General features: G+C 57.9%; 57 protein-coding genes and 4 pseudogenes. 36 read left to right on the forward strand and 25 right to left on the reverse strand.

The annotated features are described in order from the left end of the window. Positions 1–59 precede the first annotated feature (59 nt). Entirely contained in the window at positions 60–290 is a 231-nt protein-coding gene (locus ACZRMO_RS28000) for a ribbon-helix-helix domain-containing protein (protein ID WP_463975016.1), read from the reverse strand. 314 nt (positions 291–604) lie between these two features. Here ACZRMO_RS28000 and ACZRMO_RS28005 point away from each other — a divergent pair, with 314 nt between their 5' ends. The 7 genes and pseudogenes from ACZRMO_RS28005 to ACZRMO_RS28035 all read left to right on the forward strand — a co-directional run. After that, positions 605–847 carry a hypothetical protein gene (locus ACZRMO_RS28005; protein ID WP_102605452.1) on the forward strand — a complete coding sequence of 81 codons (243 nt, stop codon included), beginning with the start codon at positions 605–607 and terminating at the stop codon, positions 845–847. Between the two features lie 193 nt (positions 848–1,040). Next, on the forward strand, positions 1,041–1,649 hold the full coding sequence (locus ACZRMO_RS28010) for a TraB/TrbI/VirB10 family type IV secretion system protein (protein ID WP_463975019.1): 609 nt from the start codon (positions 1,041–1,043) through the stop codon (positions 1,647–1,649). A gap of 9 nt (positions 1,650–1,658) precedes the next feature. Beyond that, complete coding sequence (gene virB11 / locus ACZRMO_RS28015; RefSeq protein ID WP_200656943.1) at positions 1,659–2,687, forward strand: P-type DNA transfer ATPase VirB11; 1,029 nt, start codon at positions 1,659–1,661, stop codon at positions 2,685–2,687. Then, the gene (locus ACZRMO_RS28020) at positions 2,671–3,585 is read left to right on the forward strand and encodes a lytic transglycosylase domain-containing protein (protein ID WP_048377555.1); all 915 of its coding nucleotides are present in this window, start codon (positions 2,671–2,673) and stop codon (positions 3,583–3,585) included. The genes virB11 and ACZRMO_RS28020 overlap by 17 nt, the downstream gene beginning before the upstream one ends. Before the next feature lie 29 nt (positions 3,586–3,614). Then, complete coding sequence (locus ACZRMO_RS28025) at positions 3,615–3,941, forward strand: TrbM/KikA/MpfK family conjugal transfer protein (RefSeq protein ID WP_019410167.1); 327 nt, start codon at positions 3,615–3,617, stop codon at positions 3,939–3,941. Beyond that, positions 3,931–4,059: a hypothetical protein gene (locus ACZRMO_RS28030; protein WP_254925078.1), complete on the forward strand. Its 129-nt coding sequence runs from the start codon at positions 3,931–3,933 to the stop codon at positions 4,057–4,059. The genes ACZRMO_RS28025 and ACZRMO_RS28030 overlap by 11 nt, the downstream gene beginning before the upstream one ends. Positions 4,060–4,086: 27 nt before the next feature. Then, a pseudogene (locus ACZRMO_RS28035) lies at positions 4,087–4,281 on the forward strand (phospholipase D-like domain-containing protein); the annotation flags it as partial. 72 nt (positions 4,282–4,353) lie between these two features. Here the strand turns inward: ACZRMO_RS28035 and ACZRMO_RS28040 are convergent. The 7 genes from ACZRMO_RS28040 to ACZRMO_RS28070 all read right to left on the reverse strand — a co-directional run bounded on the left by ACZRMO_RS28040 (position 4,354) and on the right by ACZRMO_RS28070 (position 10,930). Then, a complete protein-coding gene (locus tag ACZRMO_RS28040; RefSeq protein WP_009682427.1) occupies positions 4,354–5,457 on the reverse strand; it encodes an FAD-binding oxidoreductase in 1,104 nt (367 codons plus the stop codon). Between the two features lies 1 nt (position 5,458). Next, positions 5,459–6,526, reverse strand: coding sequence for an aromatic ring-hydroxylating dioxygenase subunit alpha (locus ACZRMO_RS28045; RefSeq protein ID WP_095030922.1), 1,068 nt, complete (start codon positions 6,524–6,526; stop codon positions 5,459–5,461). 186 nt (positions 6,527–6,712) lie between these two features. Further along, positions 6,713–7,825 (reverse strand): DUF2817 domain-containing protein, encoded by a 1,113-nt coding sequence (locus tag ACZRMO_RS28050; RefSeq protein WP_019410170.1) that lies wholly within the window; start codon positions 7,823–7,825, stop codon positions 6,713–6,715. Positions 7,826–7,848: 23 nt separating this feature from the next. Further along, the gene (locus tag ACZRMO_RS28055) at positions 7,849–8,616 is read right to left on the reverse strand and encodes an ABC transporter ATP-binding protein (RefSeq protein WP_009682424.1); all 768 of its coding nucleotides are present in this window, start codon (positions 8,614–8,616) and stop codon (positions 7,849–7,851) included. Between the two features lie 27 nt (positions 8,617–8,643). Continuing rightward, a complete protein-coding gene (locus tag ACZRMO_RS28060) occupies positions 8,644–9,357 on the reverse strand; it encodes an ABC transporter permease (RefSeq protein WP_009682423.1) in 714 nt (237 codons plus the stop codon). After that, positions 9,354–10,043, reverse strand: coding sequence for an ABC transporter permease (locus tag ACZRMO_RS28065; protein WP_009682422.1), 690 nt, complete (start codon positions 10,041–10,043; stop codon positions 9,354–9,356). The genes ACZRMO_RS28060 and ACZRMO_RS28065 overlap by 4 nt, the downstream gene beginning before the upstream one ends. Positions 10,044–10,159: 116 nt before the next feature. Then, entirely contained in the window at positions 10,160–10,930 is a 771-nt protein-coding gene (locus ACZRMO_RS28070) for an ABC transporter substrate-binding protein (protein WP_009682421.1), read from the reverse strand. Between the two features lie 381 nt (positions 10,931–11,311). On the opposite strand from ACZRMO_RS28070, the gene ACZRMO_RS28075 reads away from it, so the two are divergent. After that, positions 11,312–12,241 (forward strand): LysR substrate-binding domain-containing protein, encoded by a 930-nt coding sequence (locus tag ACZRMO_RS28075; RefSeq protein WP_009682420.1) that lies wholly within the window; start codon positions 11,312–11,314, stop codon positions 12,239–12,241. A gap of 6 nt (positions 12,242–12,247) precedes the next feature. Here ACZRMO_RS28075 and ACZRMO_RS28080 read toward each other — a convergent pair. After that, positions 12,248–12,863: pseudogene (locus ACZRMO_RS28080) on the reverse strand (LysR substrate-binding domain-containing protein); the annotation flags it as partial. A gap of 199 nt (positions 12,864–13,062) precedes the next feature. On the opposite strand from ACZRMO_RS28080, the gene ACZRMO_RS28085 reads away from it, so the two are divergent. The 9 genes from ACZRMO_RS28085 (at position 13,063) to ACZRMO_RS28125 (ending at position 19,131) form a co-directional block, all read left to right on the forward strand. Then, positions 13,063–13,281, forward strand: a complete 219-nt coding sequence (locus tag ACZRMO_RS28085) for a type II toxin-antitoxin system RelE family toxin (protein ID WP_019410174.1) — start codon at positions 13,063–13,065, stop codon at positions 13,279–13,281. A gap of 525 nt (positions 13,282–13,806) precedes the next feature. Next, the gene (gene tnpA, locus ACZRMO_RS28090; RefSeq protein ID WP_308936181.1) at positions 13,807–14,124 is read left to right on the forward strand and encodes an IS66-like element accessory protein TnpA; all 318 of its coding nucleotides are present in this window, start codon (positions 13,807–13,809) and stop codon (positions 14,122–14,124) included. Beyond that, a complete protein-coding gene (gene tnpB / locus ACZRMO_RS28095; RefSeq protein WP_169840082.1) occupies positions 14,121–14,456 on the forward strand; it encodes an IS66 family insertion sequence element accessory protein TnpB in 336 nt (111 codons plus the stop codon). Before tnpA (ACZRMO_RS28090) ends, tnpB (ACZRMO_RS28095) begins: the two co-directional genes overlap by 4 nt. Before the next feature lie 49 nt (positions 14,457–14,505). Next, the gene (tnpC, locus tag ACZRMO_RS28100; RefSeq protein ID WP_463975020.1) at positions 14,506–16,032 is read left to right on the forward strand and encodes an IS66 family transposase; all 1,527 of its coding nucleotides are present in this window, start codon (positions 14,506–14,508) and stop codon (positions 16,030–16,032) included. Between the two features lie 110 nt (positions 16,033–16,142). Continuing rightward, positions 16,143–16,511, forward strand: coding sequence for a hypothetical protein (locus ACZRMO_RS28105; protein ID WP_463975017.1), 369 nt, complete (start codon positions 16,143–16,145; stop codon positions 16,509–16,511). A gap of 42 nt (positions 16,512–16,553) precedes the next feature. After that, positions 16,554–16,877 (forward strand): IS66-like element accessory protein TnpA, encoded by a 324-nt coding sequence (gene tnpA, locus ACZRMO_RS28110; protein WP_200656942.1) that lies wholly within the window; start codon positions 16,554–16,556, stop codon positions 16,875–16,877. Continuing rightward, positions 16,874–17,209 carry an IS66 family insertion sequence element accessory protein TnpB gene (gene tnpB, locus ACZRMO_RS28115; RefSeq protein WP_234451257.1) on the forward strand — a complete coding sequence of 112 codons (336 nt, stop codon included), beginning with the start codon at positions 16,874–16,876 and terminating at the stop codon, positions 17,207–17,209. The genes tnpA (ACZRMO_RS28110) and tnpB (ACZRMO_RS28115) overlap by 4 nt, the downstream gene beginning before the upstream one ends. A 60-nt stretch (positions 17,210–17,269) precedes the next feature. After that, positions 17,270–18,817, forward strand: coding sequence for an IS66 family transposase (gene tnpC, locus ACZRMO_RS28120; protein ID WP_308936178.1), 1,548 nt, complete (start codon positions 17,270–17,272; stop codon positions 18,815–18,817). Between the two features lie 44 nt (positions 18,818–18,861). Then, positions 18,862–19,131: a hypothetical protein gene (locus tag ACZRMO_RS28125; RefSeq protein ID WP_095030925.1), complete on the forward strand. Its 270-nt coding sequence runs from the start codon at positions 18,862–18,864 to the stop codon at positions 19,129–19,131. Between the two features lie 75 nt (positions 19,132–19,206). Here the strand turns inward: ACZRMO_RS28125 and ACZRMO_RS28130 are convergent, their stop codons facing one another. After that, on the reverse strand, positions 19,207–19,827 hold the full coding sequence (locus ACZRMO_RS28130) for a glutathione S-transferase family protein (RefSeq protein ID WP_173883064.1): 621 nt from the start codon (positions 19,825–19,827) through the stop codon (positions 19,207–19,209). A gap of 344 nt (positions 19,828–20,171) precedes the next feature. Between ACZRMO_RS28130 and ACZRMO_RS28135 the strand changes: the two genes are divergently transcribed. The 9 genes from ACZRMO_RS28135 to ACZRMO_RS28175 all read left to right on the forward strand — a co-directional run bounded on the left by ACZRMO_RS28135 (position 20,172) and on the right by ACZRMO_RS28175 (position 28,795). Then, positions 20,172–20,765, forward strand: coding sequence for a TetR/AcrR family transcriptional regulator (locus ACZRMO_RS28135; protein ID WP_198791812.1), 594 nt, complete (start codon positions 20,172–20,174; stop codon positions 20,763–20,765). 114 nt (positions 20,766–20,879) lie between these two features. After that, on the forward strand, positions 20,880–21,914 hold the full coding sequence (locus tag ACZRMO_RS28140; protein WP_095030927.1) for an NADP-dependent oxidoreductase: 1,035 nt from the start codon (positions 20,880–20,882) through the stop codon (positions 21,912–21,914). A gap of 117 nt (positions 21,915–22,031) precedes the next feature. Continuing rightward, positions 22,032–22,256: a hypothetical protein gene (locus ACZRMO_RS28145; RefSeq protein WP_095030952.1), complete on the forward strand. Its 225-nt coding sequence runs from the start codon at positions 22,032–22,034 to the stop codon at positions 22,254–22,256. Positions 22,257–22,354: 98 nt separating this feature from the next. Beyond that, positions 22,355–22,816 carry a (2Fe-2S)-binding protein gene (locus tag ACZRMO_RS28150; protein ID WP_200656939.1) on the forward strand — a complete coding sequence of 154 codons (462 nt, stop codon included), beginning with the start codon at positions 22,355–22,357 and terminating at the stop codon, positions 22,814–22,816. A gap of 1 nt (position 22,817) precedes the next feature. Continuing rightward, the gene (locus ACZRMO_RS28155) at positions 22,818–25,010 is read left to right on the forward strand and encodes a xanthine dehydrogenase family protein molybdopterin-binding subunit (RefSeq protein ID WP_308936177.1); all 2,193 of its coding nucleotides are present in this window, start codon (positions 22,818–22,820) and stop codon (positions 25,008–25,010) included. Positions 25,011–25,020: 10 nt separating this feature from the next. Continuing rightward, entirely contained in the window at positions 25,021–26,241 is a 1,221-nt protein-coding gene (locus tag ACZRMO_RS28160; RefSeq protein WP_095030930.1) for a cytochrome c, read from the forward strand. Between the two features lie 13 nt (positions 26,242–26,254). Then, positions 26,255–27,463: an XdhC family protein gene (locus ACZRMO_RS28165; protein ID WP_200656937.1), complete on the forward strand. Its 1,209-nt coding sequence runs from the start codon at positions 26,255–26,257 to the stop codon at positions 27,461–27,463. Between the two features lie 28 nt (positions 27,464–27,491). Then, positions 27,492–27,830, forward strand: coding sequence for a putative quinol monooxygenase (locus ACZRMO_RS28170; RefSeq protein ID WP_095030932.1), 339 nt, complete (start codon positions 27,492–27,494; stop codon positions 27,828–27,830). Then, complete coding sequence (locus tag ACZRMO_RS28175; protein WP_095030933.1) at positions 27,827–28,795, forward strand: GTP 3',8-cyclase MoaA; 969 nt, start codon at positions 27,827–27,829, stop codon at positions 28,793–28,795. The genes ACZRMO_RS28170 and ACZRMO_RS28175 overlap by 4 nt, the downstream gene beginning before the upstream one ends. On the opposite strand, the gene ACZRMO_RS28180 is transcribed toward ACZRMO_RS28175, so the two are convergent. From ACZRMO_RS28180 to ACZRMO_RS28195, 4 genes are all read right to left on the reverse strand, one after another. After that, complete coding sequence (locus ACZRMO_RS28180) at positions 28,773–29,372, reverse strand: nucleotidyltransferase family protein (protein ID WP_102605456.1); 600 nt, start codon at positions 29,370–29,372, stop codon at positions 28,773–28,775. The genes ACZRMO_RS28175 and ACZRMO_RS28180 overlap by 23 nt on opposite strands. 243 nt (positions 29,373–29,615) lie before the next feature. Further along, positions 29,616–30,740 (reverse strand): alkene reductase, encoded by a 1,125-nt coding sequence (locus tag ACZRMO_RS28185; protein ID WP_095030935.1) that lies wholly within the window; start codon positions 30,738–30,740, stop codon positions 29,616–29,618. 95 nt (positions 30,741–30,835) lie between these two features. Beyond that, positions 30,836–31,513 (reverse strand): type 1 glutamine amidotransferase domain-containing protein, encoded by a 678-nt coding sequence (locus ACZRMO_RS28190; RefSeq protein WP_200656936.1) that lies wholly within the window; start codon positions 31,511–31,513, stop codon positions 30,836–30,838. An 85-nt stretch (positions 31,514–31,598) separates the two neighbouring features. Beyond that, complete coding sequence (locus ACZRMO_RS28195) at positions 31,599–32,756, reverse strand: iron-containing alcohol dehydrogenase (RefSeq protein WP_200656935.1); 1,158 nt, start codon at positions 32,754–32,756, stop codon at positions 31,599–31,601. A gap of 752 nt (positions 32,757–33,508) precedes the next feature. On the opposite strand from ACZRMO_RS28195, the gene ACZRMO_RS28200 reads away from it, so the two are divergent. The 4 genes from ACZRMO_RS28200 to ACZRMO_RS28215 all read left to right on the forward strand — a co-directional run bounded on the left by ACZRMO_RS28200 (position 33,509) and on the right by ACZRMO_RS28215 (position 37,994). Further along, a complete protein-coding gene (locus tag ACZRMO_RS28200) occupies positions 33,509–35,188 on the forward strand; it encodes a Mu transposase C-terminal domain-containing protein (protein ID WP_003465068.1) in 1,680 nt (559 codons plus the stop codon). A gap of 2 nt (positions 35,189–35,190) precedes the next feature. Further along, the gene (locus ACZRMO_RS28205) at positions 35,191–36,099 is read left to right on the forward strand and encodes a TniB family NTP-binding protein (protein WP_003465065.1); all 909 of its coding nucleotides are present in this window, start codon (positions 35,191–35,193) and stop codon (positions 36,097–36,099) included. Continuing rightward, a complete protein-coding gene (locus ACZRMO_RS28210; protein WP_054471483.1) occupies positions 36,096–37,313 on the forward strand; it encodes a TniQ family protein in 1,218 nt (405 codons plus the stop codon). Before ACZRMO_RS28205 ends, ACZRMO_RS28210 begins: the two co-directional genes overlap by 4 nt. Before the next feature lie 63 nt (positions 37,314–37,376). Then, positions 37,377–37,994 (forward strand): recombinase family protein, encoded by a 618-nt coding sequence (locus tag ACZRMO_RS28215; protein WP_049277571.1) that lies wholly within the window; start codon positions 37,377–37,379, stop codon positions 37,992–37,994. Here the strand turns inward: ACZRMO_RS28215 and ACZRMO_RS28220 are convergent. From ACZRMO_RS28220 to ACZRMO_RS28230, 3 genes and pseudogenes are all read right to left on the reverse strand, one after another. After that, positions 37,909–38,184: pseudogene (locus tag ACZRMO_RS28220) on the reverse strand (putative ATP-dependent zinc protease); the annotation flags it as partial. The gene ACZRMO_RS28215 and the pseudogene ACZRMO_RS28220 overlap by 86 nt on opposite strands. A gap of 150 nt (positions 38,185–38,334) precedes the next feature. Beyond that, entirely contained in the window at positions 38,335–39,579 is a 1,245-nt protein-coding gene (locus ACZRMO_RS28225) for an HD-GYP domain-containing protein (protein ID WP_463975018.1), read from the reverse strand. 74 nt (positions 39,580–39,653) lie between these two features. Further along, positions 39,654–40,976 (reverse strand): methyl-accepting chemotaxis protein, encoded by a 1,323-nt coding sequence (locus ACZRMO_RS28230; RefSeq protein ID WP_049277574.1) that lies wholly within the window; start codon positions 40,974–40,976, stop codon positions 39,654–39,656. 532 nt (positions 40,977–41,508) lie between these two features. Between ACZRMO_RS28230 and ACZRMO_RS28235 the strand changes: the two genes are divergently transcribed. The 3 genes from ACZRMO_RS28235 (at position 41,509) to ACZRMO_RS28245 (ending at position 46,206) form a co-directional block, all read left to right on the forward strand. Further along, on the forward strand, positions 41,509–42,111 hold the full coding sequence (locus ACZRMO_RS28235; protein WP_010465829.1) for a recombinase family protein: 603 nt from the start codon (positions 41,509–41,511) through the stop codon (positions 42,109–42,111). Continuing rightward, positions 42,095–45,124 (forward strand): Tn3 family transposase, encoded by a 3,030-nt coding sequence (locus ACZRMO_RS28240; protein WP_024015041.1) that lies wholly within the window; start codon positions 42,095–42,097, stop codon positions 45,122–45,124. Before ACZRMO_RS28235 ends, ACZRMO_RS28240 begins: the two co-directional genes overlap by 17 nt. 236 nt (positions 45,125–45,360) lie before the next feature. Further along, entirely contained in the window at positions 45,361–46,206 is an 846-nt protein-coding gene (locus ACZRMO_RS28245; RefSeq protein ID WP_003464995.1) for an AraC family transcriptional regulator, read from the forward strand. A 29-nt stretch (positions 46,207–46,235) separates the two neighbouring features. Here the strand turns inward: ACZRMO_RS28245 and ACZRMO_RS28250 are convergent, their stop codons facing one another. After that, positions 46,236–46,754 carry a YkgB family protein gene (locus tag ACZRMO_RS28250; protein WP_003464991.1) on the reverse strand — a complete coding sequence of 173 codons (519 nt, stop codon included), beginning with the start codon at positions 46,752–46,754 and terminating at the stop codon, positions 46,236–46,238. Between the two features lie 625 nt (positions 46,755–47,379). Between ACZRMO_RS28250 and ACZRMO_RS28255 the strand changes: the two are divergent. Both ACZRMO_RS28255 and sdhC read left to right on the forward strand, forming a co-directional pair. Then, a pseudogene (locus ACZRMO_RS28255) lies at positions 47,380–48,651 on the forward strand (IS4-like element ISPa1635 family transposase). A 480-nt stretch (positions 48,652–49,131) separates the two neighbouring features. Then, positions 49,132–49,506, forward strand: a complete 375-nt coding sequence (sdhC, locus tag ACZRMO_RS28260; RefSeq protein ID WP_005005993.1) for a succinate dehydrogenase, cytochrome b556 subunit — start codon at positions 49,132–49,134, stop codon at positions 49,504–49,506. Between the two features lie 860 nt (positions 49,507–50,366). Here sdhC and ACZRMO_RS28265 read toward each other — a convergent pair. The 5 genes from ACZRMO_RS28265 to ACZRMO_RS28285 form a co-directional block, all read right to left on the reverse strand. Continuing rightward, the gene (locus ACZRMO_RS28265; protein ID WP_003464988.1) at positions 50,367–50,633 is read right to left on the reverse strand and encodes a hypothetical protein; all 267 of its coding nucleotides are present in this window, start codon (positions 50,631–50,633) and stop codon (positions 50,367–50,369) included. 169 nt (positions 50,634–50,802) lie between these two features. Beyond that, the gene (locus ACZRMO_RS28270) at positions 50,803–51,084 is read right to left on the reverse strand and encodes a DUF427 domain-containing protein (RefSeq protein WP_003464986.1); all 282 of its coding nucleotides are present in this window, start codon (positions 51,082–51,084) and stop codon (positions 50,803–50,805) included. A gap of 67 nt (positions 51,085–51,151) precedes the next feature. Next, complete coding sequence (gene grxC, locus ACZRMO_RS28275) at positions 51,152–51,424, reverse strand: glutaredoxin 3 (RefSeq protein WP_005005995.1); 273 nt, start codon at positions 51,422–51,424, stop codon at positions 51,152–51,154. Positions 51,425–51,877: 453 nt separating this feature from the next. Continuing rightward, positions 51,878–52,624 carry a ferredoxin reductase gene (locus tag ACZRMO_RS28280; RefSeq protein WP_002118292.1) on the reverse strand — a complete coding sequence of 249 codons (747 nt, stop codon included), beginning with the start codon at positions 52,622–52,624 and terminating at the stop codon, positions 51,878–51,880. Continuing rightward, entirely contained in the window at positions 52,617–53,264 is a 648-nt protein-coding gene (locus ACZRMO_RS28285) for a sulfite oxidase-like oxidoreductase (protein WP_002118288.1), read from the reverse strand. The genes ACZRMO_RS28280 and ACZRMO_RS28285 overlap by 8 nt, the downstream gene beginning before the upstream one ends. A 422-nt stretch (positions 53,265–53,686) precedes the next feature. Here ACZRMO_RS28285 and ACZRMO_RS28290 point away from each other — a divergent pair, with 422 nt between their 5' ends. Next, positions 53,687–54,157, forward strand: coding sequence for a TlpA family protein disulfide reductase (locus ACZRMO_RS28290; RefSeq protein ID WP_003464979.1), 471 nt, complete (start codon positions 53,687–53,689; stop codon positions 54,155–54,157). A 325-nt stretch (positions 54,158–54,482) separates the two neighbouring features. Here the strand turns inward: ACZRMO_RS28290 and ACZRMO_RS28295 are convergent, their stop codons facing one another. Beyond that, positions 54,483–54,776 (reverse strand): DUF1330 domain-containing protein, encoded by a 294-nt coding sequence (locus ACZRMO_RS28295; protein WP_010591688.1) that lies wholly within the window; start codon positions 54,774–54,776, stop codon positions 54,483–54,485. Between the two features lie 58 nt (positions 54,777–54,834). Beyond that, positions 54,835–55,266 (reverse strand): GlcG/HbpS family heme-binding protein, encoded by a 432-nt coding sequence (locus ACZRMO_RS28300; RefSeq protein ID WP_005006001.1) that lies wholly within the window; start codon positions 55,264–55,266, stop codon positions 54,835–54,837. Positions 55,267–55,295: the final 29 nt, after the last annotated feature.

A 55,295-nucleotide genomic window follows, 5' to 3' on the forward strand; every position in this document is an offset into this window, starting at 1 on the left:
AGCCGAGTTTGAGGCACTATACGAACAGAGTCAGGCAGCCATTCCAGTGGCAGCCTGACTCAAACACAATAGCCTCCGCGATACCCGGGGCGGTTCAGTTCTGCCTCATTCAGAGGGGCGTTAGCGGCCTTGGCCTGTTCGGCGCTCAGTACAAGGATGTGTGCCCGCACCGTTTCTTCGATGAAGCGCGACAGATCGCCCTTATGCCCACCGCCTTGGCTGGCTAGAAACATGCGAAGCGATTGGTCAGTGTCGGTGGAGACAGCGACGTTCCAGCGAGTGGTTTTCATGATTTTCTCGTCGAAAGGTGTTTATGTGCCTATACACTCACCATACGCCACTCTGCAACAGTTCGAATAAACCTTAGTTTTGTCTAACTTTGACGCGACATGACTCATATCAATTTAAGAGAACAGCACCAATTGATGAGCTCTGACCCACCTTGTGCATGGGATTTCTGACAAGCAAGCATTCAGAAACGCTATGCATCATCTTTGTCTATGCTCAAAACTCCCCTTCAAGAAAGTGAGGCATGGAGCATGGCGCCGGAGACACTGTTCATTACCGAGCGTGGTCTGTTGACGAACAGAAAGGACCCCACGACATGACCCAGACCGAGAAAACCCCTGAGCAACTTCAAGCGCGCATTGCCGAGTTGAAAGCCCAGTATCAGCAGCTGCAGGACAATTACGACGATGAAGTTCTCTTGTGCTCAAGCCTGCTGCGCGCCTTGGTCAACGCTGACGCTGGCTTCTGTGAGACGCTGGTCAAGCATGCCGATTGCTCGGCTGAGCGTAAGGCCGACGCGCTGGATTACCTCGTCGATGCACGCGCGGGGTATGGCTGAGTGGACTGATCATAACGGCGTTTTCGTTCAATCGCCCCCCACAAACAGGCCCACTGCGGTGGGCTTTTTTGCGTCGGCTGGACGCCACAACCCTATAGACTGGTCCCTCAGTCATAGGGCGAGTGGTTAATCCACAGGTCGTCCCTTCCCCGATAGGAAACGCTGTAATGCAGAAAACCTGGAGTACAAGGTTCTGCAGGGCGCTGTTATCGAGGCTGTGTTGCAGCCCCGCGCCCAAAGTCAGTTGCCGGGGCAGATCTGCGTAGACATTCAGCAGGACGTTTACGCGGCTGTCGGTCGTCGGGTTCTGATTCCGTGGGGCTCGACGGTTTGCGGCAGCTACAACGCCAGTCTTCGCCCTGGTCAAGAACGGTTGTTCACCATCTGGAATTGGTTACGTACGCCGAACCTGCCTGGACGCCCAGCAATGGAGATCGCGATCAATAGCGCGGGCTCTGACCAGTTGGGCACCGCTGGTCAAGGTGGCGTAGTCGATAACCATTGGGGGCAAATCTTCGGTGTTGCTGCAGCGGTTTCGATCATCGGCGCCGGTGCCTCGAATACCGGAGTGTCGTCCGGCGATCAGGAAAACTCGGCGTCACGCTATCGCACGGAAGTACGGGAAGCCGCGTCTGAGTCGGCCCAAACGATCCTGGGTCGCTACGCCAGTATCCAACCAACTTTGACCGTGCCCCATGGCTCGCGTGTGGTGATCTACCTGCAGCGCGATTTGGATTTCACCTCGCAATTCGAGGCCGAGATCGAGCACGCCAAGAGTGGCGGCGTCACCTTCATCCAGTGAGGAAGCGGTATGTCTGAGATTGCATCGTTCCGCGCCAAACTGAAAAACCTGGTCACGCTGCTGGACGATCCAGAAGTGACCGAAATTGCGATCAACGGCCCTGGCAACGTCTGGGCCGGTTATCACGGCAGTCGGTTCATGAAGCCGGTGCAGATCGAGGGGGTAACAACTGGATTAATTACCTCGCTCGGTGAGGTGATTGCCGCTCATACCGGGCAACAGGTTGACTCGTATACGCCGATTCTGTCGGGCCGTATTCCGATCAATCTCGCCGAGGGTGTGCCAGACAACCAGCGCGGCGATTACCGCGTGCAGGTTGTCTTGGCGCCTGCGGTCGAACAGCACATTGGCGGCATCGTCTGTATCCGTAAGCCCGGTATCAAGCAAATCACCCTGGACGAATACCAGGACACCGGGGCTTTCGAGCATATCAACGAGCCTCGGTTGCACAGCGATTATTCCGACGATCACCTGATAGCGCTGTATCGCGCTAAGCGCTGGAAAGAGTTCTTCATCGGGATCATGAAAGCCCGCAAGAACATCATGATTTCAGCCGGGACCAACGCGGGTAAAACCACCTGGCTCAACGGGATGCTGGAGCACATTGATCCGCATGAACGTCTCGTCACCATTGAAGACACCCGCGAGATCCGCACACCCAACAAGAACGTGGTTCACCTGATCTATTCACGTGGCGGTCAAGGTCGCGCCAAGGTCACACCGTTTGACCTGCTTGAGTCGATTCTTCGACTGACCCCCGACCGGGCAATCATGGGCGAGATCCGCGGCGGCGAAGCCTTCCCGTTTTTGGAGCTGTTGAACACCGGTCACAGCGGTTCACTTTCCTCGATTCACTCGGACTCGCCGGAAATGATGTTCGACCGCCTGGCGTCTATGGCTGCGCGTGGCGGCGCCGAAATGAACAAGTCGCAACTGATCGAATACTCGAGGCAACTGATCGATGTCGTCATTCAGTGGGAGTACGGCTTTGATGGCCGTCGCTACATCTCGGAGGTTAAATATGCAAAAGCTGCCTAAGTTCGCGGTAACGCTGTTGGCACTGGCCTGCACTCTCGGCCAGGCCTGGGCCGATGAACAAGCCCCGGTGCCGTTCTCTGAGCTGGCCGTTAAGTGCGCGCCTACCGTGCATCCGCAGACCCTAAAGTCATTGATCGGCAATGAATCGACCTACAACCCTTACGCTATTGGGGTTGTCGATGGCCGATTGGAGCGTCAGCCCAAGTCGTTGCGTGAAGCGGTGGCCACCGCCGAACGGTTGGAGCGCGAAGGCTTCCGTTTCTCGGTCGGTATTGGCCAGCTCCTGGTGACGAACATGCGGGCTCTCGGCCTGAGCTACGCCCAAGCGTTTGAGCCGTGCCGCAACCTGCAGGCGATTAGCGAGCTGATGGTCAAGAACTACACCAAAGCCCTGACCGCGAATCCGAACCCACAAGAAGCCCTGCGCGACTCGCTCTCGATGTACTACAGCGGGAACCCTGTACGTGGTTATCGCCCGGACAAAGAGGGTGATCTGTCCTACGTGCAGAAAGTTGTGGTCGGTGCCCTGAATCCTTCGAGTGCTGATCCGATTGTGCCTGCTGTGGAGGCCACTGCAGGCGATGAGGCGATACCCGTAGCGGTTGCATCACCAGGGGCACGAAAAACGCCTGTGCGCGCTCGTACAGCTTCGTCAAAACATAGTGACCCATGGGTGATTGTGACCGACGAAAACGGCCAGGCACCGCAACCCGCTCAACAGGCTGCGATGCAACCGGCGAGCCCTGAGCAGTCAAGGATTCAAGTTGCGCTGGACACTGGCGATGCCGCGCCGGTTGAACAGTTCCAACGCTTCGCTGATCCCAAACCAGCCGCTGCGCTGGCATCCGGCCAAGGGCAAGCGCAAGTCGAGCCATCTTTCGTACAGATCATCAATTGAATTTCTCGCACGCGAGAAAAGGGGGATTTATGCAAAAACTTCCATCCGTTTTTTTGCTGGGAGCGTTATTGCTGTCAGGTCCAGCCGTTGCTGATGAACCGGTCCAGCCGCCCTATGGCCATGACAGTAACCCCGACGCTTGCGGTGCTGTTCTTTGTCTACTTGGCATGACCCGCGATGGTGACTGCGACAAGTACATCCAGAAATATTTCAGTATCAAGCGTTACAAGCACGGACATTTCAGTCCTTCGCGCACGAAAGCCGCACGGGGGGAGACTGATGAGTCCTGCAAGGACGATGAGGGTTTGACTAAAAAGGCCAACGATATTTGGGGGCCTGTAGAACATGGTTTCTAGAGTTTTCAAGCCACTGGCGTTGACGATGGCACTGGTCGCGGGGGGCAGCCTGCAAGTGCTGGCCCTGGCTGCTGACAACGAGGGCGACGCAAGCCGTCGCATCGAGGTCGGTTTCTAGCCCGAGGGCTCTGCACAGAAACTAGTCTTGCGCACCATTTACGCGGCCACCAGCTCTATCCGCGTTGCTGCGTACGTCTTCACCAGTCCAGACGTTACCCGAGCGCTGGTTGCCGCCAAGCAACGCGGTGTTGACGTGGCGGTGGTCGCCGATCACCGCAGCAACCTCGAAGAAGCGCGCTCAACTGCTGGGCGCCATGCCCTGACGCTTATAGCCAAGACGGGTACCCAAATATTGGATCTGATTTTTCGCGCCCAGCATCAGACACGCGGCCGACTTCGCCTACAGCGCTTACTATTGGCGCAGTTGCACCGTGATCGCACTGGTGGGCCGCGTGCAGCACAACAGGATGTCACCGTTTTGCGGAGCGTCCAGCGGGTCGTCGAAGTACTCGACCGTACCTTCGCGCAAGCTCACCTGGCAGGTATTGCACAAGCCCGCCCGGCAATTGAACGCCGGAGTCAGGCCCGCCTGTTCGGCCAATTCGAGCAATGAATGGCAGTTTTCATCCCAGGCTACGCGGGTGCCGGACGGCATGAAGCAGACACTTACGGCACCGTCCTTTGCCACAGGTTCGCTCAGCGTCGGCTCAGGTGGCGGCGCTGGACTGACGTCGTCTTCCTCAAGCACCGTCGCCGGGCCAAAAAACTCGTAATGAATTCGTTCGCGGGCCACCCCAAGGCTGCGCAACAGCCGCCAGTTGGCCTGCATGAAAAGTCTGGGGCCGCACAGGTAGATATCATAGTCGTCCAACGGCAGCAGGCTTTGCAGGGTTTGGCGACTGATCAGGCCCTGGCTGTGAAAGCGGTCACGATCCGCCTCGCTCGGATTGCGATAACAGAAGTGCACTTCAATGCCCGGGCGCCGGTCGGCCAGGGCCAGCACTTCATCGCGAAACCCATGCACCGCGCCGTTTTCGCAGGCGTGCAGAAAGTGCACCGGGCGCATCGACTGGCCGCTCAGGCGATGCAGCATGCTCAGCATGGGCGTCAAACCGACGCCGCCGCTGAACAGCACCACCGGCCTTGGACTTTGCTCGTCCAGCACAAAGGTGCCTGATGGGCCTGCGATGTCGAGTACGTCGCCAACCCGCACGCCGTCGTGCAGGTGGTTGGAACCTTGTCCGGCCGGCAGGTCTTGGCGATCGAACGGGGCGGGTTCACGCTTGACCGAAATTCGTACCTGGAGCGGGTTGTCCGTGAGGGCACTGACGCTGTAGTTACGCAGCACTCGAGTGCCGTCGCCCAACACCAGCCGCACCGTGAGGAACTGCCCCGGACGAAAGTCCATGGGTGCAGGACCGTCCTGCGGCGCGAGGACGAAGGAGGTAATGACCGCGCTTTCCGGCGTTTTCTCGATCACCCGCCAAGCCTTGAAACCTTGGGGTTGGCTGCTCATCTCAAACCCCCGCTGTTTGCGGTCTGGCCTGTACCAGCGGGATCAAGTCCGCAGGTTGTTCCTGGGCAATCAATTTGGCCAGGTTACGCCGGAAACGCAGGGGTCCCGAGTCGGAGGCCAGGTCGATATTGGGGCTGCACTTGTTGGCCATGCCTTGATGGACGGCGGCGAGCACCACGCGGTCTTCGGCGAAAGCGTGACGTACGTCCTCATCGAACTGGCGCGAGACTTCCTCGTTGCCCTGGTCGAAGTTGCGCACCTGGAACCAGTAGTAGCGGGTGGTGGATTCATCGATGGGGGTCATGAAGTTGTAGGAGTTCATCAAGAACACCTGTTCGTGCACCGGCCCGGCATCCGATCCGGTGCCGGCCGGGGTGAAGATGGCCTTGATGATGGCCTGGGCCGGGTAGTGCACTTCGTAATGCTGCTTGCGGTCACAGTTGCCGCTGAACTTGACGAACTTGGCGTAGAACGGCGCCACTTCGATGTCGCGCATCCACCGCGACACGATCACGCCGACGTCTGTCACCGTAGTTTGCAGCGGCTCCTGGGCGCATGCGGCGCTGCCAAAGGAGGACTGGTGAACCCAGGCCACGTGGGAGGGGTCGAGCAGGTTGTCGGTCATGTACAGGTAGTTGCAGGGGATGACCATGCTGTCGCCACGATTCAGGCCCCAGGCCGGATCGCCCCATTCGGGCACGTGGCAAATCTTGCTGGCGTCGGCCAGCTCGGCATCGCCCATCCAGATCCAGATCAGGCCGTAGCGCACGGCCAGCGGATAACTGCGCACCTTGGCGCCTTGGGGAACGTGCTTACTGCCGGGGGCGCGCACGCAACTGCCCGAGCAGTCGAAGGTTAGGCCGTGGTAACCGCATTCGATGTCGTCACCTTGGCGCCGCCCTAAGGACAACGGCAGTTTGCGATGCGGGCAGGCATCTTCTAGGGCGACCGGGGTGCCATCGCCTTTGCGGTAAAGCACTACCGCCTCATTCAGCAGCTTGACCGCAAACAGTTGCTCACCGAGTTCGGTTTCACTGGCGGCGACATACCAGGCGTTGCGCATAAACATGGTGTCTCTCCTTATTATTCTTCGGATCGTGGCTAACGACGTATCCAGAATACGAGAGGCCAGTTGAGTAAGAATAGATGGATAAAACTGATATTTGGTTTAGGTTCTCTTAAGTGTTTATCGCGTCCCCACGAACATCTCCTGTGGGAGCTAGCTTGCTCGCTCCCACACTGGGTGCTGTGCGTTTTACAGACCGCCGCGCGTGCCTATCGCGGACAACGCCCGTTCCCAGATCTGCCGCGTTCGCACCCACACCAACTCTTGCCAGTCGCTGTCCGCGGGGAAGAATTGTTCAAGCAGTTGCAACTTGATCTGCCGTGCTTCGGGGCCGGTTGGGTCGCCGTGTAGGTGCAGCCACTGATCGTCGCGCAGCACCGCATGGATTTGTTGACCAGGGTAGGTGCCGCACTCGATCACGAACGGCATCAGTTGCACATGAGGCAAGGCGTTGATGATGGCCTGGGAGGTGTAACCGGTGGCAGTGGCAGCAACGCCGGTGTCACTCTGGCTGTTGGCGCTGGTCATCAGGGTGAACAGCCAGGGCCCGAACAACACCTGGGCCTGGGGCAGTGCCGGGTACGAGGCCTGGGCAATGGTCATCAACATCGGATGGCCATAATCGCCCGCGCCGGTGTGCAGGTCGAAGCACATCGCGACCTCGGCGTGTGCCAGGTGTTCGCCGAGGATCCGGTGCAGGGTCTGGTTCGACCAACTTGAGCTGTTACCGCCGTAGAACAGGCCATCGGGATGGCGATACTGACCGGCCTCGACAATCGACATCACCGCCGACCAGCCCTCGCGGCTGATCCGTTCATTGAGCTGGGCATCGGCGCGCTCACGTTCGGGGCCACGCAGTTGGGTACAGGTGTAGATCGGGTGCAGAGTTTCATAAGCCGCGTTGTCGGGTGGTGTCTTAGTGAAGTCCAGGTAGTTGCGGTTGAGGTCGATGTTGTCCTCGTTGACCCGACGCATCCAGGCCGTGCCCCACGGGTTGATCAAGTGGATCATCAGTACCGCGACGTCGTCGGGCAGGCTGCGCTCGCTGAAGGTTTGCAGCCATTGGCGCTGGCAATCCGAGCCGTAATAACCTTCCACGCCGTGGGTGCCGCTCAAGGCCACCAACACCCGTTTGGCCTGGGGGTTGCCGAGCAGGGCCACATCTGTGCCCAGGGCCTCGGCGAACGGGCCGCGCAATGGGTGCGGGTAATGGCTAAGACGGGCGCCGACGGCCTCGGCGGCGGCGAGGAATTGTTCACGCTGCTGGGTAAAGCTGCGGTGTGATGGAAAACCGTTACTCATGGTTGTCTCCTGTCGAAATGGGGTTACTTCAGGCGGCCGGAGAGGAACTGGGTCAAGCGCTCGCTTTGCGGACTGACCAGCACTTCACCCGGCGGACCTTGCTCTTCAACCCGGCCTTGGTGCAGGAACATCACATGGTTGGAGACGTTGCGCGCAAACCCCATCTCGTGGGTGACCACGACCATGGTGCGACCTTCCTCGGCCAGGGCCTGCATCACTTTCAGCACCTCGCCCACCAGTTCCGGATCCAGCGCGGAAGTGGGTTCGTCGAACAACATCACTTCCGGTTCCATGGCCAAGGCACGGGCAATGGCGACCCTTTGCTGCTGGCCGCCGGACAGGTGGGACGGGTATTTTTTCTCAACGCTCGGGTCCAGACCGACTTTATGCAGGTACTGCCGCGCGCGTGCCTCTGCGTCCTTGCGCTTGACGCCCAGCACATGCACCGGTGCTTCGATGATGTTCTCCAGCACGGTCATGTGCTGCCACAGGTTGAAGTGCTGGAACACCATCGCCAGTTTGGTGCGCACTTTTTGCAGCTGACGCGGGTCGGCCACCCGCAGCGCGCCGTTGAGATCCTGTTTGGTGCGGATTTGCTCGTTGTTTACCGTGATGGTTCCGGCGCACGGCTGTTCCAGGAAGTTGATGCAACGCAGGAAGGTGCTTTTGCCCGAGCCGCTGGAGCCAATGATGCTGATTACGTCGCCAGCTTTGGCCTTGAGCGATACGCCCTTGAGTACTTCGTGGTCGCCGTATTTCTTGTGCAGCTCATCTACGCTTAGCTTATACATGTTCGATGTCTCCAAAAGGACGGTCACTCAATGCGCCTGCGGTTGCAAGAAGGCCAGCCAGCGCACTTCGCAGCGACGAAACAGCCAGACCAGGGTAAACACCATCAGCGCGTACAGCACCGCCGCCAGGCCGAAGGCTTCGAACGAGGAGTAGGTCGCAGAGTTGACGTCGCGAGCGACCTTCAATAGATCGGGCACGGTGGCGGTGAAGGCGAGAGTGGTGGAGTGCAGCATCAGGATCACTTCGTTGCTGTAGTACGGCAGCGAACGGCGCAATGCCGAGGGCAGGATGATTCGCCGGTACAGGGTGAAGGTGGACATGCCATAGGCGCGGCCTGCTTCGATCTCGCCATAGGGCGTGGCGCGGATGGCGCCGGCGAAAATCTCCGTGGTGTAGGCGCACGTGTTGAGGGCAAAGGCCAGCAGGGTGCAGTTCATGCCCTCGCGAAAAAACGCATCGAGGGTCGGTTGGTCGCGCACCACTTGCAAGCTGTAGATCCCGGTGTAGAGGATTAGCAGTTGGATATACAACGGCGTGCCGCGAAACACGTAGGTGTAGAACCATACGGGCATGCGCAGCAGCGGATTGGACGAGACTCGTGCCACGGCCAGCGGCACGGCCAGGGTGCCGCCGATGGCGATGGAAGCGACTAGCAGCCAGAGGGTCATGGCCACGCCTGAGAGTTGGTAGCCGTCAAACCAAAGGTAGGCTTTCCAGTACTCCTGGACGATATCGATCATAGCTGCGCACCTCTGACGCCCACCGAGTAGCGGCGTTCAAGCCACATCAGCACGCCGTTGGAAACGGTGGTCAGGGCCAGGTAGATCAGGCCGCCGACCACGCTGAAGAAAAACAGGTCCATGGAGTTCTTGCCCGCGTCCTGGGTGACTTTGACGATATCGATCAAACCAATGATCGACACCAGCGCCGTGGCCTTGATCAACACCTGCCAGTTGTTGCCGATTCCCGGTAGGGCGAAGCGCATCATTTGTGGAAACAGCACCCGCACAAACACCTGCCGACGATTCATGCCGTAGGCCACGGCAGCTTCCAACTGGCCGGCTGGCACGGACTGAAAAGCGCCGCGGAAGGTCTCGGTGAAATAGGCACCGTAGATGAAACCCAGGGTCAGCACCCCGGCCGCGAAGGGGTTGATGTCAATCTGTTCGGTGTCCAGCCATTCAGTCAGGTTGTTCAGCCAGATCTGCAGGCTGAAGAACAGCAACAACATGATCACCAGGTCCGGCACGCTGCGAATCAGCGTGGTGTAGCCGGCGGCCAGGTGACGCAGCAGCGGTTGTTTCGATAGTTTGGCTGATGCGCCGATCAGGCCCAGCGTGACCGCCAGTACCATGGACATCAGTGCCAGCTGGATGGTCGCCAACGTACCTTCGAGAATGAGCGAACCATAGCCCTGTAAAAGCATGTTCTGTCTCTCCGTTGGCAAGGGCGGCCCGGGGGCCGGCCCTTGCGCGAAATGGATGGGCAAGGCGCCGGATCACCAAGCCGCGAGCGTTCCGGCACCGGTCAAGCGCAGGGCTTTTAGTTGTAGATGTCGAAGGTGAAGTACTTCTTCTGGATGGTGTCGTAGGTGCCGTTCTTGTGCATTTCGGCCAGTGCCCGGTTGATGGCTTCCATCAGCTGCGGCTCGTTCTTGCGCAGGCCGATGGCAATGCCTTCGCCCAGCAGTTCCTGGTTGTACACAGCGTCGCCGGCGAAGGCGAAACCGGTGTTCTTAGGCGTTTGCAAAAAACCCAGTTCGGCCACGGCGGCATCGGTCAGGCTGGCGTCGATACGGCCGCTGACCAGGTCCGGATACAGCAAGTCCTGATTGGGGTAGGTGACCATGATCACCCCTTTAGGCGCCCAGATTTTTTTGACGTACGTCTCTTGGGTAGTGCCTTGGGCTACGCCGACGCGCTTGCCTTTCAGGGATTCTGGCGTAGGCAGCAGACCGCTGTCCTTTTTCGCGATCAAACGGTTGGGGGAGTTATAGAGACGGTCGGAGAAGTCCACGTTTTTTTTGCGCTGGTCGTTGATGGTCATTGCCGACAACACGGCATCGAACTTTTTCGCCCGCAGCGCCGGGATGATGCTGTCGAATGCGTTTTCCACCCACACGCACTTGACCTTCAGCTCGGCGCAAATGGCGTTGCCCAGGTCGATGTCAAAGCCCACCAGTTGACCGTCGGGGTTTTTCGATTCGAACGGAGCGAAGGTCGGATCGACGCCAAAGCGAATGACGCTTAAATCCTTGGCCAGGACGCCGGTGGAAGCCAATGCAAAGACGGTGGCGAGGACAAATTTTTTCATTGTTGTTTTTCCTTTCTCTGACGGATCGAACGCTAACGATGTATTACAGAAAAATCTTTATATGATAGTACCTGTATATACATAAATGCAAAATGCAGGCCAATTCACGGAAAATTCCTGCAAGGTGCTGTTTTTCGCGGTGCTGATAAGCCCGGGGTGGCTGAGTCGCCGGGCCACTATGGTTTTTTGTTACGCATGGTTACATCAGAGGCTGCACCGTATCGGGTCTTGCGCAACAACATGGGGCGTCTCCTGACCGGGACAGGTAAATACCCGCCAAAGCCAGAATACGAGGCTTTTCATATAAAAAAAAATGTCGAAAACTGTGGCTTGCTATAGCTCAGCTAAAGTATAAAACCGTCGATTGCTATGGAGATGATGATGAACAGCTTGCCTTCCCTGCGCGCGCTGCAGGTTTTTGAAGCCGTGGGACGTTTCGGCGGCATTGTCGAGGCCGCCAAGCGTCTGGGTATCTCGGCCGGTGCCGTCAGCCAACAAATGAAACTGCTGGAAGACACCCTGGGCTTGAGCCTGACCTTGAAGGTCGGCAAGCGTATTCGCCTGACCGCCGCCGGCCAGCGTTATCACGATAGCTGCGCAGCGGCATTCGAGAGCCTGCGCATCGCCCAGGTCGAGGTCGAGCGGTCGAAAAACGCCAGCAACCTGCGCATCAGCGCTTTGCCGTCATTGCTGTCGGATTGGTTGGCACCGCACATCTATGCCTGGCAGGACGAGCACCCGGAACTCAATTTGTTTCTCGATGGCAGTCACGCCGAACCTTCGCCAGAGGGCTACGACATCGATTTTCGCTTCACCTACGGCGACTACGTGGCCACTGAAAACGCCATCGAACTGTTTCGCGATTGCGTGGTGCCGGTGTGCAGCCCTTGGTTGTTGCGGCCTGATGTGCTGCTCAACAAACCGGCAGACCTGCTGGCATATCCGCTGCTGTCCATCGACTGGCTACCGAAGTTTGCCTCGCCGCCTTCGTGGCGTGACTGGTTCAAGGCCCAACAGGTGGACTGCGAAAGCATTCGCGATGGCTACCGCGTGTATTCCTTGTCTGCCATGGCAATCCAGGCCGCATTGGCGGGGCAGGGTGTGGTACTGGCGCAATACTCAATGGTGGCTGATGCGTTGTCAGATGGGCGTTTGATCAGGCCGTTTGCCCGGGCCTTGCCCTTGCCGTCGGCGTATTTTTTGGTGGGTGCCAAGGGCGCGTTCGACAAGGCCCACTGCCGCGACTTCCACCGTTGGATTGTGGCGCGCGGGCGTGAGCAAATGGTGATCAATCAGCGGTTGCTGGCGTAGCCGTCACTAGGCTGCGCTTGAGCTCAGGTTTTCGTCGGACAGTTCGCTGTTGGAGCGCCGGCACAGGTAGTACTGGCGGCCGTCATCCACGTGCAGGTCGAACAGCTTTACCAGTTCGCCGCTGGCGACATCGGCGCCACCAACGGCTCGCGCAGCAGCGAGCAACCCAGGCCGGTCAGCGCCAGTTGCCCGTCTTCGAGCAGCAAGCCATTGAGCGCACTGGCGTGCTTGACCTCGGCGACTTGAAACCATTCGGCCCAGGTGCCGCGTTCTTCGTCGTGCAGCAACGGCAGTTGGCTCAAGGCCTGGGGCGAGTCGATGGGGGCGTGGCGCTGAAGGAATTCGCGGCTGCAATAGGGCGAGACAGCACCCGAGATCAGCGGCTCGCTGTGATTGCCCGGCCAGTGGCTGGTTCGCTGGAATAGCTGCGGTGGTTTGCGTAGGTGACGTTGATGTCCAGTTCCGGGTTTTGCGCCAGGAACTCGACCAGCCTCGGAATGAACAGGTTGATGCCAAACAGCGGAATCAAGCTGATGGTCACCTGGCGCATGACGGACTTCTCGCGCACATGCTCAGTGGCGCTGTGCAATACCGCGAAAGCCGAGCGGATGGCACGGTAATAGGGGGCATGCCGAGATAAGGCAAAGTTCACTAATTTGGTATGCAACTACTTGTCTGGATTGATAATTCCCGAGACAACGCGATGGCGTGCGCAGATTGTCCGAGGTGGCCAGCCATTTAGGACGGCTTGAGGTGGGTACGCAAGCCTTTATAGAACAACAGTATGCGAAGCAAATGTCCTAATTTTCCCTTATCTCGGCATGACCCCTCAAATCGCCAAACGCATTCTGCTGTTCCTGCATGAACGTGTGTCGAGCTTGGAGGATCCACGCAGCATTGGCGAAGCCTTAAAAGACTCAAGCTTAGGGGATTTTTGGAAGTATCGCGTGGGGGATTACCGCCTCATCAGCAGCATCGAGGACGGTGCGTTGCGCATCCTGGTCGTCAAGATTGGTAACCGCCGTGAGGTGTACCGGTGAGTAACGTATGGGTACCGATGGATGGATGATTGACTGATGCCAGCTCACATTGGTGACGCCTAATCGCTCCGCCAGCTCAACCATGGGTGCGTAGCTGCCATCCCAGTTTGAAGGACTTTCTCGTACAAAAGCGCCTGAATGAAACAAGGCATAACACACGGCATCGTGCGGAGTAAGACTCTTGGCAGGATGCTCAATAACGGTTCTTTGGCCTTGAAAGTTGTAGCAGATCGTAAAGCCCATGCCCCCACCTTAAGACCCCAAAAAGAGCAATTGGTCTGCGTTCACGGTAGTTCGCTTTATCAGTTTTTCCAATCCCCTCAGTGGCCGCTTATCGGGTCACCTACAAGATTGCGCCCATGCTGGGCGCACCAACAAAAAACCCGCAAGTAGCGGGCTCTCTGTAGGTGGGGCGCTGATCCATCGTAAGCGGCCAGCGAACACACCTTCAGAAATCCGGAATTAAGGGCGATGGTGTCCGCCTATTTTTAAGCGGACGCGATCACCCTTATCGCCAGGATTTCCATGCGCCAACGAAGCTCCTATCCCAAACCCTTCAAGGCCCAGGTCGTGCAGGAATGCCTGAAACCCGGTGCCTCAGTTTCCAGCGTCGCCATCAGCCACGGCATCAATGCCAACGTGATTCGCAAGTGGCTGCCGATTTACCGTGATAAACCCGTCGCGCCACTTCCCGCGTTTGTACCGCTGCAATCGATGCCTAAACGGCACGCTGATGAAGCCGTGGTCATCGCACTGCCGCTGGGCGACAAATCCATCACGGTCAAATGGCCCATCTCCGACCCGGACGGCTGCGCACGTTTTATCCGCAGCCTCTCGCAATGATACGCATCGACGCCATCTGGCTAGCCACCGAGCCCATGGACATGCGCGCCGGCACCGAAACTGCATTGGCCCGCGTGGTCGCTGTGTTCGGTGCGGCGAAGCCGCACTGCGCTTATCTGTTCGCCAACCGCCGGGCCAACCGGATGAAGGTGCTGGTGCACGATGGCGTGGGCATCTGGCTTGCCGCGAGGCGTTTGAACCAAGGCAAGTTTCACTGGCCTGGCACTCATCGTGGCTTGGAAGTCGGGCTCGACGCTGAACAACTTCAAGCGCTGGTGCTCGGTTTGCCATGGCAGCGAGTTGGCGCTAACGGCGCAATCACAGTGATTTAGCCTTGCTTTTCAGCTGTGGCAGGTGGATCGCTTTGGTAAAATCCACGGCATGACTTGCCTGCCCAATCTCGACCAAATGACACCTGAACAACTGCGCGCACTCGCTGCGCAGTTGCTGTCGAAGGTCGACACCATGGGCCGAAAAATCCATCGTGACGAGACGATCATCGAGCAGCTCTCTCACGAGATTGCCATCCTCAAGCGCCACAAGTTCGCCAAGCGCAGCGAGCAGACCAGCCCAGCGCAAGGCAGCTTGCTGGATGACTTGCTCAACACCGACCTTGAGGCTATCGAGGCAGAACTGAACGCGCTTCGTCCCGCCCCAACGTCGGACGAAACCCGCCAAAAGCCCAAGCGCGCGCCGCTGCCGCCGCAGTTCCCACGTACCGTCATTCGTCACGAGCCAGAGAACACCCAGTGTGTCTGCGGGTGCCAGCTTCAGCGCATCGGCGAAGACGTCAGCGAGAAGCTGGATTACACACCTGGCGTGTTTACCGTTGAGCAGCATGTACGTGGAAAGTGGGCCTGCCGCCAGTGCGAAACACTGATCCAAGCACCGGTGCCGGCCCAAGTGATCGACAAGGGCATCCCGACCGCAGGCCTACTGGCGCATGTGATGGTAGCCAAATTCGCTGATCATCTGCCGCTGTACCGGCAAGAAAAGATCTTTGGCCGTGCAGGCCTGGCGATCCCGCGTTCAACGCTGGCTCAGTGGGTGGGCCAAACTGGCGTACAGCTACAACCGCTGGTGGATGCACTGCGCGAAGCGGTGCTGGCTCAGCGAGTCGTGCATGCCGATGAAACGCCGGTGCAGATGCTGGCGCCCGGAGAGAAGAAAACGCATCGAGCTTATGTCTGGGCTTATTGCACGACGCCGTACTCGGCCCTCAAGGCGGTGGTCTACGACTTCAGCCCCAGCCGCGCCGGCGAACATGCGCGCAACTTCCTGGGCACCTGGAACGGCAAGCTGGTCTGTGATGACTTCGCGGGTTACAAGGCCAGCTTCGACCTGGGCATCACCGAAATCGGCTGCATGGCGCATGCCCGCCGTAAGTTCTTCGACCTGCATGTAGCGAACAAAAGCCAGTTGGCTGAACAAGCGCTGCACTCAATCGGCGGGCTGTACGAAGTCGAACGGCAGGCCAAAGACATGAGCGATGAAGAACGATGGCGATTACGCCAAGAAATAGCGGCGCCCATTGCACAGAAGTTACATGAGTGGATGCTGGCTCAGCGCGACCTCGTGCCCGAGGGCTCGGCCACGGCCAAGGCTCTGGATTACAGCTTGAAACGCTGGGTAGCGCTGACGCGCTACCTGGATGATGGTGCCGTACCCATCGACAACAACCCGGTGGAGAACACGATCAGGCCATGGGCGCTTGGGCGCTCCAATTGGTTGTTCGCCGGGTCTCTGCGCAGTGGCAAACGAGCGGCAGCGATCATGAGTTTGATCCAGTCGGCACGCATGAACGGGCATGATCCGTACGCGTATCTCAAGGATGTACTGACGCGATTGCCGACGCAGAAAGCTAGTGAGATCGAGCATCTACTGCCGCATCAGTGGATGCCTGGCTGATCTACGCAAGGCGTATTCCCCGTACGCTTACGATCCATCAGACTGGTCCATCAGTCATAGTGCGAGTGGTTAATCCACAGGTCGTCCCTTCCCCGATAGGAAACGCTGTAATGCCATTAACCATCACTAATCCTTACCGTCTGCGTTTGGAGTGCCTCCGTAACGTGTCGCCAGGCTGCGCGGACTTGGCCGGACGCATTGTTGTGGCGTTACGTACTGAAGTCATGACCCTATCCACCGCGACTCTAATCGAGGATTTATTCGATCACCTGGACGCAATTGCCGCGCAGCACAGCGGTAGTGTCACGCGTCTGGGTATATGGATGATGGGCTTGATCCACGCCAAAGCGTTGCTAAGCACGGAGGTAGAGACGTTCCTCTCTGACGCCGCCACTTTGGGCGGCCCATCCAGTGTGGGGTATGCGTCCGGCCAAGTCATCTACCCAACCTCGCAAAGCCGGGACATGGTGTGCACTTAAATTTAGGTGGGCACCAGTTCTAGCCTTTTAAGCGGGTATTTCATGCAGCCAACACGCCGTTCGTATTCCAAATCCTTCAAAGCCCAGGTCATTCAAGAGTGTGCCCAACCCGGCGCATCGATTGCCAGCATCGCCCTCAGCCATAGCCTTAACGCAAACCTCGTTCACAAATGGATTCGGGTGCAAGTGCAGAAAAGCACGGCGCTTCAACCAGCATTCATCCCATTGCCTATGCAAACAACGGCGCCCGTATTTTCATCGAATATCAGCGTTGAGATTCAGCACCCACGCGTCACCGTCAAAGTGAACTGGCCAACCGATAGCGCTGCTGCCTGCGCCGCTTTCCTTCGAGACCTGTTGCGATGATCCGCATCGACGCCATCTGGCTCGCCACCGAGCCCATGGATATGCGCGCCGGCACCGAAACGGCGCTGGCGAGGGTGGTCGCGGTGTTCGGTGCGGCGAAGCCGCACTGCGCTTATCTGTTTGCCAATCGCCGCGCGACTCGGATGAAAGTGCTGGTACACGATGGGATTGGCGTTTGGCTGGCTGCACGTCGCTTGAACCAAGGCAAGTTTCACTGGCCAGGCATTCGACAAGGCAGCGAAATGCAGTTGGATACCGAACAACTTCAGGCCTTGGTGCTCGGTCTACCTTGGCAACGTGTTGGCGCTGGGGGTGCAATTACGCTGCTTTAAAACTGTAATTAGCGTCTTGGATGGCTGTCGCCAGTGGTCTGCTTTGGTAAAATCCACGGCATGACTTCCTCGCCCAATCTCGATCAAATGACTCCCGACCAACTGCGTGCATTCGCTGCGCAGCTGCTGTCGCAAGTCGAGACCATGGGCAGAACGGTCGAAACCATGGGCAAGAAGATCAACTGCGATCAAACGGTGATCGAGAAGCTGACCCACGAGATCGCACAACTCAAGCGTTTGAAGTTTGCCAAGCGCAGTGAGCAGATGAATCCTGAGCAGGCCAGCCTGCTGGATGACCTGATCGATACCGATATTGCGGCGATTGAGGCCGAGCTTCAGGCGTTGCAAATAGCACCAGCGGCGACCGAGAAAAAGCAAAAGCCCAAGCGCACGGCATTGCCGGCAGAATTCCCGCGCACGTTGATCCATCACGAACCGGACAACACTCACTGCCCATGCGGCTGCGCACTGAAGCGCATCGGTGAAGATGTCAGCGAAAAGCTGGACTACACGCCGGGCGTGTTCACCGTTGAGCGCCATGTTCGTGGTAAGTGGGTTTGCGATGACTGCGAAACGCTGATCCAAGCGCCGGTACCTGCGCAAGTTATCGACAAGGGCATCCCGACTGCCGGATTACTTGCGCACGTCATGATCGCGAAGTTCGCTGATCATCTTCCGCTTTACCGTCAGGAATCAATTTTCGGTCGAGCTGGCTTGGCGATTCCACGTTCGAAGTTGGCCCAATGGGTTGGCATGACGGGCGTGCAGTTGCAGCCCTTGGTCGATGCCTTGCGTGACGTAGTGATCGGGCAACAGGTCGTGCACGCGGATGAAACACCCGTACAAATGCTCGCTCCGGGCTCGAAGAAAACCCACCGCTCTTATGTTTGGGCGTACGCCACCAGCCAGTTCTGCGAAACAGCCGCTGTCGTTTATGACTTCAGCCCCAGCCGCGCCGGTGAGCATGCTCGTAACTTCCTGCAAGACTGGAGAGGTAAGCTGGTCTGCGACGATTTTGGCGGTTACAAGGCCAGCTTCGAACTCGGCGTGACCGAGATCGGCTGCATGGCCCACGCCCGGCGCAAGTTCTTCGAGTTGCACGCAACGAACAAGAGCCAGATCGCCGAGCAGGCGCTGCGCTACGTCCAGTTGTTGTACGAAATCGAGAGCGAAGTGCGTGACCTGGAGCCGGATTTACGATGCCGGTTACGGCAAGAAAAAGCCGCACCGGTGATGAATAGGCTGCATGCCTGGATGATTGCCCAGCGTGAACTTGTGCCCGAAGGTTCGGCCATCAGCAGAGCACTCGATTACAGCCTCAAACGCTGGGCAGCGCTGTCGCGCTACCTCAATGACGGGGCCGTACCCATTGATAATAATTGGGCGGAGAACCAGATCCGACCATGGGCCCTTGGACGCAAGAACTGGCTCTTCGCCGGATCGCTACGCAGCGGAAAAAGGGCGGCGGCGATCATGAGCTTGATCCAGTCTGCGCGGCTGAATGGTCATGATCCGTACGCCTATCTAAAGGATGTTCTCACGCGCCTGCCGACGCAGCGGGCGAGTGAAATCGAGCAGCTGCTTCCACATAAGTGGCAGCCGGTTTAATCACGCAAGACGTGATGCCCGGACGCATACAGTGTGGGGCCGGCATGAGGGAAGGCATTCACGAAGACGCGCTACGGGCCATGCTCGAGGGCGGCGCGGTGCGCGAGGTGCTGGTCAGCCGGCACGGCGAAAAATGGGGTTTGGGGATTCGTCTGGGCGGCGCCGGATCACGCTGGCTGCCGATCCGCTCGCGGCGCGAAGCACTGCGCACCTGGGCCAGTTTGACCGCCGTGGGACGCTTTGCCGAAGCCCAGGGCGTGAAGGGGTTTATGGTAAATCAGAGCAGCATCAGAGCAGCAAGGGCGCGGCTCTGATGCTCCGCTTCCGACCAACAAAGGTCGGTGGCGATAGTGAGAAGCGTACTAAAAGTGGACCGTACTAGGAGCGATTCAGTTTGCGTCGATTCTCAGTGCGCGTATATAGCTATTCTGATTTTCAAGGTTGCGAACATAGCGCTCAATATGTAATTTGCTCCCAGGTTTTAGCCAATTGAGTGCGCCTTTCACGACAAACCCCAGCATGAAGTCTGCTCCTGTGAGTCGATCTTCGACTAAGAATCTCCTATCCTTTAGATAGTCGTCTAAATATGAAAAAACTTTATCAAATTCCGCTCCGGCGTAATCTTCGAGAAACTTGAGATCAGTTCCAGATTTAATTTCAAATTCGTTAAATACCTTCAACAAAAATGGCAGCATTGCTGAGCTTTCTGAAAAGTGAATCCATGTTAGGTAATCGATGTACTCAGCTGAATCTTCATCAGGCGCTAAGTGAGGCGCAAATCGCTTTATCAGAATTTCCATCATCGCACCCGACTCAGCAATAACCTTGCCATCTAACTCAATAACCGGCGATTTGCCGAGTGGGTGCATGGCCTTGAGTGAAGCGGGTGCTAAATGGGTTTTTTCATCGCGCTGGTATTTGATCAACTCATAAGGCTGGCCTATTTCCTCCAGTAGCCAGAGGATACGAATCGAGCGTGAAGCATTTAGGTGGTGAAGTTTTATCATCATTTTAACTCCGACGGGGTGTGCGCTGGCCCATTAGGCGCAGTGCTGATGGTGTGGTCATTAGACGGTGGCTCGCATGCTACTCGGTTACTAGTCAACCGGTCTACTACTGCTTAATTAGGCTCAGCGCTGCATATTTTGCCTACGGATTGGACTCCCTATGGTGCGATTTACGTTAAGGCTTGATTGGCTGCTGTAAGCGCCGGAGGGTGGCAGGCGCGTCTAGATTTAGCTGAATCGAGCTTTTCGATGCCGCATGAGGTGGGTGACGGATTGGCAGTGTTGCTATAGTAGAGCATTGACATTCAAAGTAGACGACTGGTCTAATTTTTTGGTAATCTTCCGCAATGAAGAAGACTTACGATGATACGCGCCAACATTTACTCGACACCGGCCATCGCATGATGGTGGTTAAGGGCTTTACGGGTGTGGGACTTAACGAGATTTTGCAGGCGGCCAGCGTGCCGAAAGGCTCGTTCTACCATTACTTCAAGTCCAAGGAGCAATACGGCCAGTCCTTGCTGGAGGATTACTTCCGCACTTATTTGGCGAACATGGACGAGCGTTTCGCGGTAAGGGGCAATACTGCCCGCGAGCGGCTCATGGGCTATTGGCAGAAGTGGCTTGATAGCTATTGCGAGCCCTGCGATGAGCAGAAGTGTCTGGTCGTGAAGCTGAGCGCCGAGGTGGCGGACCTGTCCGAGTCAATGCGCATTACGCTGCGTGATGGATCAGATCAAATAATTGAACGTATCGCTGGCTGTATCGAGCAGGGGCAGCGCGACGGCTCGTTGCCGCAAGGTGATGCTTACCGAACAGCGACAGCCCTTTACCAGCTTTGGCTCGGAGCCAGCCTGCTGAGCAAACTCCACCGTAATAGTCGGTCGCTGGAAAACGCCAAAGCTACGACCTTGGCCATGCTGGCGTTTAATCAAGCCTGATGATGAGATTTCCCACCCGTAGGTGGGTGTTCTCTATCATATTTGTAGCAGACTGGTCTAATTAATTTGTGGCACCCCTAACCATTTCTCCAACACCAGCCCTGGAATTTGAACATGCCCCAGTCAAAGCAAGTGAATCGCCGCGTTGTTCTGGCGTCGCGTCCGCACGGTGCGCCTGTCGAAGCGAATTTTCGCATTGAACAAAGCCCCATTCCTCAACCTGCAGAAGGCCAGGTGCTGTTGCGTACCGTTTATCTGTCGCTCGACCCTTACATGCGCGGCCGCATGAGTGATGCACCGTCCTATGCTCCTCCGGTGGAAATCGGTGGGGTCATGGTGGGTGGTACTGTCTGCCGTGTGCTAGCTTCGAAAAATCCGGCCTACAAAGTCGGTGACTGGGTGCTGTCCTTCAGTGGCTGGCAAGACTATGCCCTGTCCGATGGCAGCGACCTGACTCCTTTGGGTAATTCGCCGACTCATCCGTCTTATGCCTTAGGCATATTAGGTATGCCTGGCTTTACCGCTTACATGGGCTTGCTTGACATTGGCCGTCCCCAGACTGGTGAAACGCTAGTGGTTGCGGCGGCTACCGGTCCGGTGGGAGCGACTGTGGGGCAGATCGGCAAGATCAAAGGCTGTCATGTGGTCGGAGTAGCAGGCGGGGCGGACAAATGCCGGCATGCCGTCGAGGTGCTGGGTTTTGATACCTGCATAGATCACCGTGCGCCGGACTTCCCCGAGCAACTGGCCAAGGCCTGCCCTGCGGGTATCGATGTCTATTTCGAAAACGTCGGTGGCAAGGTTTTCGCTGCGGTTCTACCGCTGTTAAACGCCAAAGCCCGTGTGCCGGTCTGCGGCATTATTGCGCATTACAACGATACCGATTTACCCATGGGGCCAGATCGTTTGCCATCTTTGATGGGTGCCATTCTGCGCAAACGCATCAATGTCCAAGGCTTTATTATTTTTGATGATTATGCGCACCGTTACGACGAGTTCTTTAACGAAATGTCGAGCTGGTTGGCGCAGGGGCGGATCAAGTATCGCGAGGAATTGGTGAGTGGTTTGGAAGAGGCGCCCAATGCCTTTATTGGGCTACTAGAAGGTAGAAATTTTGGCAAATTAGTAGTTCGCGTCAGTGACCACTGAATGCCTATTGTTGTGCTGACATAATTTTTGCTCTGCCACTTCACGTTCCTGAGTGGTAGGGCTTTTTTATTTATATATTCCAGTCCAATGGACGCAGCACTGGCTGCAGAGAGCTTTATGACTACACGCAGTAAAGATTTAGGTTGGCGAATTTTGGTGGGCTGTCTGGGGCTATACCCAACGCTCTTATTGGTACTGAGTTTATTGGGGCCGCTGACCCATGATCTGAGCTTTCCGCTGATGGTCTTGGTGGAGGTGGTGGTTTTGGTGCCTTTCACTCAGATCATCTCCTTTCCGCTGGCAGGGTGGCTGGTTTCTCGTTTAAGGCGAATTAATCAGTGAGTACGTGGACTGTTTCAGTCAGCGTCACGTGCCATTAACACATTAAAAAGCGATGACTACAGTTGTCGGCATTAACCCAATTAGGCAGAGGAAATACCATGCAAACGTTAATCATCAACGGACAGTCGCAGCAGGTTGACGTTGCAGCGGATATGCCTCTGCTGTGGGTCTTGCGCGATGTGCTCGGCCTGACAGGGACAAAATACGGCTGTGGCATTGCTCAGTGTGGGGTGTGCACCGTGCATCTCGACGGCCAGCCGATCCGTTCGTGTGTGACTCCTATTTCGGCTGTGGCAGGTCGCTCAATCACCACCATTGAGGCCATCGGTGAGACGGCCGTGGGCAAAGCCGTGCAGCAGGCCTGGCTAGCGCATGAGGTGGTGCAATGCGGTTACTGCCAGTCAGGACAGATCATGGCAGCAACTGCTCTTCTGAATAGCCAGCCGACGCCCGATGACCAGGCGATTGATGCGGCCATGGCTGGTAATCTTTGTCGCTGCGCCACTTACACCCGCATTCGCACGGCCATTCACTGTGTTGGCCGTGTAGAGGAGGCGTGAGATGAAAAAGCCTAACGAAATGAATGTTCATATGTCTCGTCGTCGCCTCCTGCAGGGCAGCGGCATCGCCCTCGGCGGCTTGGTGTTGAGTACCTGGCTACCGCCCTTAGTGTCCAAGAGTGCAGCCGCCGAGGCGGCTGCCGCAGGCCGGCTGGGTGATCGCTCCGCTGAGGGTTACGGAGCCTTTGTTCGGGTTGGCCACGATGGCGTGGTCACGGTGATCTCGCCAAAAATTGAAATGGGCCAAGGCGCACAGACCGGTATTGCCATGATGGTGGCGGAGGAGCTTGAAGTAGACCTCGATCAGGTCGTTATTCAAGAGGCGCCACCAAACTCGGCGCTGTATACCGACACCTTGCTGCAGTTTCAGGCCACCGGTGGCTCGACTTCTACCCGCTACACCTGGGAGCCGCTGCGTCGGGCGGGCGCCACGGCGCGTATCCTGTTGATCCAGGCTGCAGCGCTGCAATGGCATGTAGCGCCGAGCCTGTGCCATGCGCAGAACGGCCAAGTGTTTGGCCCTGGTGGCTTTCAGGCTAAATACGGCGAACTGGTCGAGGCCGCGGCTACGCTGCCACTACCCACTGACGTACCCTTGAAAACCCCCGAGCAATTCAAGCTGTTGGGCACCCCCGCGCAGCGCCTGGACACGCCCGCGAAGGTCAATGGTAAGGCGCGCTTTACCATCGACCTACAAATCCCCGGCATGCTGGTTGCCTCCACCATCACCTGTCCTGTGTATGGCGGGCGATTGCGTACGGTTGATGATGCTGCGGCACGGCGAGTGCCAGGGGTTCGCGACATCGTGCGATTGGACAATGCCGTGGCTGTTACCGGGAGTCACTTCTGGGCCTGTCAGCAAGCCATCAAAGCGCTGAAAATCGAGTGGGACTTTGGGCCGAATGCCTCTATTGGTTCTACGCATCTGGACCAAGAACTACTCGCGGCCAGTAGCCGTGATGGCGTGGTCGCTAAACGCACCGGCGACATTGAACAAGCCAAGCTACAAGCGGCCAGCCAGTTCGAAGCTGTTTACGAGCAAGCGCTGTTGTCGCATTCGCCGCTTGAGCCCATGAGCTGCGTGGCCCATGTGCGCAAAGATGGCTGCGAGCTGTGGGTCGGCACCCAAGTGCCAGTTTTCGCTCAACAGACAGCAGCCAAAGTCACCGGGTTGCCAGTTGAAAAAATCCAGGTGCATAACCAACTGATCGGAGGGGCATTTGGCCGGCGTTTGGAGTTTGACTTCATCACTCAAGCGGTGGCCATCGCGCGGCAGGTTGATTACCCGATCAAGCTGATCTGGAGCCGTGAGGAGGACATGACCCACGACCTCTATCGGCCGCTGTATGCCGATCGTATGAAAGCCGCCCTCGACGACAAGGGGCGTCCGCTAGGATGGGAACATCGCATTGCCGGCGCCTCAATTCTCGCCCGCTATGCCGGCAGCTTGCCACCCAACGGCGTGGATGCCGATGCCGTTGAAGTTGCGGTGGACCCTATCTATAGCTTGCCGCATTTGCAGGTTCGTTATATCCGCCAGGAGCCTAGCGTCGTGCCTGTGTCGTGGTGGCGAGGCGTGGGCCCGCTTCGCGGCACCTATGCCCATGAGTGCTTCATTGATGAACTGGCGCACAACGCAAAAGCCGACCCAGTGGCCTACCGCTTGGAGCTGATGGCTGAACAACCACGCGCCCAGGCAGTGCTGCGTTTGTTGGCTGAGAAGACTGACTGGAATAAGCCTTTGCCACCCGGACAGGGTCGAGGTGTGGCGGTCAGTGCGGTGTTCGGTAGCTATGTGGCCACTTTGGTTGAACTGGAGATGCAGGGCGACTTTGGCGTGCGCATCAAGCGCCTGGTCAGCGTGGTCGATTGCGGTTTTGCAACTAACCCGACGTCGGTTAAGGCACAGATCGAGGGCGGCACCTTGTTCGGCCTTTCCGCTTCGCTGTTCAACGAAATCCTGATCGAAAACGGTCAGGTGCAACAGACCAACTTCCACAACTACCGACAGCTACGTATCAACGAAGCGCCTGCGGTGGAGGTGCATTTGCTTGCGAGTCTGGAAACGCCGGGTGGCGTTGGCGAGGCCGGTACTGCGTTGATCGGCCCAGCCTTGGTCAACGCCCTTTACGCAGCATCGGGCCAGCGTATACGTCGTTTGCCGCTTAGCCGTTTCGGCTATTACCCGGTTTAAGGAGCTACTGATGAAATTAATAAGAAGCCTACTGATGTTCGCCAGCGGGGCTTTACTGGCGCAAGCGGCCAATGCACAAGAGGATTCCCTCGCTAAAGGCGAATACTTGACGCGCGCCGCCAACTGCGTGGCTTGCCATACCGTGTCAGGTGGTAAACCGTTCGCAGGTGGCGTCGAGTTTAAGCTACCGTTCGGCTCGCTGTTTTCGCCCAACATCACCCCGGACACGCAAACAGGCATCGGCGCATGGACGAATGAAGAGTTTGTAAGCGCGTTGCAGACCGGCGTGGGCCGTGATGGAAAACACTACTACCCGGCGTTTCCCTATACTTCCTACAGCAAAATGTCTCGAGATGACATCCTCGCCATCAAGACCTATCTCGACAGCCTAGAACCTGTCGAGCAGGCACCGCGCGAAAACCAAATTGGCTTCCCGTTCAACCAGCGTTGGGGCATGGTTCTTTGGAATTCCCTCTTCCTTAACGATGAACCATTCCAAGCGGACAGCCAGTACTCTGCCGAGCGCAATCGCGGCCAGTATCTAGTAGAAGGGCCCGGGCACTGCGGTGAATGTCATTCGCCGCGTAACTTGTTCCAGGCGGTCAGTAACGATCGTTCGCTGGCCGGCAACCTTATCCAGGGTTGGAATGCTTACAACATCAGCGCTGACCCGGTGCATGGCATCGGTGCCTGGCCCACGGACGTACTGGCCAACTACTTGAAAGACGGGGCAGCGCCAGGCTTGGGTTTGTCCGCTGGGCCTATGACCGAAGTAGTCGAGCACAGTTTGCGCTATCTGACCGACGCCGACCGTCACGCGATCGCCGTGTTCCTCAAAGACTCACCCGCGCGCAGCGAAGGTGTGGCTCGTCCGCAGCAGGCAGCGCTTGCGGAGCAGGGCAGTGGCAATCCACTCGGCAATAAGTTGTTCGCTGGAGCTTGCGCCAGTTGCCACCTCTGGAACGGCACTGGCAGTCAGAGCCAAACGGCTATGCTGCTAGGTTTGAAGACAGTCAACGACCCTACCGCAAGCAACTTGCTCGGCGTCCTGTTGAGCGGGCATGGCTCGGCCGACGCCCAAGTAAACCGGCGCATGCCGTCGTTCGGGCGCATTTACACCGACCAAGAATTGGCTGCGCTGAGCAGCTTCATCCTGCAGCGCTTTGGGGATAGTGGTGCGCAGGTATCGGCACCGGCTGTGGCCAAGCGACGGACTGAGTCCCTGCATTGAGTGGAGCTATGTAATGTCGGGCCTGAATGCACTGTTGGACGCACTCTTGGCGGAGCGCGAGGCTGGCCGCGAGGCGGTGCTTGCGACTGTGGTAAGGGTCGAAGGCTCTGCGTATCGGCGGCCGGGGGCGCGCATGCTGGTTTCGCGTTTCGGCAGGCCTGAGGGCACCATCAGTGGTGGCTGCCTGGAGGCGGAAGTGGCTAAAAAAGCTTGGTGGCTGACCGAAACCGGGCCGACGTTGCGTAGTTACAGCACCGCTGAAGCGGATGAAGCCAGCGAGGAAGCGCTGAGCTTCGGCCTGGGCTGCAACGGTAAGGTTCACGTGCTGTTCGAGCGTCTACCGGCCAGCGGCCCGTGCGCGTTGGTCGATGCCTTGCTCAGCGTGCGCGATACCCATCAACCGGCGGCCATTGCCACAGTGATTGCCAGTCCAGCGGGTGTTTCGCCACGGTTAGGCGAGCGCTTGTTCTTAGTGCCCGGGCAGCGCGCCGCGGGTGAGCTGCGGCACTCGGTGTTGGCTGAGCAGATCAGCTCGGATTTGCAACAAACCCTGGTACGCGGCAAGTCATCCCGCTGTCTCTACCCGAATGGTTCTGACGAGATGGACGTGCTCCTGGAGTACATACCGCCTGTGCTGCGTCTGGTGATATTCGGTGCGGGCCACGATGCCCAGCCGCTGGTGCGCATGGCCAAACTGTTAGGCTGGCATGTCACGGTGATCGACGGGCGGGCGCACTTCGCCCGAGTCGAGCGCTTTGCCGACGCTGACCAGGTGCTGGTTGGCGATGTCGAACAGCCTTTCGCCTACCGCGAACATGTGCGTGGGGCCGCGGTGGCGGTGATGACCCACAGCCTGGTGCAAGACGCGCATTGGTTGCAGGGCGTGCTGCACAGTGAACCCTGCTATGTCGGCCAGTTAGGCCCGCGCGAGCGCACCGAGCGCCTGTTAGCCGGCATCCACGAGCATTTGGCTAAACCACAGGACGAGCTGCCGGGGCTGGATTATTTGCATTACCCGATTGGCTTGGACCTGGGCGGCGACACTCCGGAAAGCGTAGCCATGGCCATGCTCGCGGAAATTCAGGCGGTGCTCAATGGCCGCAGTGGCGGCAGCCTGCGCTTCAGGTCTGCGAGCATCCATGACAGCGATCCTGTGGTGGTTGGCCGGGATGAAGCGGATGTTGTTGCAGAGGGTTGTCGGCATTTCGCCGTGCAGCGTTGACGATTTATAAAGCGAGGACCCCATCAGCATGAGTGAAGCCATAAGTGTTGTAGCGATATTGACAGCCAAGGAAGGTAAAACCTCGGAGGTTGAGCGGGTCTTGCGCGCCTGCGTGCAACCATCGCGCGCCGAAGACGGTTGCCTGTCTTACGTCCTGAGTCGTTGCATTGAGCAGGCCGGGCGTTTTGTCTTCGTCGAGCGCTGGGCCAGCCACGAGGCGATAGCGCGCCATCGGCAGATGTCGCATTACACGGTCATGGCCAAAGCGCTTGACGAGCTGCTGAGCGATCGTCAGGTTTATGTGCTTGAAACGCTGGCGGAGAACATCGAACCCTCCACTGATTCCCACGCGGGCGTTGTCGGGTGATTGTTGATCGACATGGCCGGCGTTTCCGCAAACTGCGCCTGAGCCTGACCGCTGCCTGCAATTACGCCTGCACCTACTGTGTGGCCGATGGCCGTCGGTTAGTGGCGGCGCGGGATGAATTGACGGCCGCGTCGATGCTGCGGGCCGTTGAGTTGCTCAGGGATGTTGCCGGTGTTGAGGAGCTGCGCATTACCGGCGGCGAGCCGCTGCTGAGCGACAGGCTGGAGCCCTTTCTCCGGGGGATAGGCGTATTGGGGTTGCAGGACATTAGCCTGACCACCAATGGCCAGTTATTGGCGGGCAAGCTGCAGTTATTGCGCAGCGCGGGTATCCGGAGGCTCAATGTTTCCCTTGATACGCTTGACCCGAGCGCCTTCCGCAAGATCGCCAAGGGCGGCGACCTGCAAACTGTGCTGAGCGGGATCGAGCAGGCGCGCCGAGCCGGCATGATCATCAAGATCAACATGGTCCCGATGCGAGGCAGCAACCTCGACCAAGTTATGCCCATGCTGGGGTTCTGTTTGGAGCAGGGATACGAATTGCGCTTTATCGAACTTATGCGGATGGGCCATTTGGCCCAGCATGCAGAGGCTTTCTGCACACAGTTCGTCGGCCAGCGCGAGCTGCTGGAGCTTATCGGTGAGCGTTATGAATTCACCCAGGCTGAGGCACCAGTAGACTCCACCGCGCTGCGTTATAGCGTTGGCGAGAGTGGGGCATTTGGCATTATTGCCAACGAAAGCGTGCCATTTTGCCGTAGCTGTAGCCGCCTGCGTTTGTCGTCTACAGGCTGGTTATACGGATGCCTGTCCTCGAATCGCGGACATTATATGGGTGAACTGTTGGAGCTGCCGAGTGAACAGGCGCACCCGCAGCTGGCCGGTTTGCTCAGCCAAGCGCTGGGGGACAAACAGGACGCAGCGTTTACCGGCAGCGCGCTGATTATGAAGTCGCTGGGTGGCTGAGGTCAGCGGGCTTGTCGACGTCTTGCAGAATGCCGCTGTCATTGAACGTCACTTCAATCACATGCTGCGCATGGGTGGCTATTAAACCCTTGGCCCCATTCTCCCCTTGCAGTTGCATCAGCTCCGGCCAAAAGCGCCGGCCGAACAACACCGGGTGTCCGCGCTGGCCATCGCAGTAAGCGACAACAATATGTTCAGCGTGCGCATGCGCGCGCAGCTGCAGCAGCGTTGCGAGAGAAACCCACGGCATATCCCCGAGCAGCACCGCCACCGCGTCGGCCTGAGAGTGTGCAAGACTCTTAATACCTGCCGCTAGGCTTGAGCCCATCCCCTGTTTGGCCTGTGCCGCACGAACCACCTGAATGTACGGCGGAATAGCCAGGGCCTGCGCATCGTCTTCAGCCTTCAATACGATCCGAACATCACTGAAGGCTTCTTGCGCCCGCAGCAATGTTGCCACCAGTAGGTTGTTACCGTCGGCCAGCTTGGCCAGGCGTTTGTCGCTGCCAAAGCGTTGTCCGTAACCGGCGGCGAGTACTAAACCGACACACTCCGGGTAGCTGTGCAGTTCTGTCATGTTGAGATGTCCCTCATGGTTTGCCAGGTTAGTTATCTCCGCAGCGCTGAGTGTGGACGGGTAGGCAAGGTGTTGAGTGGCAATCAGGTGTGTCTCGCGAGTAAGGCTCCATTATCCAGACGCGGCATGACGGCGTAAGTAATTCTGCGCTACAGCGAAGTCGCTAGCGAGGTGGCGACCGCTTTTGTTGTGCCTGAAGAATACGGCCGTCAGGGTTAAGCCGTGACGGCCGGTGGAGCGGATTTACTCGGCGTAGGTCGGGTAATCGCTGTACCCCTTTTCCGTGCCGCCGTACATGCTGCTTGGGTCGACCGGGTTGAGCGGCCAGCCATTGGCAATGCGCTGCGGCAAATCGGGGTTGGCAATGAACGGGCGACCAAAGGCAATCAAGTCGCCCAGGCCAGCCTCCAAGGTTTCCGCGCCGCGTTGTGCGGTGTAGCGGCCGGCGTAGATGATGCGCCCGCTAAATACCTGCCTGATTTCGCGGCGGAAGCCTTCGGGAAGCGCCGGGGCATTGTCCCAGTCGGCCTCGGCAATCGACAGGTAGGCGATGCCGGCCTCTTCGAGCACCTTGATGGCCTCGATGTAGGTGCTGTGTGGGTCTTCTTCGACAAGGCCCAAATAGACCCTGTCCTCTGCTGTACTTTCAAACAACGGCGCGAAACGCACGCCTAGGCGGTCAGCACCGACAACTTCGGATACGGCCTGGATAATCTCGCGCAGGAAGCGCAAACGGTTGTGCAGCGAACCGCCATATTCATCGTCGCGCTGGTTGCTGTGGGCGGAGATGAACTGGTTGACCAGATAACCGTTGGCGCAGTGAATTTCCACACCATCAAAGCCTGCACTCAATGCATTGCGCGCGGCCTGCGCGTACAGCTGCACCAGTTCTTTTACCTCGGCATTGGCCAATGCGCGAGGTACCGAAGGCTCGGCTAAAGTACCTGCACCTGGACCGGTTTCAATAAATACTTTGACGTTGTTCGCAGCAATAGCCGAAGGCGCTACTGGCGCGGCACCATTAGGCTGCAGCGAGATGTGCGATACCCGGCCGACGTGCCAGAGCTGGGCGAATATGATGCTGCCAGCGGCATGCACGGCATCGGTGACGTTGCGCCAACCTTCGATTTGTTCTTGGCTATGAATGCCTGGCGTCCAGGCATAACCTTGGCCACGGGGTTCGATCTGGGTGCCTTCTGTCACCATAAAGCCCGCCCCAGCGCGTTGCTGGTAATAGGTGGCCATCAATGGGTTCGCGATATTACCTGGCTGTGTGCTGCGCGAGCGGGTCAAGGGTGGCAGAACTATACGGTTGTTGAGCACATAAGGGCCCAGCTGCACTGACTGAAAGAAACGACTTGTATCCATTTTGTGAATTCCTGGTTAGGCCCGCGGCAACCGAAATGGCGCGGGCGAAAGTTGGTATATGCCAGTACTGGTAGAGGCATTAGCCTTACGCGGCCTTAGGCCAGTAGTTTCAGCAAGGCGTGCGCAGTGGCTGCGGAGGAAGCCGGGTTCTGGCCTGTGACAAGCAGCCCGTCGGTTACAACATGGACCTGCCAGTCGGTGTTTTTGCTGTAAATACCGCTCTGCGCCTTGAGCATGTCCTCGACCAGAAACGGCACCACCTGAGTCAGGCCCGCGGCGTCTTCCTCGCTATTGCTGAAACCGGTGACCGCTTTGCCTGCGATCAGTGGCTTACCGTCGCTGCCCTTGACGTGGAGCAATACCGCCGGCGCGTGACAAACAGTTGCGATCGGCTTGCCGGATGCGTTGGCGTGCTCGATCAGGGCGATGGACGTGACATCTTCGGCAAGATCCCACAGCGGGCCATGGCCGCCGGGGTAGAACACAGCATCAAACTCGGCGCTGGAGAGGTCACTGAGCGTTCGCGTATTTGCCAACGCTTTCATGGCGGCGGTATCGGCCTCAAAGCGACGAGTGGCGTCGGTCTGGAAGTCGGGCTCGTTACTCTTCGGATCCAGCGGTGGCAGGCCGCCTTTTGGCGATGCCAGAGTCAACTGCGCACCGGCATCGAGGAAGGCGTAGTAAGGCGCGGCAAGCTCTTCAAGCCAGAAGCCGGTCTTTTCGCCCGTGTCGCCCAGTTGGTCGTGGGAGGTTAAAACGACGAGGATTTTCATGCGGTTTACCTTTTGCTTCAATACGCGGGTTGGCGTTTTTCAGTTAATTGCTGCGCCGCTAATTAATGGGCGCATCGAAGAGGGCTTAGAGACTCGCCTCTAAAATCTGGCGGCTGACGTCTAGGGTGACGTTGCTGTGTTCACCCAGTGCCGTCAGGCGGTGAGCATCTAGCTGCTTGAGCAATCCGTCGATGTCGTCCGCGTCGAGTTGGTAAGCTGCTAGGCGCGTGGGTAAGCCCAGGCTCTCGAAGAACGTCCGGGTCTTCTGGATGGCGGCATCAATGCGCTGCTCGTCATTACCTTGACTGATGTGCCATACCCGCTCGGCGTATTGCAGCAACTTGGCGCGCTTGGCCTCACGGCGAACCTCTAGGTTGGCGGGCAATACGATTGCGAGCGTGCGTGCGTGATCGATGCCGTGCAGTGCGGTCAGCTCATGGCCGATCATGTGGGTGGACCAGTCCTGCGGCACGCCCGCGCCGATCAGGCCATTGAGCGCTAAGGTAGCGGTCCACATGAGGTTGGCGCGGGTGCTGTAGTCCGCGGACTCTTTCAGTATTTGCGGGCCGATTTCGATCAGTGTTTGCAGCAGCCCCTCAGCGAATCGGTCCTGAACCCGGGCATCCACCGGGTAGGTCAGGTACTGCTCCATCACATGCACGAACGCGTCGACCACACCGTTTGCCAGTTGGCGAACAGGTAGGGTTTGCGTCTTACTGGGGTCGAGAATCGAGAACTGCGGGAACACATGGACGCTGCGAAAGGGCAGCTTGGCTTGCGTCGCCCGGCGAGTGACCACTCCGCTATGGTTCATTTCAGAGCCGGTGGCGGGAAGCGTCAGCACGTTAGCGAACGGAAGCGCTTGGCGGATTCCTGCCCCGCGTGTTTCCAAAATGTTCCAGGCATCGCCCTCGTAACCGACCGCAGCCGCGACGAACTTGGTGCCGTCGATCACCGAGCCACCACCCACTGCGAGCAGGAAGTCCAGCTGCTGCTCACGGACCTGCGCCACGGCCTGCATCAAGGTTTCGTAGCTTGGGTTCGGTTCTATACCGCCGAACTCCTGTACATGCCGGGCACCCAGCGCTTCATTTACTTGCGCCAGGGTGCCGGTCTTGCGAGCGCTCTGGCCGCCGAAAAGCACCATTACGCGTGCATCGGTCGGCACCAAATCATCCAGGCGGGCGATCGTGTCGGGGCCAAAGACAATGCGGGTGGGATTGTAGAAGTCGAAATTAAACATGCAGCTACCTATAAATAGACCAGTCTGCTATTCGATGTGCAGAGCTAGATGCGCTACCTGTCGCGGCTTAGCCTTATTCATTGGCTGATGCGAGCATTCGTTGGTCTGGATTAGGCAACTGGCTACAATATAGGTAGAAATAGACCAGTCGTCTATATTTAACATCATTTTTTCTCGGTAACTCACCCTTAGGGCTCGGCAGGCACGGTTAAACATTGGTCAGTTATGGCGTTTTAATAGTTGTCATAGACCGGGGAATTTTGCCGGCTGGGGGGTAATCCATATTGCTCGACAGCCTGGTCGCCATGGCTATCGGTTGCCTGCGTCCATCCGCTTGCGACTGACAGGCGGGCCATACAGCATCGGGGCTTTGTCAACAATCCTCACGCTGTGTGTACCCTATGTTCCATTATAAGCAGTCTCGTTCGCTTATCTGACTCGGCTTTGCCGTCAGACAGCATCGGCAGCGTGATCGAATCAATGGAAAATAAATCCCTTAACGGTTCGCTGGGTAAAGGCCTGCTAGCTACGACCGACCGCTTAGGGTTGTCTGTCGCACCAAGCCATAACTGTCGCTTAATTCCTAAGTTATGCGACAGTTTCACATACTGTCGTTTTCAGAAGACGACCGCACCATCTGACTGGATGTAACGCCTGGTGTGCATACGGCTCCTGACAGCCCAATATCAGGAGTCGTCTGCACCAATCTCGACTATGCTCAATACTCGTGTGCACCAAAGCGAGGTTTGGGCATGACATCAGACACTCCACCGATTGCCGCGCAAGGCGTGGCCACCCTGCCCGACGAGGCATGGGCGCAAGCCCGGCACCGGACGGAAATCATCGGGCCACTGGCAGCGCTTGAGGTGGTCGGGCATGAAGCCGCCGATGAGGCAGCCCAAGCGCTGGGCCTGTCCCGGCGACAGGTATATGTCCTGATCCGTCGCGCCCGGCAGGGTACTGGCCTGGTAACAGACCTGACGCCCGGCCGATCCGGCGGCGGCAAAGGCAAGGGGCGCTTGCCGGAACCGGTCGAGCGCATCATCCGCGAGCTGCTGCAAAAGCGCTTCCTGACCAAGCAGAAACGCAGCCTGGCGGCGTTCCACCGCGAAGTCGCGCAGGCGTGCAAAACCCAGAAGCTGCCGGTGCCGGCGCGCAACACCGTGGCCCAGCGGATTGCCGGACTACACCCGGCGAAAATAGCCCGCAGCCGGGGCGGGCAGGACGCTGCCCGTCCCTTGCAAGGCGCGGGTGGCATTCCGCCCGAAGTCACCATGCCGCTGGAACAGGTGCAGATCGACCACACCGTCATCGACCTGATCGTGGTCGACGAGCGCGACCGGCAACCGATTGGCCGCCCATATTTGACCCTCGCCATCGACGTGTTCACGCGCTGCGTACTCGGCATGGTGGTCACGCTGGAAGCGCCGTCCGCCGTCTCGGTCGGCCTATGCCTCGCGCATGCCGCCTGCGACAAGCGGCCCTGGCTGGAAGGGCTGAATGTGGAAATGGACTGGCCGATGAGCGGCAAGCCCAGGCTGCTCTATCTGGACAACGCGGCCGAGTTCAAAAGCGAAGCGCTGCGCCGTGGCTGCGAACAGCATGGCATCCGGCTGGACTATCGCCCACCAGGCCAGCCGCACTACGGCGGCATCGTGGAACGGATCATCGGCACGGCGATGCAGATGATCCACGACGAATTACCGGGGACGACCTTCTCCAATCCCGGCCAGCGCGGCGAGTACGATTCCGAGAAGATGGCCACCCTGACGCTGCGCGAGCTGGAGCGCTGGCTCGCGTTGGCGGTAGGCACCTATCACGGCTCCGTGCACAACGGCCTGCTCCAGCCGCCGGCCGCGCGCTGGGCCGAGGCCGTGGAGCGCGTTGGCGTCCCGGCCGTCGTTACCCGCCCCACCGCGTTTTTGGTCGATTTCCTGCCGGTGATCCGCCGCACCCTGACCCGCACCGGCTTTGTCATCGACCACATCCACTACTACGCCGACGCCCTCAAGCCGTGGATTGCCCGGCGCGAGCGCTTGCCCGCCTTCCTGATCCGGCGCGATCCGCGCGACATCAGCCGCATCTGGGTACTGGAACCGGAAGGTCAGCACTATCTGGAGATCCACTACCGCACCTTGTCCCATCCGGCCGTCACCCTCTGGGAACAACGCCAGGCGCTGGCCAAATTGCGTCAGCTCGGGCGCGAGCAGGTGGACGAGTCGGCGCTGTTCCGCATGATCGGGCAGATGCGCGAGATCGTGACCACCGCCCAGAAGGCCACGCGCAAGGCGCGGCGCGACGCTGATCGCCGCCAGCACCTCAAGACGTCGGAGCCACCGGCCAAGCCCATACCGCCGGATGTGGACATGGCTGACCCGCAGGCAGACAACCTGCCGCCGGCCAAACCGTTCGATCAGATCGAGGAGTGGTAGCCGTGGACGAATATCCCGTCATTGACCTGTCCCACCTGCTGCCAGCGGCACAGGGTTTGGCCAGGCTGCCGGCAGACGAGCGCATCCAGCGCATTCGCGCCGACCGCTGGATCGGCTACCCGCGCGCGGTCGAGGCGCTGAACCGGCTGGAAACTCTGTATGCGTGGCCGAACAAGCAACGCATGCCAAACCTGCTGCTGGTCGGCCCCACCAACAACGGCAAGTCGATGATCGTCGAGAAATTCCGGCGGGCGCACCCGGTCGGCACCGACGCTGACCAAGAACATATCCCGGTGCTGGTCGTGCAGATGCCGTCAGAGCCATCGGTGATCCGCTTCTATGTCGCGCTGCTGGCTGCGATGGGCGCGCCGCTGCGCCCGCGCCCACGGCTGCCGGAAATGGAGCAACTGGCGCTGGCCCTGCTGCGCAAGGTCGGCGTGCGCATGCTGGTGATCGACGAACTGCACAATGTACTGGCTGGCAACAGCGTTAACCGGCGCGAGTTCCTCAACCTGCTGCGCTTCCTCGGCAACGAGCTGCGTATCCCCCTGGTCGGGGTCGGCACGCGCGAGGCGTACCTGGCCATCCGTTCGGACGATCAGTTGGAAAACCGCTTCGAGCCGATGCTGCTGCCGCCGTGGGAGGCCAATGAGGACTGCTGCTCGCTGCTGGCCAGCTTCGCGGCGTCACTCCCGCTACGGCGGCCATCCCCGATTGCCACGCTGGACATGGCCCGCTACCTGCTCACCCGGAGCGAAGGCACCATCGGCGAGCTTGCACATCTGCTGGTGGCGGCGGCCGTCGCCGCCGTGGAGAGTGGCGAGGAAGCGATCAACCACCGCACGCTCAGCATGGCCGACTACATCGGCCCCAGTGAGCGGCGGCGACAGTTCGAGCGGGAACTGATGTGAAGTCCGCGCCGCGCTGGCCGCTGCATCCGGCACCCAAGGAAGGCGAAGCCCTGTCCTCATGGCTCAACCGGGTCGCCGCCTGCTACCAGATGGACGTGCACGAGCTGCTGGCCCACGATCTTGGTCACAGCCAACTTGATGACCTGGATACCGCACCATCCTTGTCGTTGCTGACGGCGCTCTGCCAGCGCAGTGGCGTCGAGCTGGAGCGGTTGCGCAGCATGAGTCTTGCAGGCTGGGTGCCGTGGCTGCTCGACAGTCTCGACGATTCGGTACCAGCAGCCTTGGAAACCTATACATTCCAATGCGCGGTGCTCCTGCCCAAGCGCACCCGCAAGGTGCGGTCCATCACTCGCTGGCGTGCCTGGCTACCGAGCCAGACGATTCGCCGGGCGTGTCCGCAGTGTCTGAACGATCCAACGAATCAAGCTGTGCTACTCGTCTGGCAGCTCCCCTTGATGCTGAGCTGCCCGCAGCATGGCTGCTGGCTGGAGTCCTACTGGGGCATGCACGGCCGGTATCTTCAGTGGGAAATCGCCGATGCTGCGCCGCGCCCTGCCGATGACGCAATCGCCTGCATGGACCGGCGCACCTGGCAGGCGCTGACGACGGGTTTTGTGGAGCTGCCGCGTCGGCGTGTCCACGCCGGCTTGTGGTTCCGGCTGCTGCGCACCCTGCTTGATGAGCTGAACACGCCGCTCTCGCACTGCGGCAGTTGCTCGGCGAGCATCCGCCATGTCTGGGAGCGCTGCGGCCATCCGCTGCGCGCCGGGCAGAGTCTGTGGCGTCCCTACGAGATTCTGGCCCCGGCGGTGCAGTGGCAGATGCTGGAGGCGGCGGCCACCGCCATCACGCTGATCGAGTCAAAGGCGCTGATCCCGCGCGGGGAACAGGCCGCGCTGTTTCAGACGGAGCCGCACACTGGTTTCACCAACGGCCTGCCGGCGAAGGTGCCGAAGCCGGAACCCATCAACCACTGGCAACGAGCAGCCCAGGCCATCGATGAGGCCATCATTGAAGCGCGACACAACCCGGAGACGGCCCGCTTGCTGTTCACACTGGCGTCCTACGGGCGACGCGACCCCGAATCCCTGGAACGTTTGCGCGCCACGTTCACCAAGGAGGGCATTCCGCCGGAGTTTTTGTCACATTACGAGCCTGAATGGCCGTTTGCAGGTCTTAGACTAAATGACGGGTTAAGTGACAGTTTTTGACGGCGAGAACTTTCTGGCTCACACTGTCACATAATCGAACGTATTTGTGACAATGGGGGCGGTATGCTGATCGGCTACATGCGGGTATCGAAGGCAGACGGCTCCCAGACAATTACTCTGCAACAAGATGCTTTGATTGCTGCCGGAGTGGCAGCTGCACATCTGTATGAGGACATGGCTTCGGGACGGAAAGATGATCGGCCCGGATTGGCCGCGTGTCTGAAGGCCCTGCGTGAAGGCGATACCTTGGTGGTTTGGAAGCTCGATCGACTAGGGCGTAACCTTCGCCACTTAATTAACACTGTCCACGACCTTACCGCGCGTAGCGTAGGACTGAAGGTGCTTACCGGCCACGGTGCGGCCATCGACACTACTACTGCGGCGGGAAAGCTGGTGTTCGGGATTTTCGCGGCACTGGCAGAGTTCGAGCGGGAGTTGATTTCTGAGCGGACGGTCGCCGGGCTCGTCTCGGCGCGTGCTCGCGGCAGGAAAGGGGGGCGCCCGTTCAAGATGACCGCTGCCAAACTACGCCTAGCGATGGCGGCCATGGGACAGCCGGAAACCAAGGTGTCGGATTTGTGTGAAGAGCTGGATATTACCCGTCAGACGCTCTATCGACATGTCTCGCCCAAGGGCGAGCTGCGGCGTGACGGAGCGAAACTACTGGAGAGAGCCCAATGAGTTGCTCAGAATCCTGATTCTCAAGAGTATGACGCCCGATCAGAACGGGGTAGTTCATCTTGCCTTGATTCTTCAAGGAGAACTGCTCGTTATAGATCTGGTCTCCAATGCAAATAGTCATCTGCACCACCGGTTGGTGCTCGGCGCCACCGGCACCCCGGACTTTTAAATTACGCTCAACCTTATGCTCGAACGGACAAGTTGTTTTACCTTCTGTCCATTATGGTTCACCCTCAGTCACGCAAGCGGCTGAACACATAGCCGTGATCTTTTTGTGAGGTATGGCAGGCAAAGCAGGCGGTTGTCGCGTTGGTCCTCACGACGCGATTGCCGTCGATGTTTAATCGAAATGCGACCTCTTGCTGGCGGGGAGGCCCGACCATAGCTCCTCGATGTTCTTGAAACCCCAGTCGCTAGCCGACTCGCGGCCGACGATCTTGTCACGACCGGCCAGTTTGCTAAGATCAACCAGTTCCTGGGCAATGGGCATTTTCGTGCGGGTCGAGAAGAACACCTTGACCATGGGTGTCAGCAGTGAACTCTTGTGCTGCTCCATGATGACGCCGAGACGCCCACTTTCTAAGCGCACCAAGGCGCCAACCGGGTAGATGCCCACCGACTTGACGAAGGCCTGGAACACCTGGTCGTCGAAGTGTCCCTTCCATTCAGCCATCTTGCGAATCGCTATGGCGGGATCCCAGCCCCTCTTGTAGGGGCGCTCCGACGTGATCGCGTCATACACGTCACACACCGCGCCCATGCGCGCGAACAGACTGATTTGCTCACCGACCAGGCGATAGGGGTAGCCGGAGCCATCGACCTTCTCATGATGGTGCAGGCAAACGTCGAGCGTGAGCGCGCTGACCTGGCGGCTTTTCAGCAACATCCTGCCGCCCGCTCTGGGATGGCTGCGCATGATGCTGAAATCGGCGTCGGTCAGTTTGTCAGGCTTATTGAGGATCGCATCCGGTATGGACACCTTGCCGATGTCGTGCAGGAGGCCGGCCAAGCCTGCCTCCCGGACTTGGTCGGCCGACAGGCCAAGCTGGCGGGCCAGGGCAATCATCAATGCACACACCGCCACAGAGTGCATGTAGGTGTATTCGGCGGAAGTCTTCAGACGTGCCAGGCTGATTAAGGCATTGGGGTGACGCAGTACCGAGTCGGAAACTTCCTCCACCAGCGCCGCGACGTGCTCCAAGTTGATAGCTTGGCCCATGCGCGCCTCGTTGAACATCTCGACAATGGCGACTTTGGAGCGGGCGCAGAGCTTGAGGGCACGTGACAGCTCTTCAGTCATCCCGGCTAGAGGCGGCAGCGCCGTGTTGTCCACGGCTAGCAATCGGGCTTCGGTTTCAACCTCAACTTCTTCGAGCGTATTGCTTGCCTGGCCTTGGGCAGTGTCCTGCCCCTTGCTGGTGTCGATCCATAGCGTCGTCACATTGGATTTGAGGATGCGCTGTCGATCGTGCTCGCTATGGAGCAACCAACGCGCTCTCCAGAAAGGGTGGTCCATCCATGAACCACAAAGCTCATGGATGTACATGCCGAGGCGGACCTCGGTAACCGCGATACGTTTCAGCACGATGAAGATCTCCCCATAGGATTTGACCACACGTCTGTTATGCGCAGTGCCGATGATCCGGCTGTTCGTGAGTTCTACCGGGTATGACCATGCTCCTTGGCCAGCATACTCACCGCCTGCACCGCATTGCTGGCACCGTCGCTAATTTGCTGGATCACCGCGCCCGCCTGATCCGCCAGGTCGACGCCTTTAGTGGCCCGGTCACGGGTGCCTTCCATGCTCTTGATGGCTAGCTGTGTTTCGTTCTGGATCATGCCAATCATCCCGGAAATCTCCGCCGTCGAGCCACTGGTGCGTGCGGCCAACTGACGGACTTCATCGGCCACCACCGCAAAGCCGCGACCTTGTTCACCCGCTCGAGCGGCTTCGATAGCAGCGTTCAAAGCCAACAGGTTGGTCTGATCGGCAATTCCGCGGATGGTGTTGACGATGGTGGTGATCTGCTCGGAGCGTTCGCCAAGTTTGGTGATGAGGGCTGACGAACCTTCGATATTCGAGGCAATCTCCCGCATTTCACTCGCTGCTTGTTGGATCACCGTGGAGCCATGTTCAGCCGCTTGGCGTGTCTCGACCGAGATGTGATACGCCTCGCTAGCGCTCTGAGCGTCCTGCGCATGCTTCTCCATCTTGGCGGTGATGTCTGTAGCAAACTTCACCACTTTGCATAACCGTCCGCTAGCGTCATACACCGGGTTGTAGTTAGCTTCCAGCCACAAGGTTTGCCCGCGCTTGCCTACCCGTTCGAATTGCCCACTGAAAAACTCGCCCTGATTCAGGCGTCGCCAGAAGTCCTGGTACTCGCTGCCGTTGGCCAGTGCTGGACGGCAGAACAGTTTGTGATGTTTGCCCTTGAGTTCGGCCAGACTGTAACCGACCACATCCAAGAAGTTCTGGTTGGCGTCAATAATGCTGCCGTCCAGATTGAACTCGATGATGGCCATGGACCGGTCTATGGCCTGCAACTTATTTTTGGCTTCACTCTCCTGTTGTACCCACAAGGTGACGTCAAGGGCATACTTAACCACCTTCACCACGTTACCAAGCTCGTCCTTGACCGGGTTATAGCTGGCTTCCAGCCAGATCGTCTGGCCATTGCCGGCAATTCGCTCGAAGGTGCCCGACTCGAACTGGCCGGCGTTGAGACGGGACCATAATTGTGAGTACTCGCCACTGCGGGCATAGGCAGGCGTGCAGAATTGGCGGTGCGGCTGGCCGAGCACTTGCTCCAGGCGATAGCCCATGGTCTTTAAAAAGTTGTCGTTGGCCCGGAGGACGATGCCATTGAGGTCGAATTCGACTACCGCCATGGAGCGGTTGATGGCTTCGAGCAGACTGGCTTGCTGGGCGATGGTTTGTTGCAGGGCGCTGATATTTTTTTTATTAGAATTGAATAGCACGATGGCAATAGCTCTGAAGTGGAAACCGATGAAAGTCCGTCCATAGTGATCGCGCTTGCCAACCAAAAAACCTTGCTCATCGGTGTAAGCGGCTCAATGTCTCCGTCCATGGTTACCGTTGCAAGATGCTGAATGTTGGAAGTTTATGCAACGACTATTAGTGTCTATTTGCTACCACTCGTGTCCTGCAAGACGCTATTAGCATGAAATGTCCATCTGGCGGCATGCCATAGCTGTCAGTACCCCAGATTGACTAGCGTCAGGTTACTCATTTTCCTGACACACCTTTGCCTACAAATTTGCGAGTGGTGGGGTGGGGCTCGGATGTACATGACCTATAGAGATCCTCTCGTGCCAGCCCATGAGTCCGCAACAGCGAGGGCTTCCTCAGTAGTGCAATCGACTTCTGACCTTAGGTGCAATCGACTTCTGAAAATGACAGCTACCTGTGCAACACCCCCTCAAAAATGTACGGAAAACTCTATCGCTATTCACTATTATGCGGAAACCTGTTTTTGATGGTTATCCGCCTATGTTGGTTGGCTACATGCGCGTGTCGTCGGACTCCGACCGCCAGAGCACGGACTTGCAGCGCGACGCGCTGCTCGCCGCCGGCGTCGATCCGCGTCACCTGTTTGAGGATCGTGCCTCTGGCGCGAAGGATGACCGTGCCGGCTTGGCGCGGGCGCTTGAGTTCGTTCGAGCCGGCGATGTGCTGGTGGTGTGGAAACTCGACCGGCTCGGTCGCTCGCTGTCGCACCTGCTCGCCATTGTGACTTCGCTCAAGGACAAGCGGGTGGCGTTCCGCTCGCTGACAGAGAACCTGGACACTACGACGCCCTCGGGCGAATTCCTGTTCCAGGTGTTCGGTGCGCTCGCGCAGTACGAGCGCGCCTTGATTCAGGAGCGCGTCGTCGCGGGCTTGGCCGCCGCACGCAAACGCGGCCGGATCGGCGGCCGGCCGCAGGCGATCACTGGTGAGAAGCTGGACGCCATCGTCGCCGCGCTCGATGGCGGCATGTCTAAGGCGGCGGTGTGCCGCAACTTCAATGTCAAGCGCACTACGTTGATCGAAACATTGACGCGAGCAGGTTGGCGTGGTGCGGGAAGGACGGTCGATGAGCAACAAGAATAAGCTACTCACCGTCTTTTCTGACGCAGAGCAGGAAGCCTTGTACGGCCTACCGGACTTCGACGATGCTCAGCGGCTGGAATACCTGGCGTTGGCCGAATCTGAACTGGCGTTCGCCAGCAGCCGGCCTAGCCTGCAGGCCCAAGTCTATTGCGTCTTGCAGATCGGCTACTTCAAGGCCAAGCATGCTTTCTTCCGCTTCGATTGGCATGAGGTCGAGGACGATTGCGCCTTCGTGCTGAGTCGCTATTTCCACGGCGAAGCGTTCGAACGCAAGGCGATCACCAAGCATGAGCACTACAGCCAGAGGGGTCAGATCGCCGAACTGTTCGGCTACCGGTCGTGGGCGGCTAGCTTCCTGCCGCAACTGGCACAGCAGGCTGAACAGATCGTGCGGCGCGACGTAATGCCAGGATTCGTGGCCGCCGAACTGATCGTTTGGCTCAGCGAGCACAAAATCATCCGGCCCGGCCACACCACCTTACAAGAGCTGGTCAGTGAAGCCCTGTCCACCGAACGCAGGCGCTTGGGCGGCTTGCTGGCAGAAGTGTTGGACGAATCGGCCAAAGCTGCGCTGGGCCAGCTCCTGGTGCGTGACGACACCCTGTCTCAACTGGCAGCGCTCAAGCAGGACGCTAAAGATTTCGGCTGGCGTCAGATGGCAGGGGAGCGCGAGAAGCGCGCCACGCTGAAGTCCTTGCACGGGATCGCCAAGGCGCTGCTGCCCAAGCTCGGCATCTCGCAGCAGAACCTGCTGTACTACGCGAGCCTGGCGAACTTCTATACCGTCCATGACCTGCGCCACCTGAAGGCGGAGCAGACCCGGCTCTACCTGCTGTGCTATGCCTGGGTACGTTACCGGCAGCTCACCGACAACCTGGTCGACGCGATGGCCTTCCACATGAAAAAACTTGAGGACGAGAGCCGCACGGGTGCGAAACAGTCCTTTGTCGCCGAACAGCTGCGACGCCATCAGGAAACGCCGCAGGTTGGCCGCCTGCTGTCGCTGTACGTGGACGACAGCGTGGCCGATCCGACGCCGTTCGGCGAGGTGCGCCAACGCGCCTACAAAATCATGTCCAGGGAATTGCTGCAAAACACGGCGCAGCGCATGAGCGTCAAGCCACTGAACAAACTGGCGCTGCACTGGCAGGCGGTGGACGGCCTGGCCGAACGCATTCGACGCCATCTACGGCCGCTGTACGTCGCGCTCGACTTCGCCGGCACGGCCCCCGATAACCCATGGCTCGCGGCGCTGACTTGGGCCAAGAGCGTGTTCGCCAAGCAGCAGCGCCTATCACAACGGCCACTCGACGAATGTCCGGCGGCAACGCTGCCGAAACGCTTGCGTCCGTACCTGCTGATGTTCGATGCCGAAGGCACGCCGACAGGCCTGCATGCCGATCGTTACGAATTCTGGCTTTACCGTCAGGTCAGGAAACGCTTCCAGGCGGGCGAGCTCTACATTGACGATAGCTTGCAGCACCGGCATTTGTCCGACGAGTTGGTTTCGATGGACGAGAAAGCCGCAGTGCTCGCGCAGATGGACATCCCCTTCCTGCGGCAGCCGGTCAGTGCCCAGCTCGATGCACTGGCGACCGAGTTGCGTGCGCAATGGGTGGCGTTCAATCGCGAGCTGAAACAGGGCAAGCTGACGCACCTGGAATACGACAAGGACACGCAGAGACTGACCTGGCGCAAGCCCAAGGGGGAGAACCAGAAGGCGCGCGAGCAAGCTCTCTACGAGCAACTGCCATACTGCGATGTCGCCGACGTGTTTCGCTTCGTCAACGGCCAGTGCCAGTTCCTGTCGGCGCTGACACCATTGCAGCCACGCTATGCGAAGAAGGTAGCCGACGCCGACAGTCTGATGGCGGTGATCATTGCCCAAGCCATGAACCACGGCAACCAGGTTATGGCACGTACCAGCGACATCCCGTACCACGTCCTGGAGAGTACCTACCAGCAGTACCTGCGCCAGGCGACGCTACATGTGGCCAACGATTGCATCAGCAACGCCATCGCCGCACTGCCGATCTTCCCGCATTACTCGTTCGACCTCGATTCGTTGTACGGTGCCGTTGATGGGCAGAAATTCGGCGTCGAGCGACCAACTGTGAAGGCGCGCTACTCGCGCAAATATTTCGGCCGCGGCAAGGGCGTCGTCGCCTACACGCTGCTGTGCAATCACGTGCCGTTGAACGGCTACCTGATAGGCGCACACGAGTACGAGGCTCACCACGTGTTCGACATCTGGTACCGCAACACGTCGGACATCGTGCCGAGCGCGATCACCGGCGACATGCACAGCATCAACAAGGCCAACTTCGCCATCCTGCACTGGTTCGGACTTCGTTTCGAGCCGCGCTTCACCGACCTCGACGACCAGTTGCAGGAGCTGTATTGCGCCGATGATCTGGCATTGTACGAGAAATGCCTGATCCGGCCGGCTGGCCAGATCGACCGGCAACTCATCGTCGGTGAGAAGGCGAACATCGACCGAATCGTCGCCACACTGGGCCTGAAGGAAATGACGCAGGGCACGCTGATCCGCAAGCTGTGCACCTATACGGCGCCGAACCCGACGCGGCGCGCAATCTTCGAGTTCGACAAGCTCATCCGCAGTATCTACACACTGCGCTACCTGCGCGACCCGCAACTGGAGCGTAATGTTCACCGCTCGCAGAACCGCATTGAGTCCTATCACCAGCTACGCTCGACCATCGCCCAAGTCGGTGGGAAGAAGGAATTGACCGGCCGCACCGACATCGAAATCGAGATCAGCAACCAGTGCGCCAGGCTGATCGGCAACGCGATCATCTTCTACAACTCGGCGATCCTGTCCCTGCTGCTGACGAAGTACGAGGCAGCTGGCAATGCCAAGGCGCTGGCGTTGATCACGCAGATGTCGCCAGCGGCCTGGCGGCACATCCTGCTGAACGGGCATTACACCTTCCAGACTGACGGCAAGTTCATCGACCTGGATGCGCTCGTGGCGGGACTGGAGCTGGGCTGACGGAAATTTCTGGGATTCCGGCGTACAACCCCGTAAAATAGAAGAGTGAGCACTTGATTTGCTGGTGCTTTCAAACAACGGTGTTGTTTTTTTAACAGCCGAACTGGAAAGGGAGGCTGAGCTGCTCAGTGATCACTTTATCCGTTGGCTGATTTACGCCGGCATGTTCGCTACAGGCACTGAACGACAACGCAGATGGTATGGTCTGTGCGTTCTGACTCGTCAAGGATCGGCCAATGGATCGTTTGTCTAATTTGCTCTCGCGGTTCGGCGTGCGGGCCAATCTGTTCTATGACGGCGACCTATGCGGCTCTGCATCTTACGATGGCGCCGAGCGGCGAGGTTATATCCATCTGCTTCAGGCCGGCAGCGTGACGTTGCTTGGTCCCGATCGCAAGGATTTGCAGCTCACTCGCCCTAGCTTGATTTTTATGCCACGCCCCGCCAAGCATCAATTGTTTGCGGGTGAGTCCGATGGCGCAAAGTTGTTGTGTGCTTCCATGGAGTTTGAGGGCGGAATTGATAATCCTTTGTCGGCTTCATTACCGGACTGTTTGGTGCTCGCACTCGATGATCTGCCCATGCTGGCAGACACGTTGGAGTGGATGTTTGCCGAGGCGGCAAATGTGCATTGTGGAAGGGAAGCCGCGCTTGAGCGCTTATTTGAGCTCCTAATCATTCTGTTGCTCCGTTACCTGCTCGATCATCACCAGTTGCGCACCGGAATGATGGCTGGACTGGCCGACATGCGGCTTGCCCGATCGCTTTTACAGATGCACAACTCCCCGGAACATGCCTGGTCAATAGCAGAGCTGGCCAGTGAGTCAAATATGTCACGCGCTGCGTATGCCGTGCATTTCAAGAGTGTCATCGGACAGACGCCTGCTGATTATTTGTTGAGTTGGCGAGTTAGCCTGGCTCAGAAGCTGATGCGAGAAGGGCGCTCGATTACGCTGATTGCAGCTCAAGTCGGCTACGAAAGTCCTTCGGCGCTGTCTCGCGCATTTAGACGCAAGACGGGGTTGAGCCCTCGTGACTGGTTGAAAGATCTGGCGGGGGAAAATGATGGCAAAAAGGCCTAAGGCATTACTGCCTTAAGCCATTGAAAAAATTATGCATTAATTTTACGTTTTTCCAGTTCAACCAGCGAATGGCCTGCCACAAATATCGAAACAGCAAGCAACCCTAAGTCTTTAAGCAGAAACTGACCTGGCGCAACGGAAATCGCCGGAAACCCTAAACTAGGCTCAATGACGCCCGGAGTGGAAAACATAAAGCTAAGGGTTGTGAAGAACAGGCCTGCAGACAGAGCGCCTCCTACCACGGATAGTTTGGGCGACAGCATGCGGCCTGCGATCAGAGTGCCGATCGAAATCTCTAGTATGCCGAGCAGGCTGGAGAACATGTCGACCGAAAAAATGCTATACACCCATCCCAAAAGCGGGCTGTTGCTCACCAGTGGAACCAGGCCCTCGGCCTCGTAGTGGGTAAATTTCATGCCGCCGAACCAGAAGTAAATAATAGCGAGAGCCAAGTACGCGCCATAGATACCTAGCCCCATAGTTTTGGTTCCAAGCGTTAAGTGGGCCTGTACGCTGGACTTCGAGTTTTCAATGCCTATGGTTTTCATGTCTGAGCTTCCAGTAGTGAGTGAGAGTGTGTTGGCTGCCGAACGCCGTATGCGTTGGCGATGAGATTATTATGGCTGGCATCTCTAATCAAGAGGCATCAGAAAGTATTGATTTCAGTGCAGATCGTCTTGGGCGGTGCAATTCGCGATGAAGGGATCGCCGTGGAGAGCGATGAGTGCACTATTTCGATAAAGGAGTCGTTTTACATAGGTCGATGAAGCGCGTTGCGGCATCGCCTACTGTCATTTCTCAAATCTGACTATGGGGCTTGGGGCGAAGGGCGGCACTGACTAGGCTTAGAACAGCTACCAACTAGCCGCGCGGCCGCGATGCACAAAGAATGGTAACTGAGCCGTGAGTGCGGTGGGCGCCCGCATTTATTTCCAAACCCTACAGATACATCGATCTTCGACTTCAACCGGGCAGATAGCTGTTGCAGCAAGCCTATCAATCGACTTTGACGTGTTAAAGAGGATAGGTTTTCCAGGGTTGGGGAACAGCCAATGTCATCAACTTTGGAAATTATCCATAAATATCATATAATTAGCGCTCAAATCAGTGCATGGGAGAAGCCCTTTTGACTACCTATACCGCATCGCTTGACACCGCCAGCCAAGCCCTGGTTTGAAAATTGTACAAAAAGTAACCAGTCCGCTCGATTGTCCCGCCTTCATCGCCGCCCACCGCCAGAATCCTCAAGACTTTACCCGCCGACGCCAGCTCACCTTCAAGAACCTCGTCCTGTTCCTGCTCAATCAGCCGCGCACGGCCCTGCAAACCGAACTCGATCAGTTCTATCGCGTACTCAATCAGGCGTCGACTGAGACGCAAATGGTCACTGCGCAGGCCTTCTGCAAAGCGCGCAAAAAGCTCAACCCCGAGGTATTTGAAAGTCTCAATCGCCTCCTGCAGCAACAAATTGACTGCTTCGGGCTGCGCCAGAAGTGGCGTGGGCTGAGGGTGCTCGCGGTGGATGGCTCGACCGTGCATTTACCCCTGGAGTCGACCATGGCGACCTTCTTTGGCAGTCACTCTGGCTTTCCCATGGCTCGCTTGTCCACACTCTACGAAGTCGCTGACGGTCAAACCCTGCATAGCCTGATCGTGCCCCTGACCGTCGGCGAGCGCGACTGTGCCCATCTGCACCTTTAGCACCTGCCGGCTGACAGCCTGACGCTGTTTGACCGTGGTTACCCTGGGCACTGGTTATTCGCGCTGTTCGCGCAGCAACAGCGGCACTTTCTGATGCGCCTGCCCTGTGGCTATAACGCCCAGGTCAAAGCGTTTCTACACTCTGGCCAAGTTGAAGACACACAGCTTTTCGTGGCCAACCATCCTGAAGCACGTCTGTTCTGCTCCGAGGCTGGCGTTGATCCTGCCAGCCAGATCGAGCTGAGACTGATCCGGGTCGAGTTGGCCAACGGCGAAAGCGAGGTATTGCTGACCTCGTTGCTGGATCGAGAAGCCTTTCCCGCTGAGGTGTTTGCCGAGCTTTACCACCGCCGCTGGGGCATCGAAACCGACTTCCGTCGCCTCAAACAAACCCTGACGCTGGACAACTTCAGCGGCCGCAGCGTGACCGCTGTAAAGCAGGACTTTCATGCCGCTCAACTGTTGAAGAACCTGGCGCTGTTGATGCAGCACCTGCTACAGCCAGTCATCGAACAGCGCCACAAAGGCCGCAAGCTGCGATGGAAAGTCAACTTCACCCAAGGCGTGTCACGGCTCAAAAATACCCTGGTCGAGCTGCTGGTGCGGCACTGTGCTCAGGGGCTGAGCAATGTGCTGGCCTTGATGGCTAAAAGCCTCAGTGCCGTACGCTCAGGCCGTAGCTTTGCGCGCCAACGCAAACGCGCAGCCAGCCGAGGTTGTGAGGGCTACAAACCGACGCGCTGAAGAAACACCACCGCCCAACCTCCGTGCAAAAAAAAGCTGGCCACAAGCGGTCGGCATAGGCTCGTCCGGAGAACGAGAAATCTCGCCTAGACAGCCGGAACAGACGATGATCACATCACCGCCAGCCCAGTTAGACCGCCTGATTGAGCGGCAGAGGCCTGGTCATCGCCCGACGGCCATGGCGGCTGGCTGCTTCGGGGGGCTTGCCTTGGGCAGGGCTGCAGCTTAGGTTGATGACATTGGGGGAACAGCATGCCCTGCAGAACGACACACGTCACTTTTGTTAAATTAATAAGCTAGCTACCTATTGGGCATAACCTTGCAATTTGCTTCAATTTACGCACATGCACTTGCGACCTCAAAATGCAACGTAAGCCCCGAATATCTCCATTATTGTCGCCGCCAGCCTTAGTTACAGCTGCTATGATGAATGAGATCGAAAACTGAAATCCCCCACTAGAATTGTTGACTGGAGTCAAAATGAATAAAAAGCGGCCGGTTAATCTTGATATTCGAACCATTCAGCTTCCTCTCACGGCGCTTACATCGATTCTGCACCGGATTTCAGGAATTATGCTCTTTATTTTTCTGGGACTGATACTGTATATGCTGAGCAAATCGTTGGAGTCAGAAAAGGGTTTTAATGAAGTCAAGGAGATTTTTTCTTCACCTTTCGGCAAAGTTAGTTTCTGGTTGGTATACTCTTCATTTATTTATCATCTCGTAGCCGGAATTCGACACCTAGTTATGGATGTGGGTGTTGGTCATACTTTGAAAGGCAGCAATCGCGCCTCTACTATTGTTTTAGTAGTGTCGGGTGTTTTAATGGTTGCTGGCGCCGTATGGATTTGGTAGCTGTGGAGTCGTAATGCGTATTTACAAGGACTAAAAGCGTCCTTTAAAGCTAACTTACGAAAGTATTTATAATCGACGGTTCACGCTTAAACGGTTGAATCCTTTCGGGCTTCCGAATAGCTGTTAGCTGAAAGCTATCATGAGCTAAGTTTTCTGTGCATCATCAAATGTGTTAATGGGAGCGCCATAGTACTAGGTACAAATATGGCTCTAGGACAATGTTAGATGTTTTGGATTTTGAGGCGGATCGCTCTTATCGAAGATCGTCTAATTCGCTCTGAAGCGCAGGTTTTTTGAAACTATCACCTGGTTGGCACACTGTGCGAATCAACATCAGATATGAGAAAGCCAATCAGGTGAACACTACCCTCGAGGGCTCATCTGTCCAGTTAAAGCCTCGAGTCTTTCTGGGTGCGCAAAAGACAAGAAGGTTATATGGGAAAATTATGAGGCCTGGATACCATGCGTCATGGGCGTGCCGATGCTGTGAGTGACAGAGCGAGAAGCAAGTGAAAGTCCCTGAAGTAGGGGCGGGATGCGCCCGAGTGGCATTTTTTGTCTTAAGGTAGATCGCGTAGCTGTTCTTCAGAATAATCTTCAGAGCGTTGACGACAGCCATCGCTGTGCATTCCTCAAGAATAGAATGTGTCGGAAGGGTGGCGTCATTGGTGTTAGTCATCGCTTAGGATTTCTCAATCTGGCTTACACGGGCGCCTGTACCGATATCCCCGCGGATGGCGACGTATCGATGTTGAATTCCTCGCCAGACGAAGTGCAATGAGCTGCGGCTATAGGCTTGCGCAGCCTTAGATAGCCGGCCGTCGCAGGCGCGCCGGTTGGCCGGGATCTTCTTCTGCCCGTCAGGTGTCCGGTCGGAACTCCAGCACGAACGCTACGACCTTTTCGGCGGACATTTCGCACGGCTTCAACAATGTCCTATCTGATGTAACGCGGAAGAGGTTGAAGCTGACAATGTCAGTCCCGTCCAACTCCCTGGCGAACAGACTGTTGCGACGTCCGTCCCCAGATCGCCGGACGATCAAGCTGAAACGCCGGCCTTCATAAGTCCCTTCTCTGTATCCCTCCGCAAGCTTCGCGAAAGCGGCATCGAACTCGGAATGCTCCATGTCATCCATCCTTATTGATAGAACAGAGGCGCGGCGGGTGCGAGACCGCCAGTGCCGGGTCGCGCTAAGGTGCCGGGCAGATTCCTGCAGCCGACGAGGCCCGGGGTGGGCAGGATAATTGAGATGTCGGCGCCCGCATGGCTATCAGCGAAGTCGTCCGTCCAGTCTGCTAGGCAACGTCCACGCCTTTCCAGAAAGCGATGTAATCCCGGATACCCTCGGCATCCGGAGTGGGGGCGGGATAGGTCCAAGCGGCGTTCACGTTGAGCGCGTCACCCGCGCGAACATGAAAGAAGCGCGCGGCGCCTTTGATCGGACAGACAGATGTGTGCGGGCTCATCTCAAGCAGGCTCAGGTCGACTCCTGACGGTGGGAAGTAGTGATTTCCCTCGACGATGACTGTTTCGTCGCTTGTGGCGATAGTAGTGTCTTTCCAGATGGCTGAGACCAACGGACTCTCCTTTTGTATTCATCAACCGGCGAAGGCTCGCGGGCTGGCTGCCCCAAGCCGCACCTCCTCAGGTGGCAGGCGGGTTGCGCCCGAGAAGTTTGTCGAGCTCGCCTCTGACATCGAGCGCGAATAGCTCATCGGAGCCACCGATAAGGGTGCCATTGATGAAGATCTGCGGCACGGAGCTTCGCCCCGACGCTTCCGCCATGGCCTGCCGGTGAGCCGGATCCGCCTCAATATCGAGCTCCTTCCATCGCACGCCCTTTTCCTTGAGGAGCGCCTTCGCTCGGCGGCAGAACGGGCACCAATTCGTGGTGTACAGCAATACATCAGTTGTCATATTGCATCTCCGGCAGTTGCACGCGGATCGCTGTCATGGCGTTGATCTCCAATTCGCGGCGTTCAAAGATGGCGACTGCACCTTGGCCGACATCGGAGCAGATGCTGACGATTGGCCGCTATCCAGGCGACATGGCCCAAAGTGCTTTCACCGCCAGGCAGAGGCCGCACGCGCCTCCTGTAGCGCCGAGCCGATGCTCTAAGGTAACCGAGCCTCGATTGGGACGGAAGCGGTCCCGCTCGAATCGCCCATCATGCTGGTCGAGCATATCAGGACGACGGATAGTGCAGGAACTTTCAAATTGAGCTTGATGTCGAGCCAGGTATCGCGAGCGAAGGCGTTCTAGAGGCCGGGGGGTACGAAGACTGTGTTCGGCAAAACGGTTCACGTTGATCGCCAAAGCTTCCCAGGGCGCACGTCTACGATCGGCGCGACGTGAGATAGCTCGCGCCGCTAGCCCCCGTAGCGCTCCGTCTTGATGATGGAGGCGTCCAAGCCCGCCAGCAGCGCGCTATCGGTTGCGATGTTGACGAATCCGTTAGACCCGCAGACGAACACTTGCGTCGGCTTTCCCTGAAGCCTGGTTAGAATTTCTTGGACCATCATGCCGTCGATCCGTCGCGCAAAGTCCGATGCGCGAACCGGTTTCTCGCGCGTAATCGCGAGCGCCAGGACGAACGCCGGATCGCTGATTTCGATGCAATGAAGTTCTTCTGAGAAGAGAACGTCCTCGGCGGTTCGTGCGGACAGGAGCAACGCTGTCGGAACGGCTTGGGCCAATGCGCGGCGCTGCCGGATCATTGCCATCAACGGCACGAGGCCGGAGCCTCCCCCGATCAACAGAACCGGATCTATGGCAGGCTCAGGCCAAAGGAAATGGCCACCGAGCGGACCGCGAACTTCGATTTCGTCACCAATCGCCGCGATGTCGTGAAAAAACGGCGAAACTTCGGCATCCGGCATGCGCTCGATAGCTATCTCGACGATCGGGGTCGAAACTGCCGATGACGCGATCGAGTAGCTGCGCATTGCACTGTAGCCGTCGGGCGCGGTCAGCCGGATATCGACGTGCTGACCTGCGGTGTGCGCGAACGGCTTGCTCAACCGAAGGAAGAAGCTCTTGATACTCGGTGTTTGCTGGATGATGTCGTCGATCACGCATGATTGCCACGAACGGACTTGCGCTTCGTTTTCAGTCATGGGTGTATCGTTGTTCGCGCCACGGATCGCCGTAGATGTGATAGCCGTGCAGCTCCCAAAAGCCGGCCTCGTCACGCGTCGTGAATTGCAGCGCATTCACCCATTTGGCGGATTTCCAGAAGTAAAGGTGCGGCACTAGAAGACGCGCCGGCCCCCCATGATCGCGGGAAAGTGGCTTGCCCGCATAACTGAGGGCGACCATCGCTTTCCCGGAAAGCAGATCCGTCAGAGGGACGTTTGTCGAATAATTATCGTAGCAGTGCGCCAAGACGAAATCGGTAGGCCGATCAAGCTCTGCATCTGCAAGGATGTCTTCAATGAGTACACCCTCCCAAACGGTATCCAGTTTGGACCAAGAGGTGACGCAGTGAATATCCTTTGTCACCTGGGTCTTTGGTAGAGTGTTGAATTCGCCCCAATTCCACGTTTTGACGGGCTTCGGACCAATTTTGACTGTGAATTTCCAGTCGGAGGGCTCTACCCTCGGCGTAGGGCCGGCCGACAGAACAGGGAAATCCTCCACCAGATGCTGACCTGGCGGAATCCGATCGGACTGGTCGCCTGAACCGCGACCGGTGAAACCTCTGGTGACCATAGTGACCCCTCTTGCTCGATACGGCAGACCGAAGCCGGCCTTCATTTCAGTACTCTGCGTAAAGCATTTGCCCGCACATCCGCCGAATAAGCCAATCGACTAAAAATCAGATACAGATGCTCTATCATCGTAAAAAATCGCGTATCGAACATAGCGTCAGGCCAGCATGATTCCCAATACCCAATGGCTATAGGGTAGATAACCCCAAGGCTGCGTACGCTGATCTGCGGTATGCGGAGCGGAAGTTGCAGGTTCGCTCTCAAACGGATGGGCAGCGTGCAAAGCTCAAGGCTCACCAGCGCATGGTTGCCCAGTTCGCGCTCGCCGGCAGCTTGAGTATATTAAGGACGAAATGTCGATCTGATCTATTCTGGCTTCAGGAAATAGGGAAAATAAGGTCGGACGTTCGCGCACCGTCGCGACGCGCGATCATCCACTAAGCTTCTGTATCGGGGTTGGAGGATCAGATGAACGAGATCGAACGACAAGCGCCTGAGCTGCGGGTGCAAAAATGGATTGGCAAAGATGGGGAAAGTATCGCGCCGTTCAAACTGTCAGATATCGGGCCCGGCCCGAAAATCTTGTTTGCCTTCCAGCATTGGTGCCAAGGTTGCCATTTGCATGGGTTTCCGACGCTACAAAAGTTGCATGCAGCGTTGAGCTCAAAAGACGTGGGGTTCGCAGTGATCCAGACTGTCTTCGAAGGAACGCATGAGAATACCTTCGAGAAGTTGCGCGTGAACCAGCTCAAGTATGAGCTTCCTATCGTTTTCGGTCACGACGAGCAACCGACCGGCTCGCCGTTTCCAACCTTCATGGAAGACTACCGCACACGAGGAACTCCGTGGTTTACGGTTATCGACGCTGGCGGTAGCATTGTTTTCTCGGACTTCCATCTCGACGCGGAGCGACTAGTGAAGCAACTTGAGCAAGGTTAATCGTTGGAAGGTGGGCAATCATCCTGATTGCCACCCATCCCCTGATGCCCACTACAGGCGTTGCGCGCTGTAACTCTGTTGATCAGCGTGCGAAAACCCGGATCCGGATAGGAGGAGCGTCAACGATTGAATCAATCCGTTGGGAGAGGGCGGCTCCGCTCCGTCAGCTCGGCAATAGATAACCCATTCTCGCCGAGCAACTCTCTGATCCGATCGACGATATGAGCCCCTAGCGCCGCTGTCTTGGTCCCCCCCACAGATTCCCAAGATGCGAGTTCACACGCCGATACCTCGTGGTCAGCGCCGAAGTGCTTCTGTCGGTATGTCACCGCCGCCCTTCAATGATAAAGGCGCGGTAACGGGAACCGGCAAAGCGTTGAGCAGCGATGGTTTGGTAGGCGGGACTGTCATACCAGTCGCGAGCGGCCTGCATCGTCGGGAAACGCAAGATTACGGCCCCTTCGATGGGCGGCCCCTCCAAATGCTGGATCGCGCCATAAGCGGCGAGAAAGGTAACGTCGTGACCATCGAACGATGGTCCGACGCCTGCAGAATAGGTTGCGAGTGCATGTGGGTCGCTGGTTTCTTCCCGCGTAAAGACGACGAACGCTTCCATCATTAGGCCTCTCAAAGGTTGGATCTGTTGGCCATTACCACCGGTGATGGCCTCACAGTCGTCAGGCTGGCAACTGGAACCCGATTTTCATGAGTGCCTCGACGCACGCATCCTGATCCTGCTGATAGTTGCCTCCGGAGATGCCTATGCCGCCGATCAACTTCCCATCCTCCAGAATCGGATAACCGCCGCCGACAGCGACCATCCGAGGGCGATAGGCTAGCGGCGCCACTTTTGGATCGTTGGTCACATAGTCGTTCCAGACATGGGTCGGGAACCCAAACGAGGCGGAACTCCAGGCCTTGTCGATGGCAACATCGACGGTAAGGAACGGCGCATCGTCGGTGCGCTCGAACGCGCGCAGGTTACCGGTGGCGTCGACGACGGCGACGGCAGCCGGGATGCCGATGGCACGGGCCGCAGCGAGCGCCGCGTCGATGAGGGCGACTGCGGTTTCGCGGTTGATCGAGGCGGTGGCAATAGATTTGGTCATGGGATTCTCATCGCTGGGGCATAACCCGT

It is taken from the genome of Pseudomonas sp. B611 (genome assembly GCF_055407965.1).

Excerpts from the sequence above, each read along its gene's own strand:
- ACZRMO_RS28300 (WP_005006001.1), bottom strand. The coding sequence starts at position 55,266 with ATGACCAAATCTATTGCCACCGCCTCGATCAACCGCGAAACCGCAGTC.
- ACZRMO_RS28045 (WP_095030922.1), bottom strand. The coding sequence starts at position 6,526 with ATGTTTATGCGCAACGCCTGGTATGTCGCCGCCAGTGAAACCGAACTC.
- ACZRMO_RS28025 (WP_019410167.1), top strand. The coding sequence starts at position 3,615 with ATGCAAAAACTTCCATCCGTTTTTTTGCTGGGAGCGTTATTGCTGTCA.
- ACZRMO_RS28005 (WP_102605452.1), top strand. The coding sequence starts at position 605 with ATGACCCAGACCGAGAAAACCCCTGAGCAACTTCAAGCGCGCATTGCC.
- ACZRMO_RS28075 (WP_009682420.1), top strand. The coding sequence starts at position 11,312 with ATGAACAGCTTGCCTTCCCTGCGCGCGCTGCAGGTTTTTGAAGCCGTG.
- ACZRMO_RS28145 (WP_095030952.1), top strand. The coding sequence starts at position 22,032 with ATGACTACACGCAGTAAAGATTTAGGTTGGCGAATTTTGGTGGGCTGT.
- ACZRMO_RS28055 (WP_009682424.1), bottom strand. The coding sequence starts at position 8,616 with ATGTATAAGCTAAGCGTAGATGAGCTGCACAAGAAATACGGCGACCAC.
- tnpB (WP_169840082.1), top strand. The coding sequence starts at position 14,121 with ATGATACGCATCGACGCCATCTGGCTAGCCACCGAGCCCATGGACATG.
- virB11 (WP_200656943.1), top strand. The coding sequence starts at position 1,659 with ATGTCTGAGATTGCATCGTTCCGCGCCAAACTGAAAAACCTGGTCACG.
- grxC (WP_005005995.1), bottom strand. The coding sequence starts at position 51,424 with ATGACAACTGATGTATTGCTGTACACCACGAATTGGTGCCCGTTCTGC.
- ACZRMO_RS28165 (WP_200656937.1), top strand. The coding sequence starts at position 26,255 with ATGTCGGGCCTGAATGCACTGTTGGACGCACTCTTGGCGGAGCGCGAG.
- ACZRMO_RS28060 (WP_009682423.1), bottom strand. The coding sequence starts at position 9,357 with ATGATCGATATCGTCCAGGAGTACTGGAAAGCCTACCTTTGGTTTGAC.
- ACZRMO_RS28140 (WP_095030927.1), top strand. The coding sequence starts at position 20,880 with ATGCCCCAGTCAAAGCAAGTGAATCGCCGCGTTGTTCTGGCGTCGCGT.
- ACZRMO_RS28070 (WP_009682421.1), bottom strand. The coding sequence starts at position 10,930 with ATGAAAAAATTTGTCCTCGCCACCGTCTTTGCATTGGCTTCCACCGGC.
- ACZRMO_RS28135 (WP_198791812.1), top strand. The coding sequence starts at position 20,172 with ATGAAGAAGACTTACGATGATACGCGCCAACATTTACTCGACACCGGC.
- tnpC (WP_463975020.1), top strand. The coding sequence starts at position 14,506 with ATGACTTGCCTGCCCAATCTCGACCAAATGACACCTGAACAACTGCGC.
- ACZRMO_RS28000 (WP_463975016.1), bottom strand. The coding sequence starts at position 290 with ATGAAAACCACTCGCTGGAACGTCGCTGTCTCCACCGACACTGACCAA.
- sdhC (WP_005005993.1), top strand. The coding sequence starts at position 49,132 with ATGAATAAAAAGCGGCCGGTTAATCTTGATATTCGAACCATTCAGCTT.
- ACZRMO_RS28085 (WP_019410174.1), top strand. The coding sequence starts at position 13,063 with ATGACCCCTCAAATCGCCAAACGCATTCTGCTGTTCCTGCATGAACGT.
- ACZRMO_RS28065 (WP_009682422.1), bottom strand. The coding sequence starts at position 10,043 with ATGCTTTTACAGGGCTATGGTTCGCTCATTCTCGAAGGTACGTTGGCG.
- ACZRMO_RS28235 (WP_010465829.1), top strand. The coding sequence starts at position 41,509 with ATGTTGGTTGGCTACATGCGCGTGTCGTCGGACTCCGACCGCCAGAGC.
- tnpC (WP_308936178.1), top strand. The coding sequence starts at position 17,270 with ATGACTTCCTCGCCCAATCTCGATCAAATGACTCCCGACCAACTGCGT.
- ACZRMO_RS28195 (WP_200656935.1), bottom strand. The coding sequence starts at position 32,756 with ATGTTTAATTTCGACTTCTACAATCCCACCCGCATTGTCTTTGGCCCC.
- ACZRMO_RS28125 (WP_095030925.1), top strand. The coding sequence starts at position 18,862 with ATGAGGGAAGGCATTCACGAAGACGCGCTACGGGCCATGCTCGAGGGC.
- ACZRMO_RS28240 (WP_024015041.1), top strand. The coding sequence starts at position 42,095 with ATGAGCAACAAGAATAAGCTACTCACCGTCTTTTCTGACGCAGAGCAG.
- ACZRMO_RS28105 (WP_463975017.1), top strand. The coding sequence starts at position 16,143 with ATGCCATTAACCATCACTAATCCTTACCGTCTGCGTTTGGAGTGCCTC.
- ACZRMO_RS28030 (WP_254925078.1), top strand. The coding sequence starts at position 3,931 with ATGGTTTCTAGAGTTTTCAAGCCACTGGCGTTGACGATGGCACTGGTC.
- ACZRMO_RS28200 (WP_003465068.1), top strand. The coding sequence starts at position 33,509 with ATGACATCAGACACTCCACCGATTGCCGCGCAAGGCGTGGCCACCCTG.
- tnpA (WP_308936181.1), top strand. The coding sequence starts at position 13,807 with ATGCGCCAACGAAGCTCCTATCCCAAACCCTTCAAGGCCCAGGTCGTG.
- ACZRMO_RS28215 (WP_049277571.1), top strand. The coding sequence starts at position 37,377 with ATGCTGATCGGCTACATGCGGGTATCGAAGGCAGACGGCTCCCAGACA.
- ACZRMO_RS28265 (WP_003464988.1), bottom strand. The coding sequence starts at position 50,633 with ATGGAGCATTCCGAGTTCGATGCCGCTTTCGCGAAGCTTGCGGAGGGA.
- ACZRMO_RS28190 (WP_200656936.1), bottom strand. The coding sequence starts at position 31,513 with ATGAAAATCCTCGTCGTTTTAACCTCCCACGACCAACTGGGCGACACG.
- ACZRMO_RS28285 (WP_002118288.1), bottom strand. The coding sequence starts at position 53,264 with ATGAAGGCCGGCTTCGGTCTGCCGTATCGAGCAAGAGGGGTCACTATG.
- ACZRMO_RS28280 (WP_002118292.1), bottom strand. The coding sequence starts at position 52,624 with ATGACTGAAAACGAAGCGCAAGTCCGTTCGTGGCAATCATGCGTGATC.
- ACZRMO_RS28185 (WP_095030935.1), bottom strand. The coding sequence starts at position 30,740 with ATGGATACAAGTCGTTTCTTTCAGTCAGTGCAGCTGGGCCCTTATGTG.
- ACZRMO_RS28150 (WP_200656939.1), top strand. The coding sequence starts at position 22,355 with ATGCAAACGTTAATCATCAACGGACAGTCGCAGCAGGTTGACGTTGCA.
- ACZRMO_RS28295 (WP_010591688.1), bottom strand. The coding sequence starts at position 54,776 with ATGATGGAAGCGTTCGTCGTCTTTACGCGGGAAGAAACCAGCGACCCA.
- ACZRMO_RS28040 (WP_009682427.1), bottom strand. The coding sequence starts at position 5,457 with ATGAGCAGCCAACCCCAAGGTTTCAAGGCTTGGCGGGTGATCGAGAAA.
- tnpA (WP_200656942.1), top strand. The coding sequence starts at position 16,554 with ATGCAGCCAACACGCCGTTCGTATTCCAAATCCTTCAAAGCCCAGGTC.
- ACZRMO_RS28245 (WP_003464995.1), top strand. The coding sequence starts at position 45,361 with ATGGATCGTTTGTCTAATTTGCTCTCGCGGTTCGGCGTGCGGGCCAAT.
- ACZRMO_RS28050 (WP_019410170.1), bottom strand. The coding sequence starts at position 7,825 with ATGAGTAACGGTTTTCCATCACACCGCAGCTTTACCCAGCAGCGTGAA.
- ACZRMO_RS28250 (WP_003464991.1), bottom strand. The coding sequence starts at position 46,754 with ATGAAAACCATAGGCATTGAAAACTCGAAGTCCAGCGTACAGGCCCAC.
- ACZRMO_RS28160 (WP_095030930.1), top strand. The coding sequence starts at position 25,021 with ATGAAATTAATAAGAAGCCTACTGATGTTCGCCAGCGGGGCTTTACTG.
- ACZRMO_RS28155 (WP_308936177.1), top strand. The coding sequence starts at position 22,818 with ATGAAAAAGCCTAACGAAATGAATGTTCATATGTCTCGTCGTCGCCTC.
- ACZRMO_RS28180 (WP_102605456.1), bottom strand. The coding sequence starts at position 29,372 with ATGACAGAACTGCACAGCTACCCGGAGTGTGTCGGTTTAGTACTCGCC.
- ACZRMO_RS28020 (WP_048377555.1), top strand. The coding sequence starts at position 2,671 with ATGCAAAAGCTGCCTAAGTTCGCGGTAACGCTGTTGGCACTGGCCTGC.
- ACZRMO_RS28290 (WP_003464979.1), top strand. The coding sequence starts at position 53,687 with ATGAACGAGATCGAACGACAAGCGCCTGAGCTGCGGGTGCAAAAATGG.
- ACZRMO_RS28130 (WP_173883064.1), bottom strand. The coding sequence starts at position 19,827 with ATGATGATAAAACTTCACCACCTAAATGCTTCACGCTCGATTCGTATC.
- ACZRMO_RS28170 (WP_095030932.1), top strand. The coding sequence starts at position 27,492 with ATGAGTGAAGCCATAAGTGTTGTAGCGATATTGACAGCCAAGGAAGGT.
- tnpB (WP_234451257.1), top strand. The coding sequence starts at position 16,874 with ATGATCCGCATCGACGCCATCTGGCTCGCCACCGAGCCCATGGATATG.